The sequence below is a fragment of the Oceanobacillus sp. Castelsardo genome (genome assembly GCF_001659985.1).
In the GTDB taxonomy this organism is placed as follows: Bacteria; Bacillota; Bacilli; order Bacillales; family Amphibacillaceae; genus Oceanobacillus.
Genome location: NZ_LYCS01000009.1, coordinates 1 through 57671, shown reverse-complemented (window position 1 = coordinate 57671; position 57671 = coordinate 1). Strand labels below are relative to the sequence as shown.

60 protein-coding genes and 1 pseudogene are annotated in these 57671 nt (G+C 36.4%); 37 read left to right on the top strand and 24 right to left on the bottom strand.

All coding sequences use genetic code 11. From position 1 onward, the window contains the following. Positions 1 to 886: 886 nt before the first annotated feature. From A9178_RS14405 to A9178_RS14395, 3 genes are all read right to left on the bottom strand, one after another. Positions 887 to 1726 (bottom strand): ClpXP adapter SpxH family protein, encoded by an 840-nt coding sequence (locus A9178_RS14405; protein ID WP_068676492.1) that lies wholly within the window; start codon positions 1724 to 1726, stop codon positions 887 to 889. 36 nt (positions 1727 to 1762) lie between these two features. Beyond that, positions 1763 to 2146 carry a globin domain-containing protein gene (locus tag A9178_RS14400; RefSeq protein WP_068676490.1) on the bottom strand — a complete coding sequence of 128 codons (384 nt, stop codon included), beginning with the start codon at positions 2144 to 2146 and terminating at the stop codon, positions 1763 to 1765. 115 nt (positions 2147 to 2261) lie between these two features. Continuing rightward, a complete protein-coding gene (locus A9178_RS14395) occupies positions 2262 to 2831 on the bottom strand; it encodes a CYTH domain-containing protein (protein WP_068676488.1) in 570 nt (189 codons plus the stop codon). A 371-nt stretch (positions 2832 to 3202) separates the two neighbouring features. On the opposite strand from A9178_RS14395, the gene yjbM reads away from it, so the two are divergent. From yjbM to A9178_RS14380, 3 genes are read left to right on the top strand one after another with little or no spacing between them, the layout of a single operon-like run. Continuing rightward, positions 3203 to 3811 carry a GTP diphosphokinase gene (gene yjbM / locus A9178_RS14390; protein ID WP_068676486.1) on the top strand — a complete coding sequence of 203 codons (609 nt, stop codon included), beginning with the start codon at positions 3203 to 3205 and terminating at the stop codon, positions 3809 to 3811. A gap of 28 nt (positions 3812 to 3839) precedes the next feature. Beyond that, positions 3840 to 4640 (top strand): NAD kinase, encoded by an 801-nt coding sequence (locus tag A9178_RS14385; RefSeq protein WP_068676485.1) that lies wholly within the window; start codon positions 3840 to 3842, stop codon positions 4638 to 4640. An 18-nt stretch (positions 4641 to 4658) separates the two neighbouring features. Beyond that, entirely contained in the window at positions 4659 to 5528 is an 870-nt protein-coding gene (locus A9178_RS14380) for an RluA family pseudouridine synthase (protein ID WP_068676483.1), read from the top strand. 14 nt (positions 5529 to 5542) lie between these two features. Here the strand turns inward: A9178_RS14380 and prpE are convergent, their stop codons facing one another. Beyond that, positions 5543 to 6289 (bottom strand): bis(5'-nucleosyl)-tetraphosphatase PrpE, encoded by a 747-nt coding sequence (gene prpE, locus A9178_RS14375; protein WP_068676481.1) that lies wholly within the window; start codon positions 6287 to 6289, stop codon positions 5543 to 5545. Positions 6290 to 6582: 293 nt separating this feature from the next. On the opposite strand from prpE, the gene mgtE reads away from it, so the two are divergent. Both mgtE and A9178_RS14365 read left to right on the top strand, forming a co-directional pair. Next, positions 6583 to 7971 carry a magnesium transporter gene (gene mgtE / locus A9178_RS14370; RefSeq protein ID WP_068676479.1) on the top strand — a complete coding sequence of 463 codons (1389 nt, stop codon included), beginning with the start codon at positions 6583 to 6585 and terminating at the stop codon, positions 7969 to 7971. 433 nt (positions 7972 to 8404) lie between these two features. After that, the gene (locus A9178_RS14365) at positions 8405 to 8959 is read left to right on the top strand and encodes a CotO family spore coat protein (protein ID WP_068676477.1); all 555 of its coding nucleotides are present in this window, start codon (positions 8405 to 8407) and stop codon (positions 8957 to 8959) included. An 87-nt stretch (positions 8960 to 9046) separates the two neighbouring features. Here the strand turns inward: A9178_RS14365 and A9178_RS14360 are convergent, their stop codons facing one another. Continuing rightward, complete coding sequence (locus A9178_RS14360; RefSeq protein WP_068676475.1) at positions 9047 to 9529, bottom strand: CotY/CotZ family spore coat protein; 483 nt, start codon at positions 9527 to 9529, stop codon at positions 9047 to 9049. A gap of 246 nt (positions 9530 to 9775) precedes the next feature. On the opposite strand from A9178_RS14360, the gene A9178_RS14355 reads away from it, so the two are divergent. Together A9178_RS14355 and A9178_RS14350 are read left to right on the top strand one after the other, a co-directional pair. Further along, on the top strand, positions 9776 to 9985 hold the full coding sequence (locus tag A9178_RS14355; protein WP_068676473.1) for a hypothetical protein: 210 nt from the start codon (positions 9776 to 9778) through the stop codon (positions 9983 to 9985). A 90-nt stretch (positions 9986 to 10075) separates the two neighbouring features. Beyond that, entirely contained in the window at positions 10076 to 10312 is a 237-nt protein-coding gene (locus tag A9178_RS14350) for a hypothetical protein (protein ID WP_068676471.1), read from the top strand. Between the two features lie 16 nt (positions 10313 to 10328). On the opposite strand, the gene A9178_RS14345 is transcribed toward A9178_RS14350, so the two are convergent. The 7 genes from A9178_RS14345 to A9178_RS14320 all read right to left on the bottom strand — a co-directional run bounded on the left by A9178_RS14345 (position 10329) and on the right by A9178_RS14320 (position 16642). Continuing rightward, positions 10329 to 11036 (bottom strand): YetF domain-containing protein, encoded by a 708-nt coding sequence (locus A9178_RS14345; protein ID WP_068676469.1) that lies wholly within the window; start codon positions 11034 to 11036, stop codon positions 10329 to 10331. 107 nt (positions 11037 to 11143) lie between these two features. Beyond that, complete coding sequence (locus A9178_RS14340; protein WP_068676656.1) at positions 11144 to 11566, bottom strand: GNAT family N-acetyltransferase; 423 nt, start codon at positions 11564 to 11566, stop codon at positions 11144 to 11146. A 101-nt stretch (positions 11567 to 11667) separates the two neighbouring features. Then, positions 11668 to 12174 (bottom strand): YjcG family protein, encoded by a 507-nt coding sequence (locus A9178_RS14335; protein ID WP_068676467.1) that lies wholly within the window; start codon positions 12172 to 12174, stop codon positions 11668 to 11670. Between the two features lie 140 nt (positions 12175 to 12314). Then, positions 12315 to 13046 (bottom strand): alpha/beta hydrolase, encoded by a 732-nt coding sequence (locus A9178_RS14330; RefSeq protein WP_068676465.1) that lies wholly within the window; start codon positions 13044 to 13046, stop codon positions 12315 to 12317. Positions 13047 to 13098: 52 nt separating this feature from the next. Further along, on the bottom strand, positions 13099 to 14865 hold the full coding sequence (locus tag A9178_RS14325; protein WP_369801988.1) for an ABC transporter ATP-binding protein: 1767 nt from the start codon (positions 14863 to 14865) through the stop codon (positions 13099 to 13101). Beyond that, entirely contained in the window at positions 14817 to 14942 is a 126-nt protein-coding gene (locus A9178_RS19715; RefSeq protein ID WP_369801987.1) for a hypothetical protein, read from the bottom strand. Before A9178_RS19715 ends, A9178_RS14325 begins: the two co-directional genes overlap by 49 nt. Continuing rightward, a complete protein-coding gene (locus A9178_RS14320; protein ID WP_068676461.1) occupies positions 14912 to 16642 on the bottom strand; it encodes an ABC transporter ATP-binding protein in 1731 nt (576 codons plus the stop codon). The genes A9178_RS19715 and A9178_RS14320 overlap by 31 nt, the downstream gene beginning before the upstream one ends. Positions 16643 to 16942: 300 nt before the next feature. Here A9178_RS14320 and guaC point away from each other — a divergent pair, with 300 nt between their 5' ends. After that, on the top strand, positions 16943 to 17926 hold the full coding sequence (gene guaC, locus A9178_RS14315) for a GMP reductase (protein ID WP_068676459.1): 984 nt from the start codon (positions 16943 to 16945) through the stop codon (positions 17924 to 17926). A gap of 52 nt (positions 17927 to 17978) precedes the next feature. Here guaC and A9178_RS14310 read toward each other — a convergent pair whose 3' ends face one another. Beyond that, a complete protein-coding gene (locus A9178_RS14310) occupies positions 17979 to 18932 on the bottom strand; it encodes an amidohydrolase family protein (protein WP_068676457.1) in 954 nt (317 codons plus the stop codon). A gap of 200 nt (positions 18933 to 19132) precedes the next feature. Between A9178_RS14310 and A9178_RS14305 the strand changes: the two genes are divergently transcribed. The 6 genes from A9178_RS14305 (at position 19133) to A9178_RS14280 (ending at position 25862) form a co-directional block, all read left to right on the top strand. Beyond that, entirely contained in the window at positions 19133 to 20590 is a 1458-nt protein-coding gene (locus A9178_RS14305) for an aldehyde dehydrogenase (protein ID WP_068676654.1), read from the top strand. A gap of 43 nt (positions 20591 to 20633) precedes the next feature. Next, on the top strand, positions 20634 to 21479 hold the full coding sequence (locus A9178_RS14300; RefSeq protein ID WP_068676455.1) for a DODA-type extradiol aromatic ring-opening family dioxygenase: 846 nt from the start codon (positions 20634 to 20636) through the stop codon (positions 21477 to 21479). A 110-nt stretch (positions 21480 to 21589) separates the two neighbouring features. Beyond that, positions 21590 to 22789 (top strand): 4-hydroxybenzoate 3-monooxygenase, encoded by a 1200-nt coding sequence (locus A9178_RS14295; RefSeq protein WP_068676453.1) that lies wholly within the window; start codon positions 21590 to 21592, stop codon positions 22787 to 22789. A gap of 135 nt (positions 22790 to 22924) precedes the next feature. Next, positions 22925 to 23983, top strand: a complete 1059-nt coding sequence (gene dctP, locus A9178_RS14290) for a TRAP transporter substrate-binding protein DctP (protein ID WP_068676451.1) — start codon at positions 22925 to 22927, stop codon at positions 23981 to 23983. Positions 23984 to 23998: 15 nt separating this feature from the next. Beyond that, positions 23999 to 24568 (top strand): TRAP transporter small permease, encoded by a 570-nt coding sequence (locus tag A9178_RS14285; protein WP_068676449.1) that lies wholly within the window; start codon positions 23999 to 24001, stop codon positions 24566 to 24568. Next, on the top strand, positions 24558 to 25862 hold the full coding sequence (locus A9178_RS14280; RefSeq protein WP_068676447.1) for a TRAP transporter large permease: 1305 nt from the start codon (positions 24558 to 24560) through the stop codon (positions 25860 to 25862). Before A9178_RS14285 ends, A9178_RS14280 begins: the two co-directional genes overlap by 11 nt. A 307-nt stretch (positions 25863 to 26169) precedes the next feature. Here A9178_RS14280 and A9178_RS14275 read toward each other — a convergent pair whose 3' ends face one another. After that, a complete protein-coding gene (locus A9178_RS14275) occupies positions 26170 to 26973 on the bottom strand; it encodes an IclR family transcriptional regulator (RefSeq protein ID WP_068676445.1) in 804 nt (267 codons plus the stop codon). Positions 26974 to 27226: 253 nt separating this feature from the next. Here A9178_RS14275 and A9178_RS14270 point away from each other — a divergent pair, with 253 nt between their 5' ends. The 8 genes from A9178_RS14270 (at position 27227) to A9178_RS14235 (ending at position 35686) form a co-directional block, all read left to right on the top strand. After that, a complete protein-coding gene (locus tag A9178_RS14270; RefSeq protein WP_068676443.1) occupies positions 27227 to 28690 on the top strand; it encodes an aldehyde dehydrogenase in 1464 nt (487 codons plus the stop codon). Between the two features lie 10 nt (positions 28691 to 28700). Then, entirely contained in the window at positions 28701 to 29495 is a 795-nt protein-coding gene (locus tag A9178_RS14265) for a 2-keto-4-pentenoate hydratase (protein WP_068676441.1), read from the top strand. A 15-nt stretch (positions 29496 to 29510) separates the two neighbouring features. Beyond that, positions 29511 to 30395: an acetaldehyde dehydrogenase (acetylating) gene (locus A9178_RS14260; protein ID WP_068676439.1), complete on the top strand. Its 885-nt coding sequence runs from the start codon at positions 29511 to 29513 to the stop codon at positions 30393 to 30395. Positions 30396 to 30416: 21 nt separating this feature from the next. After that, positions 30417 to 31427, top strand: coding sequence for a 4-hydroxy-2-oxovalerate aldolase (gene dmpG, locus A9178_RS14255; protein ID WP_068676437.1), 1011 nt, complete (start codon positions 30417 to 30419; stop codon positions 31425 to 31427). Between the two features lie 46 nt (positions 31428 to 31473). After that, positions 31474 to 32262: a 2-keto-4-pentenoate hydratase gene (locus tag A9178_RS14250; RefSeq protein WP_068676652.1), complete on the top strand. Its 789-nt coding sequence runs from the start codon at positions 31474 to 31476 to the stop codon at positions 32260 to 32262. 27 nt (positions 32263 to 32289) lie between these two features. Continuing rightward, positions 32290 to 32481 (top strand): 4-oxalocrotonate tautomerase, encoded by a 192-nt coding sequence (locus A9178_RS14245; protein ID WP_068676435.1) that lies wholly within the window; start codon positions 32290 to 32292, stop codon positions 32479 to 32481. Positions 32482 to 32746: 265 nt separating this feature from the next. Further along, positions 32747 to 33733: a catechol 2,3-dioxygenase gene (locus A9178_RS14240; RefSeq protein WP_068676433.1), complete on the top strand. Its 987-nt coding sequence runs from the start codon at positions 32747 to 32749 to the stop codon at positions 33731 to 33733. 258 nt (positions 33734 to 33991) lie between these two features. Beyond that, complete coding sequence (locus tag A9178_RS14235) at positions 33992 to 35686, top strand: methyl-accepting chemotaxis protein (protein WP_068676431.1); 1695 nt, start codon at positions 33992 to 33994, stop codon at positions 35684 to 35686. A 109-nt stretch (positions 35687 to 35795) separates the two neighbouring features. On the opposite strand, the gene A9178_RS14230 is transcribed toward A9178_RS14235, so the two are convergent. Further along, a complete protein-coding gene (locus A9178_RS14230; RefSeq protein WP_231889857.1) occupies positions 35796 to 36092 on the bottom strand; it encodes a hypothetical protein in 297 nt (98 codons plus the stop codon). A 353-nt stretch (positions 36093 to 36445) separates the two neighbouring features. On the opposite strand from A9178_RS14230, the gene A9178_RS19575 reads away from it, so the two are divergent. The 3 genes from A9178_RS19575 (at position 36446) to A9178_RS14215 (ending at position 39080) form a co-directional block, all read left to right on the top strand. Continuing rightward, complete coding sequence (locus tag A9178_RS19575) at positions 36446 to 37876, top strand: flagellin N-terminal helical domain-containing protein (protein ID WP_068676429.1); 1431 nt, start codon at positions 36446 to 36448, stop codon at positions 37874 to 37876. Between the two features lie 325 nt (positions 37877 to 38201). Beyond that, the gene (locus tag A9178_RS14220; protein ID WP_068676427.1) at positions 38202 to 38336 is read left to right on the top strand and encodes a flagellin; all 135 of its coding nucleotides are present in this window, start codon (positions 38202 to 38204) and stop codon (positions 38334 to 38336) included. 447 nt (positions 38337 to 38783) lie between these two features. Continuing rightward, on the top strand, positions 38784 to 39080 hold the full coding sequence (locus A9178_RS14215) for a hypothetical protein (protein ID WP_068676425.1): 297 nt from the start codon (positions 38784 to 38786) through the stop codon (positions 39078 to 39080). Between the two features lie 214 nt (positions 39081 to 39294). On the opposite strand, the pseudogene A9178_RS14210 reads toward A9178_RS14215, so the two are convergent. After that, positions 39295 to 39909: pseudogene (locus A9178_RS14210) on the bottom strand (DNA endonuclease); the annotation flags it as partial. Between the two features lie 510 nt (positions 39910 to 40419). Between A9178_RS14210 and A9178_RS14205 the strand changes: the two are divergent. The 3 genes from A9178_RS14205 (at position 40420) to A9178_RS14195 (ending at position 43966) form a co-directional block, all read left to right on the top strand. Then, complete coding sequence (locus A9178_RS14205; protein ID WP_068676423.1) at positions 40420 to 41010, top strand: hypothetical protein; 591 nt, start codon at positions 40420 to 40422, stop codon at positions 41008 to 41010. Further along, positions 41010 to 43592 carry an SH3 domain-containing protein gene (locus A9178_RS14200; RefSeq protein ID WP_068676421.1) on the top strand — a complete coding sequence of 861 codons (2583 nt, stop codon included), beginning with the start codon at positions 41010 to 41012 and terminating at the stop codon, positions 43590 to 43592. The genes A9178_RS14205 and A9178_RS14200 overlap by 1 nt, the downstream gene beginning before the upstream one ends. 113 nt (positions 43593 to 43705) lie before the next feature. Next, positions 43706 to 43966, top strand: a complete 261-nt coding sequence (locus A9178_RS14195) for a hypothetical protein (protein WP_231889856.1) — start codon at positions 43706 to 43708, stop codon at positions 43964 to 43966. A 349-nt stretch (positions 43967 to 44315) separates the two neighbouring features. Here the strand turns inward: A9178_RS14195 and A9178_RS14190 are convergent, their stop codons facing one another. Beyond that, positions 44316 to 44651 (bottom strand): hypothetical protein, encoded by a 336-nt coding sequence (locus A9178_RS14190; RefSeq protein WP_156520775.1) that lies wholly within the window; start codon positions 44649 to 44651, stop codon positions 44316 to 44318. Beyond that, positions 44638 to 44922, bottom strand: a complete 285-nt coding sequence (locus A9178_RS14185; protein WP_068676417.1) for a hypothetical protein — start codon at positions 44920 to 44922, stop codon at positions 44638 to 44640. Before A9178_RS14185 ends, A9178_RS14190 begins: the two co-directional genes overlap by 14 nt. A gap of 798 nt (positions 44923 to 45720) precedes the next feature. Between A9178_RS14185 and A9178_RS14180 the strand changes: the two genes are divergently transcribed. The 3 genes from A9178_RS14180 (at position 45721) to A9178_RS14175 (ending at position 47299) form a co-directional block, all read left to right on the top strand. Then, positions 45721 to 46290 (top strand): Uma2 family endonuclease, encoded by a 570-nt coding sequence (locus A9178_RS14180; protein ID WP_068676414.1) that lies wholly within the window; start codon positions 45721 to 45723, stop codon positions 46288 to 46290. Between the two features lie 471 nt (positions 46291 to 46761). Further along, complete coding sequence (locus A9178_RS19710) at positions 46762 to 46908, top strand: PD-(D/E)XK nuclease family transposase (protein WP_082918217.1); 147 nt, start codon at positions 46762 to 46764, stop codon at positions 46906 to 46908. Positions 46909 to 47092: 184 nt separating this feature from the next. Beyond that, positions 47093 to 47299: a hypothetical protein gene (locus tag A9178_RS14175; RefSeq protein WP_068676412.1), complete on the top strand. Its 207-nt coding sequence runs from the start codon at positions 47093 to 47095 to the stop codon at positions 47297 to 47299. Between the two features lie 125 nt (positions 47300 to 47424). On the opposite strand, the gene A9178_RS14170 is transcribed toward A9178_RS14175, so the two are convergent. The 4 genes from A9178_RS14170 to A9178_RS14155 are packed head-to-tail and all read right to left on the bottom strand — an operon-like array spanning position 47425 to position 52035. Then, a complete protein-coding gene (locus tag A9178_RS14170) occupies positions 47425 to 48096 on the bottom strand; it encodes an ABC transporter ATP-binding protein (RefSeq protein ID WP_068676410.1) in 672 nt (223 codons plus the stop codon). Next, positions 48089 to 49219 carry an ABC transporter permease gene (locus A9178_RS14165; protein ID WP_068676408.1) on the bottom strand — a complete coding sequence of 377 codons (1131 nt, stop codon included), beginning with the start codon at positions 49217 to 49219 and terminating at the stop codon, positions 48089 to 48091. Before A9178_RS14165 ends, A9178_RS14170 begins: the two co-directional genes overlap by 8 nt. Continuing rightward, complete coding sequence (locus A9178_RS14160) at positions 49216 to 50442, bottom strand: ABC transporter permease (RefSeq protein WP_082918209.1); 1227 nt, start codon at positions 50440 to 50442, stop codon at positions 49216 to 49218. The genes A9178_RS14165 and A9178_RS14160 overlap by 4 nt, the downstream gene beginning before the upstream one ends. A 36-nt stretch (positions 50443 to 50478) precedes the next feature. Further along, entirely contained in the window at positions 50479 to 52035 is a 1557-nt protein-coding gene (locus A9178_RS14155; RefSeq protein WP_068676406.1) for a DUF6583 family protein, read from the bottom strand. Between the two features lie 481 nt (positions 52036 to 52516). Between A9178_RS14155 and A9178_RS14150 the strand changes: the two genes are divergently transcribed. The 3 genes from A9178_RS14150 to A9178_RS19010 all read left to right on the top strand — a co-directional run bounded on the left by A9178_RS14150 (position 52517) and on the right by A9178_RS19010 (position 53648). Continuing rightward, the gene (locus tag A9178_RS14150) at positions 52517 to 53158 is read left to right on the top strand and encodes a PD-(D/E)XK nuclease family transposase (RefSeq protein ID WP_068676403.1); all 642 of its coding nucleotides are present in this window, start codon (positions 52517 to 52519) and stop codon (positions 53156 to 53158) included. Positions 53159 to 53184: 26 nt separating this feature from the next. After that, positions 53185 to 53424 (top strand): RpnC/YadD family protein, encoded by a 240-nt coding sequence (locus A9178_RS19705; RefSeq protein ID WP_068676401.1) that lies wholly within the window; start codon positions 53185 to 53187, stop codon positions 53422 to 53424. A gap of 71 nt (positions 53425 to 53495) precedes the next feature. Further along, complete coding sequence (locus A9178_RS19010; RefSeq protein WP_156520774.1) at positions 53496 to 53648, top strand: hypothetical protein; 153 nt, start codon at positions 53496 to 53498, stop codon at positions 53646 to 53648. A 103-nt stretch (positions 53649 to 53751) separates the two neighbouring features. Here A9178_RS19010 and A9178_RS14140 read toward each other — a convergent pair whose 3' ends face one another. Together A9178_RS14140 and mutM are read right to left on the bottom strand one after the other, a co-directional pair. Then, positions 53752 to 54585 carry a deoxyribonuclease IV gene (locus A9178_RS14140; protein ID WP_068676399.1) on the bottom strand — a complete coding sequence of 278 codons (834 nt, stop codon included), beginning with the start codon at positions 54583 to 54585 and terminating at the stop codon, positions 53752 to 53754. A 15-nt stretch (positions 54586 to 54600) separates the two neighbouring features. After that, positions 54601 to 55401 carry a bifunctional DNA-formamidopyrimidine glycosylase/DNA-(apurinic or apyrimidinic site) lyase gene (mutM, locus tag A9178_RS14135; protein WP_068676397.1) on the bottom strand — a complete coding sequence of 267 codons (801 nt, stop codon included), beginning with the start codon at positions 55399 to 55401 and terminating at the stop codon, positions 54601 to 54603. Positions 55402 to 55547: 146 nt separating this feature from the next. Here mutM and A9178_RS14130 point away from each other — a divergent pair, with 146 nt between their 5' ends. The 3 genes from A9178_RS14130 (at position 55548) to A9178_RS14120 (ending at position 57459) form a co-directional block, all read left to right on the top strand. Beyond that, entirely contained in the window at positions 55548 to 55748 is a 201-nt protein-coding gene (locus tag A9178_RS14130) for a YjfB family protein (RefSeq protein WP_068676395.1), read from the top strand. Positions 55749 to 55903: 155 nt separating this feature from the next. Further along, positions 55904 to 56302: an acyl-CoA thioesterase gene (locus tag A9178_RS14125; RefSeq protein ID WP_068676393.1), complete on the top strand. Its 399-nt coding sequence runs from the start codon at positions 55904 to 55906 to the stop codon at positions 56300 to 56302. Positions 56303 to 56334: 32 nt separating this feature from the next. After that, positions 56335 to 57459, top strand: coding sequence for a zinc-dependent alcohol dehydrogenase family protein (locus A9178_RS14120; protein ID WP_068676391.1), 1125 nt, complete (start codon positions 56335 to 56337; stop codon positions 57457 to 57459). Positions 57460 to 57671 lie beyond the last annotated feature (212 nt).

Genomic DNA, 57671 nt, shown 5'->3' with positions numbered 1-57671 from the left:
TTTAGAACATAAATCTAATCATCTCATTCTTCTCCGACGATATGTATTTTGATTGAACAAAGAATAGATGGTGAGGTAAATGGAAATAAATAAAATTGGTAACGTAATATACATAGGAATTAATTGCATGATTCCTAGAATGTTTAAGCCAAATGAAAGAACTGCTAAGATGAAAAAAAAGAGAGGAAAGAGTAATTGCACGTAGACACCCTCCTTACATAGATTTCTTTGATATATAAGATAGTATAAAATTTTGACGCATTTAATTTCCATATAGGATTAGCCACGTCCAGCTCCAGCGCCCAGGAACTAGCGGACTTCCCTCACCTCCGTGCAATAAAGAAGACTTGCCGATTGATGAAATCAGAGGCTTAGTCGCCCTTATACCCTTGCGGTGAAAGTCAACATCGACTCACTCCGTTCGTCGTGTTTCCTTTTCGCATCCAGCATAAGATTCACTATGATTTTACATTCGTAAAATCAAGTTTATCTAATCTCCTGCGGCAGTGGAATGTCCAATTAAAAACCGCCGCTTTGCGCGGCAACATCGGACCACCTGGCGTGGCCAGGCGCAGTCCGTACGTCCCTAACCGGGCGCTTGCGCTTTTGTTCATATATCAAGTATATGTAACAAAAAAAATAATAGAATTGAACATTTTGTGAAAATGTGCACAGAGGGTTGTCAAACGATTAAATCCTTGTTATTATTAGTTTGTAAGTTAATTACACAAACAAATACCCCTTTTGTTTGATCATGAAACTTTCTCCCATCCCCCTTTGTATTTATACAAAGAATAAAGAAGGATATGCGCTGCCCCGCATATCCTTCTTTCGTTAAATAAGAAAGTTTATCTTTCATATCTTCCTTAGTTTTCTAAAAAATATATTATTCCCTATCCCTATACTTCCAATAACATCTTTTGTTTTCATTTACTTGGTTTACCCTTTGCCTAAATTGTAGTTTTTTCAACTCTTTTTCTGTTTTCGATAAACTCCAATCATAAACAATGGAAATCTCTTTACTTCTGACCATATTATGCCGTTTTAAAAATTCCTCTAATGGTGGTTTTTCTGATGGAATCGGAGTGATTTTTAATGTTTCCTGTAATATATATTCATAAACTTCGTATGGATAAAGACCTACAATTTTAATTCCTTGATCATCATTAGAGTGGTTAAAAAAGACAATAGTCGGTGTTATATCTATTTCCATTTCATGTTTAAGTTGTACATCACTTTGAAAAGCTTTCCTAGCGGGGGCAGAATGCATATCCTCTACAAACTCTTCTAAATCCAATTTTGCTTCTTGGGCGATATCCATTAGTATTTGTTCTTTGGAAATATCAATACTTCGCAAAAAAAGTTGTTCCTGTAGTTTTCTCAAAAACGTTTTTCCTGCTCTTTTTCCTTGAATTTCAGCTGCTTTTATAGCTAAAGAAACAATCCAAGGATTGGAAACAGTAAATTTATTAGATGAATAAGACGATTTTCTACAAGATAGTTGATCACGATTTAAGGAAGGACTTAAAATTTGCTGGATAGTGAAAAATCGTCCATATTCTAGCGAAAACTTTTTTATATACGGCTCAAAATACCAGCAGTCTGGGCAGAGCGGGTCAATAAACACATACATTTCAATCGGTTTAGAATACCTATCAAGATAGTCGCGGCTTTCCAATGTGTTAGAGTTATTAAACTTTTTTAGCCCAGTTTGATCCCAACTCACATCGAATTCTCCTTTCTAGTATATGTTCATCCTCTATCAATCTAATGTATTCATCATATGATTTGCTGTCAGGGTCAATTTTTCAAATATCACCGTACGATACGGTTCTTCAATTTCTGCTTCGTCAAGTGCCTCTTTCATACAATTTAACCATGCGTCTCTTCTTGTTGGTGTAATCGGGAATGGCAAGTGGCGTCTTCGCATCATTGGGTGACCACGTTCTTCCTCATAAAGTCTAGGACCACCAAAAAATTGGGTTAAAAATAATCTTTGTTTTCTTGCTGTTTCTGTTAAATCCTCTGGAAAAATGGGAATTAAATCAGGATGTTTCCCGACTCGTTTATAAAAAGCAGTAACTAACTTGTCTATTGTATCAAAGCCACCAATTGCTTCATAAATCGTTCCATGTTTTATTTCCATTTGCTTCTCCTTAATTATGGTTTGCCATAACGTAAAATAAAAATTTTCTACCTTATATTTTACAAGGGGGTAATAGAATGGGCAACAAATCTGATTTAGCGGAATAAGTTTCCTATCAAGGTAATGTCTTAAAAAATCGTACTATTTTATTTGGTGTTTCCTTTTTCTTAATGCCAAATTCATCTAAAATAGAGTGAAATCTTTCGAGTCCAATTTTATGATTTTTCGCTTCTAATTCAAATTCATAATCCTGAACGCCATTATAAGTACTGTAATCGAGTACAATAAGAACATCTTTGTACTCTACTTCACGGCGCTCTGTCGTGAGACTTCCATAATATACTAATTTCTCTTGTTCAATTCCTAATTTTTGCAATTGCTGAGTTGTTTCGGGTTTTGGTATGATTTCCCCATTTAACCAATGCTTAGCTTCGTCTTCCGTTAATGTATCGTGCGTTTCTTGTAAACCTAATTCATGTGGTTCCTTTAATGTAAGACGATATTTGCCTTGTTTTTCTCGAATCCTGAGAGCGCACCCCTTGTCCTTTAATGAAAGACCATTTGTCTCAAAATAAAAATTAGTTTGTTTTACACTATATTCAGGAAATGGCAATTTATCCAATAAAATGTTAAATTCTTCATTTGTTAACAAATTTTTAAATTCTATTTCAATTTCTTGTGCCATAAAAATTCTGGCCTCCAGTTAAAATTTTGTATTCAAAAGGAGGATGGGGTGAAGTCTGTTAAAATGTGCAACGTCCTATTGCATTAAAGTGTTATTTTTACCGGACTCTTGAACATCCTCTAATTTATATTATTAATGATTATCGCCAATAAAGGATAAATTTGCAAAGAAAAGGAATCAAGCTAGTATGTTACACTAATATAAGCTATAATTTTATTGGACTTTGTCTTTATTTGCAGGTAGGAAAGTACTACGCTTTCTTCCTGTATAAGTGTAATGAAGGCAATCCTAAAGCCTTTGGAAAATGTGTAGTTTTTAAATAACGATGGTGATAGGTTCATGTTACAGTTAAGTTTAGGAGTGTGTTTGTTATGAACTGGGAATATTTACTTGCCCCTTATAAACAGGTGGTTGATGAGCTTAAAGTAAAATTGAGAGGGACCAGGTCACAATTTGAATACGAATCATCTCATTCGCCAATCGAATTTGTGACCGGAAGAGTAAAACCAGTCCAAAGTATTTTAGAAAAAGCTAAAAATAGGGAAGTCCCTTTAGAGGATATTGAAAAGCAGATATACGATATAGCTGGGGTAAGGGTTGTATGTCAATTTGTGGATGATATTTATACTATCGTTGAAATGCTTCGTAATCGCGATGATTTTGCAATTGTTGAAGAGAAAGATTATATTACGAACAAAAAGCCTAGTGGGTATCGCTCCTATCATATGATTATTCAATATCCAGTGGAAATGGTTCGGGGAAGAAAACTAGTTCTAGCTGAAATTCAAATACGTACGTTAGCAATGAATTTTTGGGCTACAAATGAACATTCGTTAAATTATAAATATAAAGGTAGTATTCCAGAAGATATCCAAAAACGATTACAGAATGCAGCTGAAGCGGCATTTAAATTAGATGAAGAAATGTCAAAAATTAAACATGAGATACAAGAAGCGCAGCGAATCTTTAATCGAAAATAATATTGTTTTAAAGGTTGGGGGGAACGACTTGAAATTTAAAATTATTTCTAGAGGGGATAAGCGCTCGGAAAAAATAAAAGTAACGATGAAACAATATTTAACAGATTTTGAACTAGAATACGATCGAGAAGAACCTGAAATCGTTATTTCTGTTGGTGGAGATGGAACGTTTCTTGAGGCCTTTCATCGCTATGTCCATCGTTTAGATCGGACGGCTTTTATCGGTGTACATACTGGTCATCTTGGGTTTTACGCAGATTACACACCAGATGAAATAGAAAAATTAGTGATTGAAATTGCCAAAACTCCATTTCAGGTTGTGGAATATCCATTACTTGAAGTGATTATTCGTAAAAATTCCGGTGAAAGAGATCGATTCCTTGCCTTAAATGAATCGATGATTAAAACAGCGGAAGGTTCTGTTGTCTTTGATGTAAAAATCAAAGGGGAGCATTTTGAAACGTTCCGTGGAGATGGAATTTGTATTTCTACACCGTCTGGAAGTACCGCATATAATAAGGCATTAGGTGGAGCCATTATACACCCAGCCATTGAAGCGATTCAATTAACGGAAATGGCTTCTATCAATAATCGAGTTTTCCGTACGATCGGTTCTCCATTGATTTTACCAAAACATCATACATGTTTACTAGAACCGAAGAAGGACAAAAGCTTTTTAATTTCTATTGATCATTTTACCCGGACATATACGGATGTGAAATCGATTCAATGTCGAGTAGCAAAAGAAAGAGTCCGATTTGCTAGATTTAGACAATTTCCATTTTGGAATCGGGTGAGAGATTCCTTTGTTACCGAAGAAGGGAACTAAGAATGAGGCGACGTAGTTATGAAATGGATCATTCATTCCGAACATGTTGGTATGACAATTCGGGATTATTTAAAAGAAAATCATCGTTTTTCTAGAAGAATCTTAATCGCTGTGAAGCAGGAAGGAAAGATTCTTATTAACGGTAATCCGCAAACAGTCCGATATAAGTTGGAGCAAGGGGATTTACTAGAAATTTCCTTTCCTAAAGAGCAAATTGGAGAGTACATGGTTAAAGAACAAATGGATTTAACTATTGTATATGAAGATGATTCGATTATCGTTGTGGATAAGCCTGCTGGAATTGCTACTATTCCTTCTCACCATCATCCAACAGGTACAGTGGCTAATGGGATTCTAGGATATTACGATAAACATAATATCCCTTATACAGTCCATGTCGTAACTAGACTTGATCGAGATACTTCCGGGCTAGTATTAATTGCCAAACACAGGTACTGTCATTCTTTATTGTCGGCGGCGCAGAAAGCTGGCAAGGTCAAGAGAAAATATAAAGCATTGGTGGAAGGGAGTTTGGAGGAAGATAATGGAACGATTGATGCACCAATTGATCGGAAGGAAGATTCCATTATCGAGAGAATGGTGAAGGAAACAGGGAAACGAGCAGTTACTCATTTTCAAGTTGAAAAACGATTGCCATTACATACTTTGGTAAATATTCATTTGGATACAGGAAGGACACACCAAATTCGTGTCCATTTCTCCCATATAAATCATCCGTTAGCGGGGGATGATTTATATGGTGGGAAAACAGAGCATATGAAAAGACATGCATTACATTGCTATAAGATTGGATTTGAACATCCTTTTACGAAAAAACATATCGAACTTGAATCCACTTTACCAGGTGATATGAAGGAACTTCTTTAAGTGCGACACTCTCTTCAATCGTTATCGAAAAAACTAAATTTCTCTTTGACTAGTGGCTGCTCGGATGGGACTGCCACTATCTTTTCTTCTGGCAATTGAAATGCAGTTAGTTCATTACCGAAAACACAACCAGTATCAATGTTGATCGTCTTATTTTTAATACGAGGCTCCATTACAGGAGTGTGGCCATAGACAATCCACCGGTCCCCATGATAGTATTTTGCCCAATCCCTGCGAATCGGACGACCATCTGAATGAAATTCTCCAGTGATATCGCCGTATAATACAAAGGTTTGTACTTTTTTATCGTTTCTTCCAATGTAGTCTTCACGTATTCCTGCATGGGCAACCACTGCGGAAACCTCTGGGATTTCTAAATATAAAGGAGCTTGTTCATAAAGGGTTCTGAACTGCTTACTTATTATTTTTTGCTCCCTAGTAGATAACGCTTCATATTCTTGAACTGTTGTCTCCAGACCATGCTTTTGCTGGACTTTATTCCCTAGAAAAAAACGATATAATTTGTTACAGTGATTACCTGGGACATATTTTGCTTTTTTGTGTTCGACAACCATTTGATAGACTAGTCTAATAACAGCTAGTGAGTTCGGCCCTCTGTCTGTTAAATCACCAACAAATGTTGGAATTCGACCATCAGGGTGAACGAAAATATTATTTTCTTTTTGATAACCAAGTTTTTCAAATAGTGCATGTAATTCATTGGTGCAACCGTGAATGTCACCGATGACGTCTATTTTCATGATAACTCCTCCTTGTAGTAGGTTATTAGCTATGTATTAGTTTATCTACGCGGCGTTATTAAAACTCCACCTAAACCAAGTCTTCTTTATCATTGATTAGATTTATTAGTTTTATTCAAATAGATATTGGCAGATAGGAAAGATTAGAACTTTTCTCGCGCATAGTTGTAGCTAAGGCATTTGCCAAAGGCTTGACGAATGCTGAGTTTTTAAAAGATTGTAAGTAAAGTTTCTGAAATAGCGAAACGGGGAATAGGTTTTAAATTGTTTCGTGAGAGAAAGGAAGAATCCTTATGGAAGAGAGACAAAATAATTACGATGAAAAATATGAAGAAGAGTATAAAGCGTATTTGGAAAAAGTGTATGAAGCGCTATCCGGGGAACAGACAGATGAGTTTAGGGAAAATTTCCTTGAAATGCACCCATATGATCAATCCGTGTTCTTCGTTGATCAATCCAAAGAAAATCGAATGAGGATTTATGCATATTTATCACCTAATGAATTAGCCGAGATTATGATAAATATCGAATTAGAAAACACCCCTAGCTATTTTACAGAAATGAATCCGAGGCAAGGGGCGATGGTTTTATCCAAAATGCCAGCCGATGATGCGGTGGATATTTTAAATAACATGCATAAAGAAGAGGTTGTTAGCTTCCTAACGATGATGGATCAAGATGCTGCGGATGAAATTAAGCAGCTCCTTCATTATGAGGAGAAAACAGCCGGAAGTATTATGACGACTGAATTTGTTGCTCTATATAAAACAAAAACAGTAGTAGAAGCGATGCAACAATTGAAAGAAGAAGCACCTGGAGCGGAAACGATTTACTACTTATATGTACTGGATGAAGATAAGCGAATTGTTGGCGTACTCTCCTTACGAGATCTCATTGTAGCGGATAATCAAGTGAAAATAGAAGAAATTATGAGTGAAAAAGTGGTTAAAGTTTCTGTTGCTAAAGACCAAGAAGAAATTGCGCAAATGTTCCGTGACTATGATTTCTTAGCACTTCCAGTTGTAGATTTTCAAGATCATTTACTCGGAATTATTACCGTTGATGATATATTGGATGTTATGGAAGAAGAGGCTAGTGAAGATTTCTCCCAATTAGCCGGTATTTCAGAAGAAGTTAAACCAAATGATAGTGCATTGGATGCGGCAAAAAAACGTCTGCCTTGGTTAATTATTCTTTTGTTTTTAGGAATGTTTACAGCAAGTTTAATCGGCCAATTTGAAGAAACATTAAACCAAGTTGCAGTGTTAGCTATCTTTATTCCACTTATTGGTGGGATGGCTGGGAACACAGGAACCCAAGCGCTAGCTGTAGCGATTCGTGGACTTTCCAATGGGGAATATGGAAATCAAGGAAAAATGCGACTTATTATAAGAGAAACTACTACTGGGCTAATTACCGGTGTTGTTTGCGGAATCGTCATTGCTGTTGTTATTTATTTTTGGAAAGCTGATATTTACCTTGGTATCATTGTTGCTGTATCCATCATGGCATCCTTAATTGTTGCGACATTATCTGGAGCATTTGTACCGATTTTAATGGATCGTCTAAACATTGACCCCGCAGTAGCATCAGGTCCATTTATAACAACAATTAACGATATTATTTCTATTTTAATTTATTTTGGAATGGCTACTACTTTTATGAGTTATTTGACTTCGTGATAAAGAAAGCATGGACCATTAGCGTGGTTTGTGCTTTTTTTTGCGTGTCACGGTAGACTATGCCCGAAAATGGGAGAAAGTAAGCCGAGATAGCGCTTATCACGGTAGACTATGTATGAAAATGGAGGAAAGTAAGCCGAGATAGCACTTGTCACGGTAGACTATGCCCGAAAATGGGAGAAAGTAAGCCGAGATAGAGCTTGTCACGGTAGACTATGCCCGAAAATGGGAGAAAGTAAGCCGAGATAGCGCTTGTCACGGTAGACTATGCGGGAAAATAAAGGAAAGTAAGTCGTGATACTTTCCCGTTATAGACCTTTGCGCTGATTGGGGAAAAATTATTGATTGCCCCTCACTATTACATAGGCAAAAACACACTCAGTGAATGAAGTACATATATTAGATTATAAATTGTTATAAGGGAGAGGTTATTATGAGCAAGGAGAAGTATGCTAATGAGCCACTACTTTTTATACAGCAAAATAACACAACGTTCCCGATGGCACCAATGCAGGAGCGCTTTGTTACCCCAAAGAAAAAGACAAAGGTAAGAAAAGAAGCAATTAGTAAAGTGAAAGAACCAATAAATGATGAAGTCACAATGGAAGAAGTAACTGAGGAGAAACCTATTGAAACTCCTAAAAAGAAATATTCATCTAAAAAGGCAGAACAAGAAGAACCGAATTTCCAAACAGATACAGTTGATTCTTTAGAACATAAAGAAGAAGAAAGTAAAGTTGAAGAAGATCAGCAACCGGTTAGAGAAAGAAAACAATTTAGAGATATGAGTATTCGTGAGCGAGTGGAGTATTTTGCTAATACATCGGAATACGCACCAAAAATGAAATGTGAAGTTAAGACGAGACAGAGAACATTTCGTGGAATTATTGTTTCTTTTAAAGAGGAAGAAGTCGTGTTCCAAAGTGGAAGAAAAATGCAGCAAATACCTTTTGAAGAAATACGAGCGGTTCGATTACTTGGATTTTAGAATGAAAGAACACCATGAGATATTTTCATGGTGTTCCTATTCCAATAGTTAAGTGGAGGTAGTTGAGTCATATTCTATATGACAATATTAATCATTATTAAAAACGCTAATTGCCGGTAAGCATGTTACGTGGCAGAAGCAGTCAAGATCCACAGTGATGCAGATTCCGGTTGCTTCTAACTTTTTCGTCAATTGGTCGGTTGGATCTTTCATACTATCGTAACCGCAACCCTGGCCATCCGATAATAATAATTCTAATATAGCACAGTTATTTTCATCAACAGATTTCACGCGGAAGATGAAACTAGATACGATTTCACCCATTCCGAAATGACCATGCTTCATTTTCTTCTCAGCACCGAATCCTTTGAATGGTTTGCAATCACAATACAGAATAATCGGTACAGTATCTAAGCCATTTCCGGTATCTGTTTCTCCTAATAAATCACCTATTGATTGCTCGCAACCTGTATCACAGCAATTTTCAACAATATCATTTTGTGCGTCAACAATATCCCTTAAGATATCCGCAACGCAATTACCAGAATCAAATTTTTTTCCACAACCCATGATTTATGTCTCCTTTCAATATTTGTTGCTTTTCCCTAATAGAATATGTGGGACTACGTTGTTGGTGTGGGCATATATCAATATTTGCCTCTTTTTTGTGCAATACATGCCTACTGTATACCTATTCCGACAACGATAAGGTATAAAGAAAAGGTTGGGCGCCTATTTTGTAATTTAATCGATTCCAGAATCCCTCTTTTACATAAAATACGGATAAGAGAAGAAAGAAGAAGAGGTGAGGGAATTTTGGGTAAACGAGAGGTAAATCCTTGGATAGAAAATGTTGGGATCTTAGGAAAGCATTTAGAAAAAAATGAGAAGTGGTTCCAACGGCCTGAGGAGAAAATAAAAGTCTTTGAAAAAAACGCAAATAAGTGGAATGAAACCTTTCTTAAACAAATAGGTCAACTGGAGTCAACAATGAAGCGATTTGAAAAGATGTTTGAGGATGAATAAGAAAGGGTTTAGATAATATAAGTAGACAGTTAAGCAAAGTATTGGTATAATTAAAATAATCAGAAAAATGGAAAAGAGGGGGAGTTGATTATGGGGTATATTTTGCCAATTAATCATTATCAATATAATGATTATCAGATACGTGCGAATGCTATTAAACGAATAGGCGCAACAAGTATATCAAAGCCGTACAAAGCTGTTTTAGAAAAGCATCATCAAGAAATCCGCAATCGTTTTGAACGTTATCATGCAGAAACATCCTCAACAACTCCTAGAAAGAAAATACAACATGACTATAAAGGGAAACATTTTCATGCAATAGTGTAGAAAAATGGGATGTCTATTAGGCATCCCATTTCGTATGATTTCGATTGAAAACTGGAAAAACTAATAAATCTTCACCTTTCGTGTATTCGGCGTAAAATACATCTTCTATAGTTTCAAATCCTTGTGCTTTAATTTGTTCCATTACCCATTCTTCTGTTAAATTCTTCTCCTTCAAATTATCCTCAATTAATTGACCATCACTAATAATGGTAGTAGGAAGATTTACCTCTTGTGGGCTTAGTTTCATATCTTTTCGTGTAGGAGATTGATAATCTGATTTTTTCAAAACGGAAAGTTCACCATTTGCCTCTAAAATTGCAAATTCAACTTCTTGTATCGAAAAAACATTTTTCACCCGTAATAAATGCTGGAATTGATCAATATCTAAGTTGTTTTTCTTCATGGAATCTCTATATAATTTTCCTTTGTGAATGATGACGGAAGGAGATCCCTCAATTAGTGCTCTCGTTCGTTTGAATTTCTGTGTTAGTTTCTCGGTTGCCCACATTAGTAATCCGAACAGTGCCACAACAAAGGCAATTTCTGTTACACCTGCTTTATCATCAAATAAGGCATTACCGACAAGTTCACCAAGTAGAACGGCAGCTATAAAATCAAACGGTGTAATTTGTGACATCGATGTTTTTCCTAATACTTTGGTAACAATGAATAAAGCAATAAACCCAAAAATAAGATCAATTGCCATGAATAAATATTCACTCATTTTTAATTACTCCTTTATAAAGGTTCATTAATTAGTCTCCCCAGTATATAAAAAGCCATTCGAACCAAAATAAAAAGCACTACATCTTGTGGACGTAGCGCTTCAAATTATAAATCTTTAATCATTGTAACATGAGGAATACCTGCATCCATGAACTCTCCGGAAACCGTATGATAGCCAAGTTTTTGATAGAAACCTTCTGCTTGGGTTTGTGCATTTAATTTAGCTTTTTTAAAATCCTTATCTTTTACGACATTTTCCATCGCTTGAATGATTTCTTTTCCAAAGGATTTACCGCGAACTTCTTTTAACACACAAATCCGCTCTAATTTTCCATATTCATCTACAAAACGTAGGCGGCTTGCAGCGACTGGTTTTTCATTATCATACCCGATGAAATGAATGGAACTCCCTTCTAAGTCATCTATTTCTTCTTCTGGAGGTACTTTTTGTTCTTCTACAAATACGAGCATACGTATATGATAAGCTTGTTGTAATTCTTCTTCTGTTTCTACAATTTTGACGTCCATATAATTTCCTTTCTGATTAAAAAAACTCATATCTGCCTGTCCTTCTTTCAATACGACGAGCATGAAAGTTTTTCTTATACTTGGTATGTTAAAATTCTTTTCTAGCGTAAAACAAATGTTTCATAAACTGTCCAAGATTCATTTTCTAACTGGTATAAAAGTTGAAAACGATCAATTGTATCTTCAAACGTAAATTTAGTCATTTTCAAAGTTCCAAAGACATCCGAATATTCATCATCCATTAATTGCTGTCCGATGGTGATATGTGGAACGAAGGAATGTGTCATATTATTTGTAAGTAAACCTTCATGCATCTTTTTCTGTAACTCGATTAATGCTGGAATGGCTTCTACTTTAAAATAAATGGTGTTTGTTACAGGTGCAAACGTACTCACTTTATTAATGTTAATGGTAAATGGCTTCGTTTCGTTTGCAATTTGTTTTAGTTCTGTAATAATTCCCTGTAGTTCATCTTCACTCACATGGAATGCGTCCTTCAATGTGATGTGTGGTGGAATTAAGGCGTAATGTGGGTCATAACGTTTTCTAAATGAATTTGCCTCATCCTGAATGTTCTTTGATGGAAAGATTGCAATCCCGTATTTCATGCTAGATCCTCCTCATTTATTTACGTTTGAATTTACTTGTAATTAGGAAGGTAAACAGATGCTTCCTGAATAAGTACAACTGAGGCATTCGCCATGGCCTTTGGGGAATGCCGCTTTTCTAATATTATACCAAAACTTCCCTAGTCAGAAAACATAGAAATTAATGTTCGTGGCATGTCTTTTTGCCAGTATTTCCATGTGTGGTTACCATCTTCTAATTCGTAATATGTGTAATTTGCCCCTTTTGCATTTAAAAGTTTATTTAATTCCCGATTTGGTATGAGCAAATCTTCAACGGTCCCATCAGATAATGGGGCCTCGTCTTCTTTCGTCCCGATTGTATGATAAATATCGATAGCAGAGAAATTTATTTTCGATTCTTTTACAATGTTTAATACGGATTCATCGATATAAGGTGATTGCATAATAACTTTTCCAAATGTGTTAGGATATTTTAATGCTGTCACAAGCGCGAAGGTGCCCGCAAGTGAATCCCCCATGAGTGTACGAGTTTTCCCAAGCATAAGAGTCGGAATCATTTCATCTAAAAGGGGAATGACTTCCTTCACAATGAATTTTGTGTATGCTTCATATTCTTCTCCATTTGGATGATATTTTCTCCTGCGATCCGCTCTGTCCTTGTAATGAATTCCGACAAATACAGTATTCGCTATTTCTTCATCGTCATGAAGTTTATCACTTAATGTAGCGACACGTCCCATCTGGAAAAAATCATTTCCATCTTGCATGATACAAATGTTGTATTTATATAGTGGTGAAAAGCTTTCTGGTTGATATATTTTAATTTCTTTTATTTCATTTAAATAGTTGCTGTGTATTTCTTTATTAATCATTTTACCTTTTCTTCTCATATCCATGCCCCCAAAACCTTCTTTTATCAATTCAATCGTATCACGGAAAATCCTAATTTGCTGATTCGAATAATTGTCCCTTATATAATTGGTAATACTGTCCTTTTTGCTGTAAAAGTTGTTCGTGGTTGCCTTGCTCGATGATTTCGCCGTTTTTTAACATGATGATTTTATCTGCTTCTTGTATCGTATTTAATCGGTGAGCAATGACAAAACTTGTTCGACCCCTCATAAGGCGTTTTAATGCATCTTGGATTTTTATTTCGGTGATCGTATCAATATTGCTTGTAGCTTCATCTAGAATAAGGATTGTTGGCTCCGCAAGAATCGCTCGCGCTATTGTTAATAATTGCTTCTGCCCTTGACTGATACCAGAACCTTCTTGGTCTAGAACCGTGTTATATCCATTAGGTAGTTTTTTTATAAAATCATGAGCATTTGCATCTTTTGCTGCTTGAATAATTTCTTCATCTGAAGCATCTAATTTTCCGTAACGAATATTATCTTTAACTGTTCCTTGAAATAGAAAGGAATCTTGTAAAACAAAAGCCATATGCTTACGTAAGCTTGAGCGCTTTATTTCTTTTATATCCATCCCATCGATTGTGATTTTCCCACTGTCGTAATCGTAGAAGCGCGAGATAAGGTTGACGATAGTTGTTTTTCCGGCCCCAGTGTGACCAACAAAAGCAATGGTATCCCCAGGTTTTGCTGAAAAGTGAATTTGTCTTAGAATGGGTGTATCTTCATAAGCAAAAGCAACGTCATCAAACACAACATGACCTTTCATAGAAGAAACGGATTTTGCCTCTTTCTCATCGATTTCTTCTTCTGTTTCATCTAACACTTGGAATACTCGTTCTGCACCGGCAATTGCGGATAATAGCATATTAAATTGATTCGAAAGTTCATTTAAAGGTCGGGTGAATTGTCTGGCATATTCCGTGAAAATAACAATAACACCAACTGTAACAAGATTTGTTTTGATTGATAACAGTCCCCCAACAAATGCAATAAGAGCAAAACTTAAAAAGTTTAATGTATTCATCACTTTCGGAGTGAATCCGGCTATTACTTGCGCCCAAAATCCGGTGTTTTTTAGTTGTTCATTCCGTTGTTCGAACTCTTTCGTTACTTTTTCTTCTTGAGAATACGTTTTTACGACATGTTGGCCAGAAATAATTTCCTCTACATAACCATTCACTTCACCAATATCCCGCTGTTGCATTTTATATAACCGACTCGTTCTTCTTGTAATCCAGCGCATTGCAAGAAACATTACTGGAATGATCGTCATCGTGACAAACGTCAAGATTGGACTAAGAATTAACATGATAACAATAGTTCCAACCAAGGTTAGGATACTTGCAATAATTTGGATTACGGATGAATTTAATACCATATTGACGTTATCGATATCATTGGTAAGTCGGCTCATTAAATCACCGTGCTGACGCTTATCAAAATAGGAAATAGGAAGCCGGTGAAATTGTTTGAACAAGCTTTCCCTTAAATCTTTTACTGTATTTTGTGCAATACCAATCATCCAAAAGTTCTGCAAAAACATCGATAAGGAGTGGAAGAGATAAATTAAGATAAGGCCAATCAAAAGGGAGCCTAATCCTGCAAGTTCACGAGTAACAATAAAATCATCAATGGCCATACCTACCATATATGGACCGAGCAGGCTTAGGCCCGAAGTAAGGGAAACTGCTAAAATAACTAACATTAACTTTGCTTTTTCTCTAGCTAAGTAAGACCAAATTCTTTTTAAAGTAGTGGACATGTTCTTTGCACGTTTTTTCTTGTTATCATCCATATTCTCCAATGGAATCTTTTGGTGTTGAAAAGGTGCTTTGATTTCGTTAATAGACATCGACATACTCCTTTCCAAATTGGGATTCCACGATTTTTTGATAAAGCTCGGATGTTTGTAGGACTTCTTCATGTGTCCCAAGTGCAAGCATTTCGCCGTCATCTAATAGTAAAATTTTCTCTGCATTGGCAGCGGTAGATATTTTTTGTGTAATGATTAGAATCGTGCAGTCATAGTTTTGTAATGCGTTTAGTAAGTTTGCTTCTGTTGCTAAATCAAGTGCACTTGTACTATCATCTAGCATTAAAAGTTTAGGTTTTCTTACAAGTGCTCGTGCGATTGAAATTCGCTGCTTCTGTCCACCTGATAAATTAACCCCTTTTTGTCCGACCTTTGTATCGTATTGATCCGGTAATCCCATGATGGTTTGATGAATTTGTGCATCCTTTGCTGCTTGAATGACCTCATCTTTCGTTACGCTTTCTTTCCCCCATGCAATATTGTCGAAAATGGTTCCCGAAAATAGTAAGGGAGTTTGTGGCACATAACCAATACTTTCACGTAATTGCTTGAAGGAATAGGAAAGAATTGATTTATTATCCATGTAAATGTCCCCAGAAGTAACGTCATAAAGTCGTGGCATCAATTGAAAAAGCGATGTTTTACCCGAACCGGTAGACCCAATAATCGCCAACTTTTCCCCGGGTTGTAGAGTGAAGGAAATGTTCCGGAGTACCTTTTTATTATGATTTGGATACTGAAAGGATACATTTTTGAATTCCACTTTTCCATAGTGTATAGCGTTATTTTCTGTTGTATCAGCTGAATCGGTAATATCAACATTAACCATAAATATTTCACCAATTCGATCTCCAGATGCCTTCGTTCGGGATAAGGTCAAAATGAGAAAGGAAAACATGGAAATCATCATGGCTACCCTTAGTGCGTAATTAATAATCGTAACCACTTCACCGACATTTGTGGTTCCATTGGTTATTTGAACATTTCCAAACCAAATAATCGCGACTAAACTTAAATTCATCACGAAAAATAAAACGGGTGTAGATGCCTCTACGAAACGAAATGTACTTCGAGTAGAATTAGCTAAATCACTATTCGCTTGATCGAAGCGGTCTTGTTCATAATCTCTTCGTAAAAATGCTTTAATGACACGCATGCCAACGAGGTTTTCCTGCATCACACGATTAAGTCCATCCACATTTTTTTGGACTCTCATAAACATTCGCCCAGCAAAACGAAAGACAAAGACTAAGAAAAAGAGGAGCAGGGGAACAGAAATACAGAAAATGAGTGCAAGCCTTGCATTCACGACAAATGCCATCACAACCCCACCAACCACGACTAAAGGTGCTTTTGCCATAATTCGTAGTCCCATATAGACCGTGTTTTGGACTTGCCGAATATCATTGGTAAACCGAGTAACGAGTGCTGAAGTAGGGTATTGATTTAGGTTTTTAAAGGAAAAGGATTGAATCTTTTCAAATAACTTTTGTCGTAGATCGTAGCCATAAGAAAAACTAACATGGGTCGAATAATAGGAATTTAGGACACCGATAATGAATGAAAAAAGGGCTAATCCAATCATCAAACCGCCCCACGTCGTAATCTTTTCTAGGTTTTGATTGATTACCCCTTCGTTAATCATGATTCCTAGGAAAAGAGGGAGCAGAAGTTCAATTGCTAATTCCATAAGCATAAGACTTATTGCAATACTGGCGGAGACTTTGTACGGTTTTAAAAACGATAACACATATCTCAAAATATACCTCCAATTTGAATAAGGAATTTTCCTATTATTATAATGTTTCTGACTGAGGTTATCCAGTTTCCGGCTTCTTATTTCATGTCTGAAAGTAATAAATACAAGGTGGTACAATTGCCAAAGTGTCTCTGTTTGTTTGAAGTGAAAACCGAACGTTTATTTATTGAACTTCATTTACATACGTAATTTAGCAAATGTGTGTTGACAAATAATTAGAAATTAGGTAAATTGTTATTTGTGACACGGATGTTCCTTCTTGTGTTCATAAATAATATTCGTGTTTTAGGAGTGTATACTATGGAAAACGTATTTGATTATGAAGATATTCAATTAATTCCTGCTAAATGTATAGTGGGAAGTCGTTCTGAATGCGATACAACTGTAACGTTAGGAAATCGTACATTTAAGTTACCAGTGGTACCTGCAAATATGCAAACCATTATAGATGAAGAACTTGCAATCTATCTAGCAGAAAAAGGTTATTTTTACATTATGCACCGATTCCAACCGGAAAGAAGAATGGATTTCATTAAAGATATGAATAAGCGTGGATTATATTCTTCTATTAGTGTCGGTGTAAAAGAAGAAGAATATCGTTTTGTTGAACAAATGAAAGAAGAGGGACTTTCCCCTGAATATATTACAATTGATATTGCACATGGGCATTCCAATCAAGTTATTGCCATGGTGCAACACCTTAAAAAACATTTACCAGATAGCTTTGTTATTGCTGGGAATGTTGGAACACCAGAAGCGGTTCGAGAATTAGAAAATGCTGGTGCAGATGCAACTAAAGTTGGAATTGGCCCTGGTAAAGTATGTATTACAAAAATCAAAACTGGATTTGGTACTGGGGGATGGCAATTAGCGGCCCTTCGCTGGTGTGCAAAAGCAGCTACAAAACCAATTATCGCAGACGGCGGAATTCGCACACATGGTGACATCGCGAAGTCTATTCGCTTTGGTGCGTCAATGGTCATGATTGGATCTTTATTTGCAGGTCATGATGAATCTCCAGGTGAAACAGTTGAGAAAGATGGAAAAGTATTTAAAGAATACTTTGGATCGGCATCCGAATTTCAAAAAGGTGAAAAGAAAAACGTAGAGGGTAAGAAGATGTATGTAGAGTATAAAGGAAGCCTACAAGATACCTTAGATGAAATGGAACAGGATCTACAATCCTCCATCTCATATGCTGGTGGAAAAGAACTAAAAGCGATTCGAAATGTGGACTATGTAGTCGTGAAAAATTCCATATTCAATGGAGATAAGGTATATTAATAATGAAAAAATGAGTGGGATAGGTATCTCACTCATTTTTTCGTCTACTTGTTTAGGAATTCATACTTGTTAACCCTAGCAAACTATGACTTCCTCTTTCACTATTTACCTCGGGTGGCCATACGGAGAGATCAAAAGGAAAGTCTGAGCCGGGAACGACTCTATCTTCTCCGACTGTTTTAATTAACAAATCTAAACTATTTGGATTCCATAACACCGTATCATACCAGAAACGTTTTGCGTATTCTGATGGGGCTGCACTTAGATTGGATGATACTTCATACCATTGACTAAATCCTTTATCCATACGTCCTAATTGATATGGAAGGAAGCCTCCTCCATGGGCAAAGACAATCTTAACGTCCGGATATTTGTCAATGAGTCCACTTAAAATAATGTCTGTTGCGGTCACTGTTGTTTCCCAAGGTACCCCAATTAAATTCGGCATTTTTTTTGACTTAATTCTAGGATCTGTACTTAATAGTGGATGTATAAAGAGAATTGCCTTTAGCCGGTTGGCTTCTTCAAATAGAGGAGCGAAGAAATCATCAGATAGAAGTTTTTCTCCTAATCCAGGTCCAATGATAGCTCCTTTTAACCCCTGATTCATTGCCTCTTGTAAAATAGTTGCAGCCTTTTCTGGTGCGGTTAGTGGAACAGTTCCCAGGGCTGAAAAGCGATCGGATGAAGCTTGCACAATCTCCGCCAAAGAAGAATTATAGATTTGTGAAACCTCTGTAGTAATTTCAGGGCTAAAATCGTACATAAATAATTGTGGAATCGGTGATAAAACGGAATGTGTAACTCCAACACTTACAGATCCCTGTTTATATAAGGATAAATCATAAAAGGATGGTTTTAGCTCAAATCCCCATTTTCCATTGACAGTTAAAAACTCATGCTTGTCTGGCAACTTTTTTTCCCATTTTGCGTGGACTGTTTCTTTATGATCTTGTAGCCAAGTTAAAACTTGATTAGGAATGAAATGTGTATGAAAATCGTACAACTGTCCTACCTCCTCGTCAAAAAACGTATTTATCTTTACAATTTCTTTATTTAGTTATCATTTTATACTAAATTTTTGCAAAAAAAAGAACAAAGTTGCATATAGCGGAACACGGTAGTTGAAATTGGAATTTTTCATTGGTAACTTTAACCTAGACAGATTGAAATATTTTTTTTACACGAGGGGGAAAGCGCTTGCAGATGGAAACGAAAACAAAAACAATTCATAGTCAACATTTTATTAATGGCCAGTTTACTGATTCTCAGAATCTAAAAACTTTCCAAAATATTAATCCTGCAACAGAAGAATTAATTGGTACAGTCGCTGAGGCAGGAGAAGAAGAAGTAAATTATGCTGTTGCTGCTGCGAGAAGAGCTTTAGATGGTCCTTGGAAAGACTACACACTACAAGAGCGTTCGAAGATTCTTAGACGAATTGGCGATCTTATTTTAGAGAGGGTAGATGAATTAGCGTATTTAGAATCGTTAGATACAGGAAAGCCATTAACCTTGGCAAAAAAAATAGATATTCCGCGAGCAGCGTATAATTTTCATTTTTATGCGGATTACATGATGTCAATTGGAAATGAAGCTTATCAACAAGATCAAGAAGCGTTTCATTATTCCTATCGACATCCGGTTGGGGTAGTTGGACTGATTAAACCATGGAACTTACCGTTACTTCTTTTAACATGGAAGTTAGCTCCAGCGCTTGCAACAGGAAATACAACCGTTATTAAACCTTCTGAATGGACGCCATTAACTGCTACAGTTCTAATGGAGATTTGTAAGGAAGCAGGCTTGCCGAATGGAGTAGTTAATTTAGTTCACGGTTATGGTACAGATTCTGCTGGTGAAGCAATTTCTAACCACCCAGATGTTGACGCGATTTCATTTATCGGTGAGGTGAAAACAGGTAAGGCCATCATGAAATCTGGTGCGGAATCATTGAAAAAGCTATCATTTGAATTAGGTGGAAAAAATCCGAATATTATTTTTGCGGATGCTGATTTAGACGAAGTGATTGACACAACTATTAAATCAAGCTTTATTAACCAAGGTGAAGTTTGTTTGTGTGGATCCCGCATTTATGTAGAACGGCCAGTATATGAAGAATTTGTAAAAAAATTTGCTGAGCGAACAAAGGAATTAAAAGTAGGAAATCCATTACATGAAGATACGGATATAGGTGCTTTAATTAGTAAGGAACATTATGAAAGCGTTATAAGTTATTTGGCGATTGCTAAAAACGATGGTGGAGAAATAGTAACAGGTGGGGGACGTCCGGAAGATTTAGATTCAGGTTATTATATCGAGCCAACGATTATTACTGGACTAGAAAGAACCTCTCGCTGTATGAAGGAAGAAATTTTTGGCCCAATTGTAACGATTACACCATTTGATATGGAAGAAGAAGTAATTATGCAAGCGAATGATACCCATTATGGTTTAAGTGCCACCATTTGGACAAATGACATCAAACGAGCTCATAATGTAGCTCAATCCATTCGAGCTGGGATTATTTGGGTAAACACTTGGTTCTTAAGGGATTTACGAACTCCATTTGGAGGAGCGAATCAAAGTGGTATTGGAAGAGCTGGAGGTATGCATAGTCTTGATTTTTATACCGAGTTATCGAATATCACCATTAAACTATAAGAGGTTATTCAAAAATAAAAAATTAAATTAGGGGGTTATTTATATGACTATTGAATTGGCTGCATTAGTTCCACACGTACCTAGTATTACACATGAGGAGAAAGTTCCTGAGTTTCAAAGAGAAATGGTAAATGCAATGAAAAAACTAAGTAAGGAAATTGACAAAATTAAGCCAGATGCCATTGTTCTTGTTTCTTGTCATTGGCCATCTACTTTCTTTCACTATGTAGATTCGACACCTGTTCATAAAGGATCCCTAACAGCAACGGAAGCGCCTGATTTAATCAAGGATGTTCCGTATTACTTCCCAGGGGATCCGGAATTAGGAAATCAATTAGTAGAAGCTGGATTAGCAGCGAACCTGGATGTTAAAGGGGTAGATGATCCTTACTATGTTTGGGATTATGGTAGTGTTGTTCCACTACGCTATCTAACTCCAAAAAGCAATATTCCGATTGTAAATTTATCGGTAACTTTAGCGGCAAGTTTAGAAGAAACGAATAAATGGGGGCAAGTCATCGCCCAAGTCTTAAGAGAAAGCGATAAGAAATATGTCTTCCTTTCCAGTGGAGCGTTATCTCATAATCTAGTAAGAGGACGTCATAATGTTCCAACGGTTTCTGAGCATGCATTGGATAAACAGTTTGTTAATTTAGTGAAGAAGAAAGACTATGAATCTGCTTATAACATGCTTCCTGAGTATGCAAGAATGGCAAGAGTAGAATCCGGTGGCCGCCATATCGCGATGCTATTCAGTATGATTGACAAGAGTTGGACACCTAGCTACTTAGCAGATGGTCAATCGTCTGGAAGTTGGAATGCATTAATTACATTTGCTGAAAAGGACTATTCTAATTTAGCTGAATCACCTAAGATTGTACTTGCATAAAAAAGAAAAACACCTTAAAAAACTTGGCATTCACTTTAGGCTGGGTGAATGCCTTAGTTATACTTATGAAATATGTTTCTTAATTATCGAAGAAAGGGAGAAGTTTTAATATGCGTACAAAAGTAGGGATTATAGGGGCAGGCCCCGCGGGGTTAATGTTGTCACATCTTTTGCATTTGCAAGGGATAGATTCTGTCATTATCGAGAGGAAATCAAGGGAACAGATTGAAAGCACTATTCGAGCTGGTGTATTAGAACAAAGCACAATGGATTTATTAAATGAAACCGGTGTCGGAGAACGAATGATGAAATATGGTGACCCTCATAAAGGAATCGAATTTCAATTTAATAAGAAACGTCATCGCATCGATTTTGAAAAGCTTACAGGTGGAAAGCAAATAATGGTTTACCCACAACATGAAGTATTGAAAGATCTAATTGCAGCAAGATTAGAATCAGGTGGAGAAATTTTATTTAACTCTGAGAATGTGGGACTTTTCGATATCGATACAGACGAACCGAAAATAAGATTTGAGCATAATGGGGAAGAACAGGAATTGGTATGTGATTTTATCGCAGGTTGTGATGGTTATCATGGACCAAGCCGTAAAGCAATTCCAAAGGAGCTTTTAAAGGAATCTGAATTTGTTCACCCTTTTGGATGGTTAGGTATTTTAACGGAAACACCACCAGCTAATCCGGAATTAATTTATGCATACCATGAGCGTGGTTTCGCGCTTATTAGTACAAGAACACCTGAGGTACAGCGCTATTACTTACAAGTAGACCCTAATGATGACATTAATAACTGGTCTGATGAACGTATTTGGTCAGAAATACACGCTAGAGTGGATTTAGATGATTGGAAAATAGAGGAGGGGCCAATTTTTCAAAAAAATATTGTGTCGATGAGAAGCTATATCTGTGAAACGATGCAACATGGCCGCTTATTCCTTGCAGGTGATGCAGCGCATATCGTACCACCAACTGGAGCAAAAGGATTAAACCTTGCCATTGGGGACATCCGAGTATTAGCTGAAGGGTTAAAATATTTCTATGAGTCAGGTAGTGAACAAGCGCTTGATCAATATTCGGAAGTCTGTGTCCGTCGTGTATGGAGAGCACAACGATTTGCGAGTCAGATGACGAATTTGCTTCATCATCATGATCAGAAATCGGATTTCGAAAATGGGGTACAGCTTGCTGAGTTAGAATATATTTCCTCGTCGGAAGCAGCATCAAAAACGATAGCTGAAAATTATGCTGATTTAAAAATAGAATTTCCTAAAGTACCAAGTAGTGTAGAATAAATTGTTCCCATTAACCTGCCATCATAAAAGGTGGTAGGTTAACCTAAGAAGATGTTATTGTTTACCCTCTGTTTACTGAATATTACCAATATTCCGTTTATAGTTACGGCAAATTTTGTAGAAAGGAGCAAGAAGATGATCAAAACAAGGTTGAAATGGATATCCGCTTTTATATTTATCATGCTTGGCCTAATCGTTTTAGCTGGATGTTCTACTAGTTCGGCAAAAGAAAGTGAAAATGTCACACTAAATTTTGGTAGTATGGATGGTCCGCCACACGTACAAAATGCAACTACTTTTCCATATTTTGCAGAAGAAGTAGAAAAGTTAACAAATGGTAGGGTGGATTTCCGTATGTATATGGGTGGAGCGTTGGGAGGACCTAATGAAACACTAGATAATATTGTAACCGGTTTAATGGATGTTGGAAGAGGAATTCATGGGTATAATGCTGGAAGGTATCCAGTACAGTCTGTGTTAAATCTACCTTTTATGGCAGAAGGTACTGGTGAAGAATTAAGTATTGTTGCGCAGAAATTATATGAAACATTCCCAGAAATTCAAGATGAATATTGGGATGTTAAGCCTCTATGGATTCATGCAGCTGATCCATATGCAATTGTTACAAAGGGCAAAGCAGTTCGTAGTTTTGAAGATGTAAAAGGACTAAGGTTAAGAACGCCATCTGAAGAAGGTAGTCAAATGCTAGAGGCTTGGGGAGCTACTCCTGTATCCTTGGGGGCACCTGATATTTATGACGCGATTCAAAAAGGAGTTATCGATGGAGGGGTTCTACCAATTGCAGCAATCAAAGATTTTAATTTAACGGATCTTGTTGATTACGTAACGGTAGGTTATTTTAATACGAATTTATTCTATGTTTCGATGAATGAAAATAGCTGGGAAAAGAAATTTACAGCTGATGAAAAGGAATTGTTAGAAGAAGAACTACTAGGACTATCAATGGCAGCTATGGCTGGTAGAACCTTTGATGAACAAAAAGAAAAAGCAGAAGAAGAAGCCAAAGCGGCGGGTGTAGAATTTATCGAACTTCCAGAAGAAGAATTGAATAAATTTAAAGATGCTTCTGATCATGTTGCCGAAAACTGGATTAAAAGAATGGAAGACCGAGGAATTCCTGGACAAAAAATTTATGATGAAGCAGTTCGATTAATAGAAGAAAACAATCAATAGAAAGGAGTGGGAAGAATGGGACAACAATTAAACAAAGAAAAACAACTAAATGTTGCGATCAATCAAGAGCCCGGGTTGGCTAAATTTACAAGGGTCTTAGGAAAAGTTACGATTAGTTTAAATAACGTGTTACATAAAATTTCTAGTGTCTTGTTGATGGCGCTAATGTTTTTAACGACTGCGGATGTGGCTGGAAGATTCTTTTTCAAATCCCCAATCATCGGAACATATGAATTGACGGGTTTATTACTTGCTTTAATGATTTTCTATAGTTTAGGTGCAGGACAATTAAAGAAAAATCATATTGAAATTGATTTCTTCACTAAAAAGATGTCAAATAAAAGCCAACATATTCTTTATAGCCTGTCTTCATTTGTATTATTTATTCTGTTATGTTTAACGACATGGCAACTATATGAGTATTCAGTAAGGGTTTGGATTGGTGGAGAAACAAGTGGTGACCTTGGTTTACCATTATATATCTTCTCCGGTCTAACAATAATTGGTGCTTTCTCTTTTGCGCTTACATTATTATTAGATGGCTTTAACTCACTATTAAAGGCGGTGAATCCGGATGAGTCCTGAGATAATAGGAATACTAGGTATTATTTTATTGCTTGTCCTTATATTCTTACGAGTTTCTGTTGGTCTATCCTTATTTTTGATTGGATTTTTGGGAGTGTCTTGGATTACGGATGGAACAGTAGGATTAGCGCAATTATCGATGGCGGCATTTGGGACGTCTAATGACTATGGGCTAAGTGTTATTCCGTTATTTATCCTAATGGGGATGTTTTTGTCCTATTCCGGATTAGGAAATGACTTGTTTTCTGCTGTTCATAAATGGTTTGGTAAAGTGCGTGGTGGTCTAGCAATTGCTACAATAGGTGCCTCTTCTATTTTTGGAGCGATTTCTGGTTCCTCTAACGCAACAACAGCAACCATTGCTAGAGTAAGTATTCCAGAAATGAAAAAGTATAACTATAAAACAACGTTCTCCACTGCGGCTGTAGCGGCAGGTGGAACTCTAGGGGCATTAATTCCACCAAGTGTTTTATTAATTATCTACGGGGCATTGACAAATGTACCGATTGGCCCGCTATTGATTGGTGGATTTGTACCAGGAATCATTTTAACGCTTTTGTTTATTTTCTTGATTCAGCTTCAAGTGAAGTTAAATCCGTCTAATGCTCCAGCAAAAGTGGAGACAATCTCTTTTGGGGATAAGGTTGCTTCTTTAAAATCCATTTGGCCGTTTCTATTAATCTTTCTTATTAGTATAGGTGGCATTTACCTGGGTGTATTTACACCAAGTGAAGCAGGTGGGATTGGTGCATTTTTAGCATTTATCGTAACGATTATTATGAAACGATTGGATTTCAAAGGTATGTTAGAATCCCTTGATGAATCTTTACGATTATCGGTGATGATTTTCTTAATCTTTATTGGTGCTAATTTATTTGGGAGTTTCCTAGCATTAAGTCGGATTCCTGAACATCTAACAAATGCGGTCGTATCTATGGATGTATCGCCATATATTATACTAGGGTTAATTCTATTAGTTTATTTATTCTTAGGGATGTTCCTAGAAGGTATTGCGATTATGACCTTAACATTACCAATCGTATTCCCGATTATTACATCGTTAGGTTTTGATGGATTATGGTTTGGTATCATCATGGTATTAATGATCAATATTGGTGTATTGACCCCGCCATTAGGACTAAGTGTGTATATTATTAGTGGTGTGGTGAAGGAAGTTCCGATTGAACAAATTTTTAAAGGGGTTTTACCAGCAATTGCGGTAATGGTCATCTTTTTGATTATCTTAATTATCTTCCCTGGTATTGTAACCTTTTTACCTTCTCTCACTGGATAATTGAAAAAACGAGGCTGGGACAAAAGTATTTTAACCACATGAAATCTGAACATGATTGAGCGAATAATCGCTTCGGAAATATACTTCGCTTTCCGCGGGCGGCTGTTGAGCCTACTCCGGGCTATCGCCCTACGTAGTCTCACCTAGGCCTTTCCTCCCGCAGGACAAGGAACGCTACGTCAGCGATACATCGCACGCAGAAAATGCGGATGCATTTTCAAGGAGTCTACGTATATTTCCTCCGCTTAAATAGTGCATTGTTCGCCTTTTAGGTTAAATTCTTTAGTTATGTCCCAGCCTCGTTCTATTAACTCCCTGAAAACTGTCTAAAGTATCGTTCATCATAGCCTAATCGCTCGGATGCGTCTTTTGCTGCGTTTACTACTTTATTTGCGATATCTGGAATTTTGCCGTTTTTCATACGTTGAATTGGTCCTACAACGGCGATGGAGCTGACTACTTTCCCAGTGTAATCTCGTATTGGTGCGGCAACAGATCTTGTTCCGATTGTCAATTCCTCTGTACTTACTGCATATCCTTGTTTTTGGATCATTTCCATTTCTTTTCTGAGTTGAATTGGATCTGTAATACTATTGTCGGTATAAGAGACTAATCCTTTATCAATGACTCTTTCTAAAATATCAGTATCACTAAATGCTAGTAATACTTTACCAGACCCTGTGCAATATGCTGGGTTGCGTCGACCGATATGTGTAAGGATACGGACGGGGTGATGACACTCCTCTTTATGAATATAAATCGTCTCTAGATCATCCAATATAGATAAATGCGCTGTCTCGCCAGTATCACTCACTAATCTATTGAGAACAGGTGCAGCTTCTTTATGAATCTCCAAGTTGTTCGTTACAATTCCTCCAAGGGTTAAAACAGATAACCCTAAGCGATAATCTCTCGTTCGCTCATCCTTAATTACAAAACCTTCCGTAGCAAGAGTAGATAGTAGCCTGCTAACCGTACTTTTTGCTAGTCCTAGTTCTTCAGCAAGTTCACTCACTTTTTGAGTTGGTTCAAATGTAGAAAAGCTTTTTAAAATTCGTAATGCATTTCTAACGGAAGAAAGAATTTGCGGGTCGCTATTTTTTTTCTTCATCATATCTCCTCCAATATACATGTTCTGTCTATAAGAACAATCATTTTTTGCGAAATTCATGATGAAATTCAAATTTTATCAGTCTTTGGTAACGGTTACTTTTTATTATACTATAAATAATTAAAATCTTTTAACTATTGTTGCGTATAGAGGAACTGTGACCTTTTTAATTCCATTTTTCAAACCTATAATGAATTTGTAACGAAAGATAACTAATAAATGAAATAAAGAAATAATTAGGGAGGAATTTTTCATGCAAACGACGAAACAAAAGGTAGAGGTTAAACCAATTAATTGTTCCCATTATATTGGAGGAAAATACGTAGAATCAAAAAGTGGGAAAACATTTGAAAATATTAATCCTGCAACAGAAGAAGTGTTAGGGGTAGTTGCAGAAGGGGGAAAAGAAGACGTTAATGAAGCGGTAGAAGTAGCGAGAAAGGCATTAAAAGGTGAGTGGGCGAATATGCCAGTTCGCAAACGTTCCGCTATTATCCGTAAAATTGGGGATTTGATTTTAGAGAGAAAAGATGAGTTAGCGGCACTTGAATCACTAGATACTGGAAAGCCATTATGGTTATCGACTAGCGTAGATATTGATAGAGCGGCATATAATTTCCATTTCTTTGCTGACTTTATGACAACAGTTGGTAATGAATCCTATCAACAAGATGATATTGCGATTCACTATTCCGTCCGTCGTCCTGTTGGAGTAGTTGGATTAATTAACCCATGGAACTTACCATTACTTTTAATGACTTGGAAATTGGCTCCGGCACTTGCAGCAGGAAATACAGTAGTCATGAAACCGTCTGAAGTAACTCCAATGACAGCAACTGTTTTAGCACAAATTTGTACAGATGCTGGAGTACCAGATGGTGTGGTAAACATGGTACATGGATTTGGTGAGACAGGCGCTGCACTTAGTTCCCATGATGATGTAGATGCGATTGCTTTTACTGGTGAAACTATTACAGGAAGCGCGATTATGAAATCTGCAGCACCAACTTTAAAAAAATTATCGTTTGAACTAGGTGGAAAAAATCCAAACATTATCTTCGCGGATGCGAATTTAGATGATGTCATTGAAACTACCTTGAAATCAAGCTTTATCAACCAAGGGGAAGTATGTTTATGCGGGTCAAGAATTTACGTAGAACGTGCCATTTATGATGAATTTTTAGAGCGCTTTGTTGCAAAAACGAAAGAATTAAAAGTCGGCGATCCATTTGCGGATGATTCAAATGTAGGTGCTCTTGTTAGTGAAGAACATTATAATAAAGTGCTTAGCTACTTAGATATTGCCAAAGAAGAAGGCGGTACTTTCTTAACAGGTGGTAAGAAAGCAGATATCGAGAAAGGTTTCTATGTAGAACCAACAATTATTACAGGATTAGGAAGAGATTCTCGTTGTGTACGTGAAGAAATCTTTGGTCCAGTTGTAACGGTCCTTCCATTTGATACGGAGGAAGAAGTAATGGAACAAGTAAATGATACACATTATGGATTAAGTGCCAGCCTTTGGACTGGTGATGTGAAACGCGCGGCTCGTCTATCTGCACAAATTGAAGCAGGAATGGTATGGGTAAACACTTGGTTCCTTCGTGATTTACGTACTCCATTTGGTGGTATGAAGCGCAGTGGAATTGGCCGTGAAGGTGGGTTAAATAGTTTTGATTTCTATTCTGAAATAACGAATGTTACCTTAAAACTATAGGAGGATCTATATGAAAATAGAAACGACACCTAAAACAGAAAGTCATGCAAAACATTTAGCAAGTGCCTGGGATAATGGAGAAGGGGTTCAGCCTATTACAGAGCTGGATCCTTCCATTACCGTTGATGAAGCATATCAAGTGCAATTACACACGATTAACGGATATTTGCAAAATGGACAACGTATTACGGGTAAAAAAATCGGTTTAACTTCTAAAGCAGTGCAAGAAATGCTCGGAGTTGGGGAGCCGGATTATGGGCATTTATTTGATGATATGTATGTAGAAAATAAAGGTACTGTCCCATTTAACCGTGTTCTACAACCAAAAATAGAAGGCGAGCTTGCTTTTATTTTAAAAGAGGATTTAGTTGGTCCAAATGTCACTTCTTTAGATGTGTTAAAAGCGACAGATTTGATTGTGCCCGCAATTGAAATCGTGGACAGTCGTATTAAGGATTGGAAAATCACATTAGCCGATACAGTTGCGGATAATGCTTCTTCAGGACTTTACGTGCTTGGAGAAACATTCAAAAAGCCAGCAGACCTTGATGTGAAGCAAATAGGAATGGCTTTGTATAAAAATGGAGAACTTCAAAATACAGGAGTTGGTGCTGCGGCATTAGGGGACCCTGTTAAATGTGTCGCATGGTTGGCTAACAAACTATCAAACTATGGGATTTCACTAAAAGCTGGTGAAGTCATTTTATCCGGAGCATTGTCTGCGATGGTAGAAGCAAAACCAGGAGATCATTTTTATGTAAAATTTGCTGAGTTAGGTTCAGTGGAAGTTTCATTTTCAGAGTAAAGAGGAGGGATGAACATGAGTAAAGTAAAAGTCGGTATTATCGGTTCTGGGAATATTGGATCTGATTTAATGGTAAAATTAAGAAAATCTGAATTACTAGAAGTAACGACGATGATGGGAATTGATGCAACGTCAAGAGGGATGCAACATGCGAAGGAAATCGGTTTGGAAGTATTTGATAATGGAATAGATGGTTTACTAGACAATCCCGATTTAGTAGATATCATTTTTGATGCGACAAGTGCAAAAGCGCATTTGTATAATGCTGACGTGGCCAAAAAACTAGGAAAACAAATGATCGATTTAACACCAGCTGCAATCGGTCCATTTATCGTTCCAACGGTTAACCTAGGTTCTCATTTGGATGCGGATAATGTAAACCTCATTACGTGTGGAGGGCAAGCAACGATTCCGATTATCAATGCGATTAATCAAGTGGCGCCAGTAGAATATGGAGAAATTGTTGCGACTATCTCTAGTAAAAGTGCGGGCCCAGGAACAAGAGCGAATATTGATGAATTCACGGAAACAACTGCAAAAGGAATTGAACAAGTAGGTGGAGCGAAAAAAGGAAAAGCAATTATTATCCTAAATCCTGCTGAACCAGCCATTATGATGCGTGATACCGTCCATGCAATTGTGGAACCTAGTTCTTTCGATGAGAAGGCAATTACCGAATCCGTTGTGAAAATGGGTGAAAAAGTTCAGTCCTATGTACCAGGTTATAAATTACGTACAGAGCCCATTTTCGATGGAAATAAAGTAACCGTATTCTTAGAAATAGAAGGTGCAGGACACTACTTACCGAAATACGCGGGGAACTTGGATATCATGACATCTGCTGCGGTGAAAGTAGCGGAGGAATTTGCGAAAAATCGATTGAACGTACCAACAAAATAGGTAGCGGGGAGGAGGATGAATATGTCCAATTTAAAAATTACAGAAGTAGCATTACGTGATGGAAGTCATGCCATTAGTCACCAGTTCACGGTAGAACAAGTAACATCTATTACGAAAGCATTAAATGACGCCCGTGTTCCGTATGTGGAAGTTACTCATGGAGACGGACTAGGAGGATCTTCTTTACAATACGGATTATCCAAAACAGACGAATTAAAATTAATTGAAGCGGCGGTTGGCGTTGCGGATTTTTCTAAGATTTCCGTGTTGTTGTTACCAGGTATCGGTACGATTGAGGATTTAAAAGTTGCTGAAAATCTTGGTGCAAAAATGGTAAGGGTTGCGACGCATGTAACGGAAGCGGATGTTTCCAAACAACATATTGAAACAGCGAAAGAACTAGGAATGGAAACAGTTGGATTTTTAATGATGAGTCACATGGCACCAGTGGAAAAATTAGTAGAACAAGCGAAATTAATGGAAAGCTATGGTGCGGATGTCGTTTATGTAACCGACTCTGCGGGAGCGCTTCTTCCGAATGAAGTAAGGGAAAGAATTAAAGCGCTTAAACAAGAACTGTCTGTTGAGATTGGATTCCATGCCCATAACAATCTTTCCCTTGCGATGGGAAATACACTTGCTGCGATTGAAGAGGGTGCTACAAGAATTGATGGTAGTGTTCGTTGTTTAGGAGCGGGTGCTGGGAATACACAAACAGAAGTACTAGTTGCTGTATTAGAAAAAATGGGAATTGATACTGGAATCGACCTTTACAAGATGATGGATCTTGCAGAAAATATCGTTGCGCCTATCCTACCAAAACCACAGGAAATTACAAAAGATGGGTTAACATTAGGTTATGCTGGTGTTTATTCTAGTTTCCTATTACACGCAAGCCGTGCTGCGGAGAAATTCAACCTTGATTCTCGTGATATTTTAGTAGAATTAGGAAAACGGGAAGTAGTCGGTGGACAGGAAGATATGATTATTGATGTTGCGGCTGAGTTAGCGAAGGCAAAGTCGTTGGTTTAAAAAGGTTGTTCAAAAAGCAATCAGGAGGCTGAAAATGGTTACTAAAATGGATACTAATTTAATTAAGGAACTTGCGAATTATACACATAGCGCAGAAAAAGAAAGACGTGAAATTACAAAAATTACTGCTGAATTGTACCCAGAGCTTTCTATTGAAGAGGCATATTTAGTACAGGAAGAATTAGTAAGACAAAAGTTAGAAGAAGGCAAGACAATTGTTGGACCAAAAATGGGGATTACTAGTGAAGCGAAAATGAAACAAATGAATGTAGATGACCCGATTTATGGTTATGTATTTGATTATATGGTCGTTAATGAGGGAGACTCCATTTCGATTTCAGACTATATTCATCCAAAAGTAGAACCTGAGATTGGATTTGTTCTATCAAGAGATTTAGAAGGACCGAATGTAACCGCATTAGACGTACTTGCGGCAACAGAATATGTTTTCCCGGCGATTGAGATTATTGATAGTCGTTACGAAAACTTTAACTTCACATTGCCGGACGTGATTGCGGATAATACATCTGCAGCAGGAGCGGTATTTGGTACTACTCTGAAAAGACCTGATAATTTGGAATTAGATGTCGTTGGTGCAACTTTATCCATTAACGGAGAAATCAAAGCTTTAGGAGCTGGTGCAGCGGTACTAGGTCATCCAGCTAATTCCGTTGCTAGACTAGCAAACATGTTAGCGGAAAAAGGGGAAAAAGTAAAAGCTGGCGAACCGATTTTAACTGGTGGTCTAACAGCAGCTGTTATGCTCTCACCTGGCGATTTTGTCCAATTAAAAATTGGTGGAATTGGAGACGTTTCCTTTTTCGTTAAGGAATAAATTACAATCAAGATAGGAGGGCTCGTAATGCCACTCGTTCAAATTTCAATTATGGAAGGCAGATCCCAAGAAAAAATAGATGCGATGATGGAAAATGTTACAAATGCAGTTAGTGAATCATTGGATTCTCCGAAAGAAAATGTACGTGTAGTTGTTAATGAAGTACCGAAAACACATTGGGCCATTGGTGGAACAAGTGTTAAGAATTTAGGCAGGTAGGAGATAGTGATAGGTAGATTCTAATGTAGAGTCTCCTATCACTATAAATTAATTTATCTACGCGGCGTTACAAAAACTCCACCTGAACCGAGTCTTCTTTATCACTAAAATTTTTGGAATGTTCCTTATAGAGGAACAATTTGGTTTCTATTACATAGTTATTCATTATAATAGAGTTAAGAGGTTTAATTATCTAGGTAACTTTCAAAAATAAAATGGAAACGTTACCATAGATGAGAATTTAAATAAATAGGGGGAATTTGTCATGGAAAGGGAATTGAAAAAGTTTGATGTTGCACAATTAGCTCACGTGGAGATGTATACTCCAGATCCAGATGGTACATTGTGGTTTTTCAAGAATGTATTAGGTCTACAAGAAACGGCTAGAGAAGGTCAATCGGTTTACCTTCGTGCGTATGAAGATTTATATCACCATACATTAAAAGTGACAGAAAGAAATGAGCCGGGATTAGGTCACGTTAGCTGGAGAGCTAGTTCTAAAGAAGCTTTGGAAAGAAGAGTAAAAGAACTAGAAAAGTCTGGTGCAGGTAAAGGGTGGATTGATGGCGACCTTGGTCATGGTGCAGCTTACCAATTTGTTACTCCAGATAACCATAACATGGAAATTCTTTGGGATGTAGATTATTTCCAAGCCGATGAAAGTCAATCAACGATTTTAGTGAACCGACCACAAAAGCGTCCACTTTCAGGTGTTCCGGTACGTCGTCTAGATCATGTGAACTTAATGTCTAGTAATGTAACAAGAAATAAAAACTTTATGATGGATGACCTTGGCTTTAGATTAAGAGAACGTGTAGTAAGAAATGACGGATCAGAAATTGGTTCTTGGTTAAGTGTTAGTCCGTTAGTTCATGAGTTAGCATTTATGGAGGATGCGTCTACACGAGAACAAGGACTTGGCAAAATGCACCACCTTGCATTCTGGTATGGATTCCCTCAACATCTAAATGATCTTTCTGAAGTACTAACCGAACACGATATTAAGATTGAAGCAGGTCCTCTAAAACATGGGGTATCCCAAGCGTTATGTATGTATGTATTTGAACCAGGTGGAAACCGTGTAGAATTATTCGGGGACTCTGGATACCTCATCTTTGATCCGGACTGGAAACCAGTAACATGGACAGAGGCTCAATTAGAAAAAGCAATTATCTTCTACGGTGCGCCACTACCAGATTCATACTTTAAGTATGGAACTCCGAATGTGAAAGCGCCTGTGGTAAATAAATAAAGAATGTGAAATGCCTTCTTCCTTTTAGGGAGGAGGCATTTTTTTGCGTTGGATCTGGTAGGTGGGCTTTATATCTATTATCACAAATAAGAATGTAAGTAAAAAATGAGCGAATATTCGATACATAGTTATCATGAAGTAATAATAATTTATAGAAAAAGATTGAATTAGTAGGTCAAAAGTAATACCATTGTATTTGCTTAAAACCAAAAACAGGTAATTAGAATTAGTATCTAATTATTTACGAGGAGGTTAAATATGAAATTTAGAAATATAAATATTGGCTGGAAGTATGGTTTAATCCTAGCTATCGTTATTATTTGTTTTGTTATATCATCAGTCTTTACATCCCTTTCCATTATGGATGTGGGAGAAAAGGTTGATGTTATGAAACTAAGAGGAGAGCGTGCGGTTAAAATAACCGAAATGGGTTCGTTGGAGCGCGGAAAGGGGATTCGTGTTGTTCAATATGTTCAAGACCAGAATCCGAATTTAATCGAAGAATTTAACACACGTAAGGAAAAGTTCGATACATTAGAAAGTGAACTTCAAGATCGAATGTATACACCAGAACAGAAAAGTTTATTTGAGGAAATTACTTCAAACGATGAAGAACTAAATTCACTATTTGATGATATTGTTTCAGCGATGAATGATGGAAAAGAAGCTGAAGCAATAAGTTATGTAGCAAATGCGAATGAAATACGTTCCCAGACAGTGGATTTATTAGATAGCCTTCTTACCATTGTCGATGATGAACGTGTTAAAACGGCTTCTGAAGCTCTAAATAGTAAAGACGTCGCTCTTAAAATTCAAGTTTTTGCAGTAATTATTTCTACTATTATCGGTATCGTTCTTGTTCTATATGTTAGTCGAATTATTTCACGTAACTTAATGAAAGTTGTGGAAGTAAGTGAAATGGTGGCAAATAACGATTTAACAGTAGAGCGTATCGATTATGATGGAAATGATGAAATTGGAAAACTAGCAAATTCAACTAATAAAATGACAGAAAATCTACGAAATATGGTTCAACAGGTATCCCATGTAACGGAAACTGTTTCGAGTCGAAGCGAGGAATTGACGCAATCTGCTAATGAAGTGAAAATGGGTACCGAGCAAATTTCCGTTACGATGGAAGAACTTGCATCCGGATCGGAAACACAATCCAACCATTCCACCGAATTGTCTTCCCAAATGGATACATATATGAATAAAATTGAGGAAACAAATGCAAACGGCGAAAAGGTACAAGTAGAATCGGATGAAGTTTTAGAAATGACTCAAGAAGGATCTAAATTGATGGAATCTTCTAGAAGTCAAATGGAAAATATTGATCAGATTGTTCAAAACTCTGTACAAAAGGTACAAGGCCTAAACAAACAATCGGAGGAAATTTCTAAATTAGTATTTGTCATCAAAGATATTGCTGACCAAACGAACCTATTAGCGCTAAATGCAGCAATTGAAGCGGCCAGGGCTGGTGAGCAAGGACGAGGATTTGCTGTAGTTGCTGATGAAGTTAGAAAACTAGCAGAGCAAGTAGGCGATTCGGTAACGGATATTTCAACAATAGTAGATAATATTCAAAAGGAAATTAGCACAGTGACACAATCATTACAAGGTGGATATGAAGAAGTAGAACGAGGAACTAGCCAAATTCAATTAACTGGAGAAAAATTCAATGGAATTAGAAACTCCGTAACCGATATGGCTACTAGCATCCAAATGATTACAGCTAATATGTCCAACCTTACAGAAATTGGCCAAGGAATGAATAGCTCCATTCAAGAAGTCGCTGCCATCTCCGAAGAATCCGCAGCAGGCATTGAACAAACATCCGCATCCACCCAACAAACAAGCAGCTCCATGGAAGAAGTTGCGGAAAGTGCGAATGAGTTAGCTAGATTGGCGGAAGAATTGAATGGGATGATTAGGAGATTTAAATTATAGTTATAGGAATTTGAAAAAAGTCGATCGGGTCTGATCGACTTTTTTGCTCTAATTTTAGAAGCAACATAATGAAATTAACCACTCAATTGACGAGTGTGGTTTAACTATTCTAATGGGTAACAGTCTGTAGTTTCTTTTGTAAAACATGCACTTCGTCTTTCAAATCGTTTAATTGATTATTTAATTGTTCGATTTCTATTGAAGTGAGGTTATGTTTAATAGAATACTCTGCTAGCCTTCTCATTTCACGAAGCCTCATCTCGATTTTTTCTAATATGAGATCCTGTTGTTTACACCATTCAATTTGTTCTTCTAGAAAATTTTTGTCATCTTGATCCATTATGGGTGAATTATTTTTACCAGATTCCGTTGAATACATAGATGCTACGTTATGGATATTCTTCATGTTTATCTTCCTTTTATAAAGTTATTAATAATTATAGTCAACTATACTATTTGTTTTATTTAGCAGCAATGGAATGATGGGGTTTAAAAAGAATTTATAAGGATAAATAAAATTTTATTAAAAACTATTAAACTTTCTTAAAAGCCATCCGATATAAATTGTGTAGACGTCAGGAAGATGTTTACACTGGCCTAACGTTAGGAAATAACCGGTATTTCCAAATGAAAAGTCTTCAAGAATCTTTTTTGAAGCAAATTTTACTTAGGTAGTAATTCCACTTGATGGAGTTATTATAAATTAAAGCGAGACACAAGGACGTGACTTGCTAAAACAACCACATGGAGGTAGGAAAAATGAGAATTAATCACAATATTGCGGCGCTTAACACGTATCGTCAGTTGGGTAATGCAAATAATGCACAACAAAATGCAATGGAGAAGCTATCATCTGGTCTTCGTATTAACAGTGCAGCGGACGATGCAGCAGGTCTTGCAATTTCTGAAAAAATGCGTGGTCAGATTCGTGGATTGGAGCAAGCGCAAAGCAATGCACAAGATGGTATTTCATTGATTCAAACTGCAGAAGGAGCATTGAATGAGACTCACAGTATTCTTCAGCGTATGCGTGAATTATCAGTTCAAGCAACAAACGACACGTTAAATGATTCGGATCGTGGCGAAATTCAAAAAGAAGTAGATCAGTTAGTAGAAGAAATTGATCGAATTTCAAGTACTACTGAATTCAATACAAAAAAATTGTTAGATGGTTCTATGGGTGCTGAAAGAACAGCTACTGCCGGTGTAACAGAGGGTCAAGTGAATTTTAAAGTGAGTAGTGATACTGCTCAGGTTACAGGTGTATCAGGAGTTCTAGCTAACGATAAAGTTGGAACCCATGAAATAACATTCTCTGTAGGTGCCGCTGGGGAAATTAAGGGTACAGCAACAGATTTAGATGGAACAGAGACACTTTCTGAATTAGGGATTACTGATATCGCAGGATTAAAAGTTGGAGAAGAAGGTAGCGAAGTAACTTTAACAGGATTAGATTTAAATAGTACAGTGGCTGATCTTGTAAATGCAGTGAATACACAAGCTACTGGGGCTTCTGCTGAGATTGTTGAAGGTCAATTGGTAATTAATTCAAATAGCCAAACTTCTGGTAACCAAGTTTCATTTGAGCAAGATACAGCTAGTGCTGGAAGTGCTGCAGCTGTATTGTTCGGTGCAGGTTCAAGTTCTGTTGAAGCAAATAGTACAAATGCAGATGCAACAGCATTAACAGTTACCGATAAATATACTGATGCAGGCGGAAATGAGACCACCACTGTTGATAGAGCTGGTACATATGGTGACGGTTCTTCAAATGTTTCATGGAATGGTGCAACATTTACAAAAGGAACAGGTAATATATCTACTGCAACTGTTACGGTTGAGGGGTTAGAAGCTGTTGATTCAAAAGCAGCTAGAAAGGATTTATCTGCTACATTACAAATTGGAGCAAATGAAAATCAAACAATGAATGTTGATATTGAGGATATGTCTGCACAAGCTTTAGGCCTTGTTGTGGGTGGAGAAAAGATTAGTGTTTCAAATTCAGACGATGCCTCACGTTCCATTACAAAGATTAATAACGCAATTGAAACTGTATCTGCTGAGCGTTCTAAGCTTGGTGCATTCCAAAATCGCTTAGAACATACAATTAATAACTTAGGAACATCTTCTGAAAACTTAACAGCTTCAGAATCCCGTATCCGTGACGTTGATTATGCTTTAGCTGCTTAACGCAGTAACAAGCACAGTCGTCCTAGCTGGTAACGGCTAGTGATTATTATCGGGTGAATTGCTGGAAAACCCTTAGAACTTTTATTACCACAACGTAGTTGGAAACGGCAAGCGTGATGGTTTGAAAAAAGAAAAGATTGGGCAATCAGCAGCCGAGCTCCTGTCTTGAAAGAGTGGAGAAGGTTCAACGACTAGGATAGACCATCTAAAGGCTAAGCATAAGATGATGAAATCCATAGGTGAAACAATGATCATCAGCATTGTGAATCCGAAGTGCCCGACCCCTACTAGACTTTTAGAGGGTGAAGATATAGTCTAGTCATTTATGAAAGTAAATGTTCGCACGATGGCGAAAGAAATGATGAACCAAACTAAGAACTCAATCTTAGCACAAGCATCACAAGCAATGTTGGCTCAATCTCAACAATTACCACAAAGTGTTTTACAACTTTTACGGTGATTATTGAAAGGGCGTCTTATCTGGTAACAAATAAGAGGATTACTGGGTGAATTGCTGGAACTTCCTAAAGCTTCATCAACCACAATGTAACTGGAAACGGTAGGCGTGAAGGTTTGAAAATGATGAAGATGAAACAATGGATAATCAGCAGCCAAGCTCCTGTGAGGAAACTCTGGAGAAGGTTCAACGACTAGAGAATACGGTCTAAGGCAAAAGCTATGACTATGAATCTCGTAGGGCAGCAAAAGCTGTTCGAAGTGCCCAGCTCCATGAAATATTATGGATGAAGATATAGTCTGTTCTATGATTGAAAGACATAGTGGCAAAGCAAGCCAACCAATTACCACAAGGAGTTTTACAACTTCTTCGTTAATTTTAGATTATTTGGAAGGGACTCTAGTTTTTCTAGGGTCTCTTTTTACTAAATTGAAAGTGTAGGTGGCAGATTTGGTTAGAAGAAATGAAGAAGTGTATAGTTATTCGTTTAATGGTTATCGATTTTTATTAAAAAAGAAGTATATTTCCCAAGACCCGAGAAATTTTATTGATATTAATTATAAATGGGTATTAAGTTCGCAGGATAAGAACATGGATTGTATTACGATTAAAACAGTAGATAAAGAAATTAGTCAAAGTCAGTTAGTTACCTTTCGAGATAATGTTCATAATCTGTTACCCATTTTTGAGAGTATGGTATTTATCGAAGATGTACTTAGAGAGATAACCATATTAGAAAAGGGTTAATGTTAATGAATTGCAAACCAAATCGATCCTATCATTCTACCATTTGAATTTGGCAGTCTTAGGAGTAGAACAAACAAAAATGAGGTTACTCTTTTCTGTTGGGGCAAATGGGGAAAGTGATTCGGCTGTCAGTCCCCCGCTGCTTTAATGTGTTAAAGTAAAGGGCTTAAAGACCACAAATAAATTTGAGGTCATTAATATTTTATATCCTATTTTATAATTTTCCATTTCTTCGCAACTCCGAAAGTTTGTAAACCACGGACCAATATGAACGACCAATACTTTCTGCAATTGATTGATCTGTTTGATTTTGATTTTTTAGTTTAATTAGAAGTTTTATTTCTTCTTCAGAATATGTTCTTAAACGGTTTGAGCTAGTTACAAGCAGATTGTAGTTAGGATATTGTCGTTCGTATTTGTCTTTCTCCTTTTCTAGTCTGAAATCCCAGTTAGTTTTATAGTACATCGAAGGACAGGTTGCGGTAACTTCTTTTATTTGTTCCAAAAAATTAAAGGTTTCTTGAACAGAGGTTGTTCTTAAAATATAACCATATCCATCGTTTCTTTTGCTTTTCTTAAGATTGATGTTGAAATACTTTTGTATATGTTCCTTTAATATATCCAAATTATTAGGTTTGTAGTTTTGTAGGTAAAGATATATATGTGGAGTAAGAAATATATTTTTCTTTTGGTGATTAATACGTTTGGATAATACTAATGATCCGTCATCCATATATAGAGCAGCAAGAAAATGTTGGAGTGTATATCGTTTAACCAGTTCATGAGGTATCTGTTTATTATCGTTTAGGTCATAGAACAAAGAATACCAATTAGTAAATAGTTTTTAGGATTTGGATCTTAAAGTATTACTTTTAGGTGTAATGTATAACAAATCAGGTAGGAAGGTTTGTTTCCATAATCTATAATTCTTTTGCTCCGTACCATAATGTTCACGGTAGCTATTATTGATTCTTCGACTGTTGGGGTAAATTTTAGTAATTTCACCATCTCCTATAATACTAGCAACTAAAATGTTAAACTGAACTTCATCTAGGTTAATCATGGCTATCTCCTATCTCCCTTAATATATTACCCTTATTATACCACGGTTTAAGAACATGTGTTCCTGTTTGATTTAATTTTCTAGACCAAGATGGATAAAGAATTTTAAATAAAAGAACTTTATTTTAGTGCTAAACATAATACCGAATAATGGATGCAATTAAAGGAGCATCTATTATTCGGTTTTTTATATCAATAATTTAGTAGATTCTATTTTTCTAGTCCTTTATGCATGGTAAAATATAACTATTACATAATCAGAAGGGAGCCTACATTGATGGATGAAAAAGTCTTGCTAGAATCTGCTTTATTTTCAAGCTTTGAGGCTGTTGGTATAGCTCAAGATATGCAGGTACATCCTAATTTACGGCAAGGTTTGGATGTTCGCACGGGAAATGGAGAAGTTGCATATAGCATTAATCCCGGAGTGAGTACTGAGGGAGCTTCTTTAGTAGATGGTGCAACTGGTGAAAAAATTGCTACCATTCGAGAGAGTGTTGATGGAAGAACGGTATATGATATGGGCGGTGGAGAGACATTTGCTTCTACTACCAATGTTCTTGGTGATAGTGCGATAAAAGAGACAGGTGGGGATATTATTGGATTTGTAAATTCAAATTCGCTAGGTGGGATGCAGTTGCAAGACAATGCGCACCGGTCAATTATGCAAATGAATCAAAGTGGAAATGAAATTTATACTCAAAATCCAGCACCTACTACACCGGACTTATCGACTTCGATAGCTGGAAATTCTTTTGAAAGTACTGGTTCTGTCTATGATGCTGTAGATGGATTGGATTCCTTAGATAGTGCATCTGACGCATTGGACGTTATCGATTCACTTGGTGTACTAGGAGATCTTTTCTAATGGCAGAAGCAACCCAAGTCCAGTATTCAGAACTTGATGGTATCATAGATAGGCTGCAAGACAAGCTTGCTAGAAATGTTTGGGAAGAGCTTCAGGCATTTGTGGAGAAAAAAGTAGAGGAAAAGTTCCATGGGATTTATGTATCACTTGATAAGCGATATGCTTTACTTAAAGCAGAAGTATATGAACGAATATCTGACGAGAGTGAACAAGTTGATCCTATGGAAATACAACGACGCTTATTTGAAATTGCCAATCCGAGAGAGATGCATACCGACCTACAAGAAGCATTACAGTTCAATGAAATTGGACCGGAGTATGAAGACTTCCTTTTTCGAATACAAGAGGATACATATGGGCATTTGTTTCAACCATTGATATTGCAACAAGAAGCTTATCAACAGTTGGAGAGGAAAATATTTGAGGAAAGTAATCAGGCATATTTGGCGTTAAATAATTATGCGAAACAAATGAAAGCATATGTCGATATTGTGAAAAAAGAGCGCGAGTCCAAAGGCTTCCATTTTTTCACGAAATTAGTTGCGAAAGGCATCGGTCTTGTTGCATTCGGTCCCTTTGGTTCTATAGGTGCCGGAGTTTTCATGAATGCTTTATATGCTGAAGGTTCGAATGCAAGGCAAGCGATGACAAATTTGGAGGAAGCTCTATTTTTCTTTCTTGATGAACTAGATGAAGCACTTGAAAAAATGAAAGCTGCATATACCTATGTTCTTTTCGCCTTGTATGGTGGGTGTTTTCAAAAAGTAAATGAGGTTTTGGAGAAGTATAACATAGAATTAAATGATCTCAATCTATTAACCTATGAGTTTACGGTGAAATATACGGGAAAAGAAGAAACTAATTTTACCCTATGGGCGGAGAGGCAAAATTATATCATTGAAAGAAGCATTAGGGATGAGAAGTGGGACGAGGCTCGTGTGTTAACCGATCGTTTTTATCATTATGTTAAAAATCAGCCAGGTGCCTTTCCGATTGTCCTACAAAATGGGAGGAGTGTGTACAGGCAAAGTTATCTTTTGAAATACATTGTGATATCGAAAATAGCAGAAACCCGGGGCAAGTGGATTGGCTTTGTTCAAGAGATGTTTAAACAGCTTCCTTATATGGTTCGGAAAAAAGAAGTAGAAGACTATGATGTGAAATCACCGGTGGAGTGGGGAATGCTTCTTATTCAGCAAGCGATAAAGAAGAAAGATCCTTCTATCCTGAAACCTTATTTGGATTATACATGCAAGCTAGTGAAACGGCGTCAAAATGCCTGGAAGGTTCCGGTTGGAGAAGAGCTTGTTGAAGGTGAATTGGATTGGAATACTCTTCTTGGATATATCACAGTAGATTTTCTTAGTGATAAGTGGAAGGAAGAACATCCACTTCAAACGTATACTAAAGATGCTTCTTATGAGAAAGATTGGTTGCAGGGGTTAAGAAAATGGTACATAGAATTGACCGGACGTAAGGATAGTTTGACACGATATATTTCGTTGTTAATCTTTGGTATTCATGTTGGTAATGTTGTTAGGCCTATTGTTAATATTTGTAAAAAGTCGGGTAAAAAATTACATTCCTATAGAAAACCGATTATGAAAGTATCCCTATCTGGGGCAGTTGCTTTGACCGTTATCTTCGGGGGATATCAGTTGAAGGATGAAGCGATAGGGTTTATTAGTAGTTTCGGTTCAGAACAAGAAATGGGTGGGAAAGTTGCTGCATCTGATGTGGAAGCGGATGTTGAAACATTGACCATCCAGGTGGACGATGGGGCAAATGTTAGAGATTACTATTCTCTAGATGGAAATGTCTTATTCACCCTTGCAAAGGGGACGGAGGTACACTGGAAAGGCGAAGAAGTCTTTGGTGATGATGCAAGCGGAAAATGGTACTATATCCAAGCTGAAAACGGGGAAGGTTGGATTAATGAAATTGTCCTAGAGCCTTCGAGTGTTGTTGAAGATGATCTAACGGACATTGAAGAACCAGTGCCGTCCGATGTTCAAAGCGTTGTGGAAACCGATGTGTACGAAAGTAATGGTTCGATGGAAGAATTCGTCTCAAGTGTATCAGAGGATTCTACAGACATATATGAAAATGATATGGAGCCAGTGCTGGAACCGGAGATAGAGAGTACGAATGAAGACGATGTTTATGATGGTCCGACTTATCGTCGCCATCAGGCTGTTGAATTTAGTTCATACATAGCGACATTGGATGAAAGGATAGATATGGAAGTTGATGAACCTTATTCCCTTTACATTTTGGAAGAAACGCCAGAGGTCGATTATGTGCGTTCAGTGGAAACTCTTTATGAAAAGCCCCAGGAAATTTGGGCTTCAAATATTGAGGGTGAAACATATCAGCTTGTGGCAGTATCGTATGAAAATTTGAATGAAATCGATATTTTTGTCGTAAATCCGGAGGGAATGATAGATTCACGGGAAACGATTGCTATTTCTGACTTTTATGAGGTTCCAGAAGGCTTTAAATATGCTGATGCTTATACAGATGAGGAAATGGTATTGACGGTAGAGGCAGGAGTAATGGTTGAACGGAATGCTACTTATTAAAGTACCACTGCAAAGAAAAAGTGGTTCCATGTATTGGTTATTAAAAAACTATGGGTCGGTGGGATAGGAATCATTATCAGTTTTAGTGTTTTCAGCTAACACGAATGAAATGAATGACACTTTTGCGAGGTGTTAAAATGTTAAATACAAACAAAACAACCGAACCTCGTAATGAAATTGACTTAATGGTTCAACCAATAAGTGAGTTTGGTAAAAGCAAAGAAGAAGCAATGAGATTAATTAAAGATTTGAAGGTCGAAAATTCTTTAATGAAGGATAAATTGGGTTTTCATGATTCTCCTTATAATTGGGCAATTTACATATTAACTGATCAAAATGATGTTGAAGCCTTGGAAAAACATTTTTATCCTTAAGGAAAGGAATTACAATAAGAATATAGTTGTAATCTCCTTTCCTTTTGTTTTTGTAAATCCTGTTAATTGCTGCATCATAATATAATTCGATTTGTTTCAATTTAATTTGATAAAAATTTAATAATCTCAGTCTTTTTATAAGTATTCTTATAGAAAATTAAATAATCATTAGGACTCTCTATTCTTTTATTATTGTAGGTAAAGTTGGAGCGATGAGCTAGTGGAAAAAGTTATTGTGAGAGATAGGATAGGGTGGTATAAATCCCTGGAATTTGTGGCTTACACAAGAACTAATTATTATTATCACAAGGAGAAAAAAATTGTAAGTTGGTTTATTTTAATAAAATTTTTAATCCCAACCCTCTTTTGGATTAATACCATAAAAAATTTCAGCGCTTTCTTCGTTATTAGCAAAATAGCAAGCTTCGATTGCAACAATTTTTTCCTTTTCAAGTACTTCATATAACAATATGATATTTTTAACATTTATCCATTTATATCCATCATATTCAAAACCCTTAAACATTACACTATGTCCATTGGTTTGAGGTCGATAACTAAGTAAGATGTTCGCTTTATCATAGACATCATTAGTAGTCGTTTTGGCGTACTTCACATACTGCGTAAGGTCTATAACACTATCTGGATTCCAAATAACGTCATATTTTTTATTACTTGACATCATCACTGGTCTCGTTTGCTAATTTTAAAAAGTCTGTTTTGTTTCGGATATAGGATGGAAATCCAGATTCTCTCTTTTCTCGTGCTCTTTTTATCTTATCTATTAGTTCTCCATTTTCAGACAACCTTTTTGTTATTTTTGCAACTTCATTGTTTTCTTCTATTTTAACTATAACTCCAAATTGCTCTTCAATAATTTGAGTTAAATCGTTCAAGCAAACATTAGATTTGTCTTCGAAATACTTGTTAAGCATTTCCTTACTGATAAATTCCATGAAATCACCTCTATTTGATTATAGCATACATCCAGTAGTAATTTATCCAATATTTAGACCAATGTGTCAGATTCCCACTACGTTAATGTGCTAAACTGCATAATAAAAAAGTGGGGCCAATGTGCCAGTCCCCCACCACTTTAAAGCGTTAAAGTGATTTCGGTTATTGATGCAGTGTTTGAGTATTGCGGATAGAATGGGTCAGCCACCATTGCGTTGTTTTAAGCTCTCGTTTGGACAATAGAGCCTGTGAATGTGGAGGAGAGAGTTATTGATACAGTTTTCTTCTATTTCAATGGCTGCTGATCTTATCTAAATCAATTATCTTCTAATTGCTGATCAATTATCTCACGTTCCCATGGGACTAGTTCATCAAAAATTAAATATCCTTCCCCGTTCCATGCAGAATGAGTTTATTCAGGTGGCAGTTACTTATTGCTTTAAAAAGTTCAAGTAAAGTTTTTTGAATCCTGCAATTTCATATATTTATAAATAATAAAAACTAATTTTTGTGCGAAACATTGTTCTTTTTATAACTAATAATATTGGGCTTTATTCTTTAAAAGGAATACAAAATTCATTACCACCACTTAAATAACCATTATTATTTTGGGTTGAGCTGCCTTTTAGGAAAAGGTTTTATTTCTTAACTTGTTATTTCTTATTGTAATGCATTACAATAAAAGCATGTGATAGGGGTAGTAAACAATAAATTTTTGCTTTTCAATAAACTAATTCTTTAAGTATTATTATATTTTCATCTTTAGGATTTATTATTTATTTAGGAGGGTAACCCCAATGAGCATTCCGCAATACGATAGGAAATTATCATATTCTGATTACTTATTATGGGATGATGATGAACGTATTGAAATCATCGATGGTATCCCTTATAACATGTCTCCCGGACCTTCTACAAAACATCAGCAGGTTTCGATGAATCTGTCTTTTCAGCTAATGAATTTCTTTAAAGAGAAAAACTGCCTAGTGTTTGCTGCTCCATTCGATGTACGATTATTTTCTAAAGGAAAAAAGAATGATGAAGTATTTGATGTTGTACAGCCGGATATTTCTGTTATTTGTGATACGAATAAGCTTGATGACCAAGGATGTATAGGATCACCAGATTTCATTATTGAAATACTCTCACCTTCAAGTGTGAAAATGGACAAAATAATGAAAAGGAACTTGTATGAGAAGGCAAACGTAAAGGAATATTGGATAGTAGATATACTAAACAAACTTATAGAGGTTTATTATTTAGATAGTAAGAATCAATATGGAAAGCCACTTTTCTTTACGATAGAAGACGAATTAAAATCTTATTACTATGGGGGACTAGAATTAAACCTTAAAGAAATATTTTGAAATATGGGTACTGTCCCCGGATTTTAAAGAAGTGCTTGTCACCATTCGAATAGAGTCATTGATTAGCTTTCAGTTGCTTGTAAATTATTATTTTGCGGATGTTAGAGGTTTAGTAGTAGGTACAGTGTCAGTAACACTTATTATATCTTCTACAATAGGGCATTATAAAGCGAAAATACACATAACCCCATTTTGAAAAACAAAAACGGGGTTATGTGTATTTAAACATTAGTGGTTTAGGTGTCCCCCACTGCTTTAATGTATTAAAGAATTTGATGCAAGTGAGAAGTTTAAATGATAGGGAAAAGAAGCTTAATATCCTTCATGGTCCAACGAGTTGACCAATACGTAAACCAAAATTAGCCTACCAATCCATATACCATTCACAGACCTATAGAAGCCGATAATGAAGATAAGGATGAAGAAGAGGGGAAAGCCTATAGGTGAAAGTGATAGTTTAAGAATGTTGAGATTCAATTATCCAATCAGAAAAATATTCACAAACGCTCCTTATATTATGCTTCTAAGTTATATGAGGAACAACTGGATGAAGGAGAAAAATATAAAGAACTAACAAAAGTAGTAGCCGTAAATTTAATTGATTTTTCCTATCATTGAAATGCCAAAATTTGTACATCTAGAACAAAAAGGAATGATCGAGTGGAATGACCGTATGGCAAAATGGCTCTGTTTTTTAACAAATATGGATGATACGAGGTAGGAAGAAATGGCGAAGTAGGAACAATTTATTGAGAAGGCAGTTGAAAAATTACGTTTAGCAAGTTTAGATCCAGAAACAAGGATGCAGTACGAAGCTCGTGAGAAGGCATTAAAGGATATTGCATCGATTCAAGGGGATGCGCTGGAGGAAGGAATAGAGAAGGGAATAGAACAAGAGAAAAAAGTAATGGCGCTAAAAATGCTTAAAAAGAATATGGAATTAGACTTAATTACAGAATTGACTGTACTCTCTAAAACAGAATTAATGGAGTTAAAAAAACAATGTTAGCCGAAGCACACAGGATACATCCCTGTGGATTTGAAAATGCGGTGAAATTTTAAAAAAGTGAAAGAACTATTATTAACAAAAAACCCGAAAAACTTCATAAAGGTTTTTCGGGTCTTTTAACTTCATCAAAAAACCAAAATCTTTTTACCAGCTTCTTTCAATATATTTTTGTAGAAAGAATCTTGGCCAATACATACGATACGGTGACATAAATTAGTTATTTCATCCATGTCATGAGAAGTGTAGATAATCATTTTGTTTTGTTCTTCGGCTAATGATTGAAGGAAATTACCTATTTCTATCCGTGATTTTAGATCAATTCCTACAGTCGGCTCATCTAATAGCAATACTTCGGGATCATGAATCAAGCTAATAGCTAAATTTAACTTTCTTTTCATTCCTCCTGATAGGGTACTCACGGGTTCTTTCCATTTGGACAGCTCCATGTCGAGGCAAAGTTGTTTTAATTTTTCTTTACTTCTTTTCTTCCACGAAAGTTTCTCAAAAAACACCATATTTTCTTCCACTGTAAACTCTTCCCAAAGTGCAAGGTCTTGAGGAACATAGCCAATCTTTTTCCTAATTTGTTTACGGTCGGACGAATATACTAATTCATTTAGGGTAACTTTTCCCTTTGTTGGCTTTTGGAGAGTAGCAAGAATAGAAAGTAGGGTAGATTTACCGGCTCCATTTTCTCCAACAAGCCCAATAATTTCTCCTTGATTTACCGTGAATGAGATATCAGTAAAAATGTTTTGTTTTTTATAGGATTTACTTAGGGATTGGATATTAAGCATTTCTAAATCTACCTCCTTTTAACCACCAAATAATAAGAGCTAATAGTATTGGAACGTACCATACACTAACACCTTTTTGTTCAATAAAGCTGGATAGTGGATGAAGTTGTTCAATCCATGGATATCGGCTTGTTATTCCATCTATTGGTATAATAACGCCGCTAAGTACAGTAAGAAATAAACAGACGGTTAAAGAAAAACTGTAATAAGAAACTGTTTTCGTGAACAAATGTGCAAGTAAAAACGCACTGATTGTAATTAATATTCGATACATCAATAGAGAGCAGATTAAGGTGAAGTTGATCGCTTCATTTAATAGGAGGTGGAATACATATACTGCTATTAAATCGAAAACATACAATATGAAAATATAAACTAATAGTTGAATGAGTAAATAATTTCTCATAGAAAGAAACATAAATGCATACCTTGGGTTCAAGGATGTTCTTCTTTCTTTGATGACCCAATCGAATAAAAAGAATGTACATAGAAGACTTATTAACGCCCATAATCCCCATGTATCCCAAATGGCTATTGGAGAATTTTCCTTAAGTTCAATTTCTTTTTGGAAAGAGAAATTCGTATGAAGTAAATTCTCCTGGACTTCTATTTCTTCTGTTTTGTTAACTATTTCATCCCAGGTCCATTGTAAATTTGTTTTTTCACCTAATCGATTAACTGTATGTGCTGTTTTTGATTTACCAGCTGCATCTTGAACATAAGATATAATCCTTTCTTTAACTGGTGTATACCCAAATGATAAATCAGAAGTGTAGCTCGTTATGAGCCAATTTCGATTACCTTTTCGAATCTCTTCCTCGTACCCTTCCTCTATTACAAAAGCACTATCTAAATCATGGCTTTTTACCATTTGACGTGCCTCTGATTCAGTTACGTCCAGTACCCGTATGAGCGGGGAAGAGGAGATTGCTTCATAAAGATTTATGGCAAGGTCCGTTTCTTCTTCGATAACAATACCAACTGGAATTTTCGTATCTTCTTGAAACAATTCAGTAGTAGAAATGAAAATGATGGTAGATACCATTGGTAAAAGTAGCCAAAGTAACAGTGTCCATCCTTGTTTTTTCCAATGCATGAAGCGTGTCTGAATGATGCGAATCATGCTTTAACACGCTCCTTCCCTATTGAAATACCGAAAAGAATAAAAAATGCAACGGCTGTCATTAATAATATCGGAATGAAATCCGTATACACTCTGTTGTTTACGATGATTTCGATAAGCCAGTAGAATGTTTCATGTGCAAAATAATAAGGAAGTACATCTTGAATCCACATCGGTAAATAAATTGCAGGTACAACAGCTCCGCTAAGTAATATATGCAGTAGTATCATCATGGACTGTCCGAATAACCGGAGTTTATAGGAGGATAGAAGTACTTCAAGTAATCCAAATACTGCCAAAAATGTACCACTGTAAAGTATGTTTATAACTATTATTTTTAGAAATTCATCATGACTTAAATCGACATGTAACAAGTAGGATAAAGCGATGATTAATATAACCGAAAAAATTTGTACGGTACCATTTGCTACAAAAATTCTAGCCAGAATTTGTTGTAATTCTGTTACGTTATAAAGTCGCATCCGCTTTTCCATATTTTTCTGGCTATCTGTATAAAGGAAGTTATATACAATCATTAGCCAAATGGAACTTATAATGAAGAATAAACTCGTACCAAAATAGTGAATAGGGGAAGCATCCATAGCGTTGTGAATTTCTTTTTCTTTCACAATCTGACTTGATCCCAAGGTGTAAAAGACAAATTCTTTAAACTGCTCAAACATTAATTCGTGTCTCTTTTCTGAATTCAATCCAACTTCCTTTGCATACTCATTGATGGTTAAGATATTAGCTTGGGAAGAGCGAATATGTCTTACTACACTTTCGATAATTTCACGTATAAACAAACTTTCCAACTGCTTGTTCGGGTTTCCGATAATTGGCAACTCAACAGAAATTCCTTGATATAAGTTATTGGTGAAATTATCAGGAAATACGATATATGTACTAATTTCATTGTTTGTCATGGACGTTATAGCATCTGGTTCAGACATTGTTTTTATATGAATATACTCACTAAGCTGGGAAGATGCTTCGATTAGTTTGGTGACCATTTCTGTTTCTGTTGTTTTATCTTGATCCACTAAACCAATTTTTATAGGATGATTTTCATCTGGTAAAAAGAAAGATGTAATCATCACAATGATTAATCCAACGACGATAATTGGAATAATGAAAAGGAGAGGAAGTGAAGTCCACTTCCTCTTTAACTGAATTCCATTATTTTTGGTAAATAATAAAAAATGTTTCCATGAATTCATCATATAGGCACTTCCATTTCAAATAAAGGATTCAACGGTTTAAAATCCGTCGGCACCACCCATGGTTTCATATAACCAATTTTGGAAATCAGGTATAACTTCTGTTTCCATATATTGAGAGAGTTCTTCCATACTCATAGTCCCTAAATCTTTAACATTATTTTCTGCAGGCGTTTCAATTGCGTCAATAAGTTGGCCGTCTAAAGCAAGGTTTAGTGTAATCAGATTTCCAGTTTCAGAAGTTTCTAAGGTTATTTTATGTTCGCCATTCATTTTATCTTTATCATAGGAAGCGGAACCGTCCCAAGTTAAACTTCCATTTACCATACTATCATGATATGAAAATACTCTTTCAAAGTCTCTTGTACCATCTTCTAACGTTTCTGTTCCTTCATAAGAAAATACGTAATTATCAACTGTTAGTTTAATAGAATCGTTTGCTTGATTATCTTTCCAACTTAAGTCCCCGGAAATATTCATTTTACCATCACTAACTTTATCAGCGAAACCAAGGTCATAGTCGAATGTTTGTGTACTATCATCAAAGGATTGTATGCCGTTGATCGTAAATGCAACAAGGTCGTTCTCATTTGAGCCTATCTCTACTTTTACATCTCGTTTCGTTATTAGCTTATTATGAACCCAAATCGTTGACTTAAGGCCATCTTTGATGTGTATATCATATACATCTTCTTTTGCTTCAGCCATTGCTTCCTCAAAGTCTGTTAGGATTTGATTTAACTCTTGATCAACTGCGACTTCACCCATTTGTACAGACGTTAGTTGTTTTTTAATTAATTCTTTTAATCTATCATCCGTTTCCATCTTTTCAAATACAGTACTTAATAAGTCTTGAACTTGTTTTTCAGATAAATGTAAAACGATTTTTTCTGTTTTTAATGATTCACCATTTACTTCAATCGTTTCGTCTGATGTAGTAAATGCATCATCTGGTAACTCATTATAGATTAATTCCCCGTATTCAGATTTCAAATACTCAAGGTCCTCGTCACTATGAAGCCCGTTGAATAAAGTGTCTAATTCTAATGACTCTTCACCTGTAAATGTCATTGGATCTACTTCCTTTAGTAGTGGACCGAAATCCTCATCCTTAATTTGTAAATAGTTATCAAGGAATGGGACACCTAGCATCATTTTTTCATCAGTCATATAGACTTCTATTCCATCAATTTCTAATCCGGCAAAGTTTCCAGCAAGCTCTGTTACCATTTGTTTATTTTTCATATCTGTTTTAACAGTAGCAGATAGGCTTGAATTATTAATAATCTGCGCAGGATCTACTTCTTCATATCCTGATGTTCCAGTTGGTCCTAGATATTGTGCTGAAAGATCCATGGATTGTTCAACTGGTTTTTCATAGGTTTGTTCCGTCCAATCTAATTCTGGTTGATACCGTTCCTCTAAAGTACTCTTTAAATGGTCTAACGTCTTCTTTTCTGCTAGAAAATATGATTGCTTAGGTGACGTGTTTGTTAGTGTTACTGCAGCAACAACACCTCCGATGACTACAATTGCAGCTATAATAGCAATGATAACCCCTTTGTTGAGCCCCTTTTTCTTGTTAGATTCTTCCAAGTAATTACCCCTTTTCAAAGTATTCTTCACTATAAATGTATTTATAAAAACATAAAAAATACAAATAATCCCATATTTTTATATCATTTAAACTCATCTTAGTCAAATTGAATTCTCTCCCACTCTTATGGAATGGACAAATCTGAAGCGTGGAAGTAACAGCAATAATACTTATGTGACATTAACCGGAACTCTCAATGTCACAGACATATTATCAAGGGTGAAAAAGGTGATAAAAATGATGTTGAAGCCTTGGAAAAACATTTTTTACAACGGGGATTTAGTTGTTATCTCCTTTCCTTAATTTCTTTAAAATGTAAAGTATGGTCGGAATATCCCATTATCCTGCTACCTTGTCATGAAAAAAATTTACCAAAATCTATGTTTCCAAAAGCTTCCACATGGTAAAATAGAACGATAAATTGGTGGAATTTTTGAAAAATATGTCTAAGAATAAAATCATTCAGAAAGGAGCAGTGTATTGCTAACATCTACTCTAGTACTTGAAAGAAAATCAACTTATATTGATCACGACCGCTTATTTAAGCTGCTCATTCAAACCTTTTTTCAAGAATTCATCGAAGCGTTTTTCCCCGAAGAGTATTCCTACATCAATTTTTCCACAGTAAAATTTTTAGAACAAGAAGTATTTACGGATATAATAAGCGGAGAGAGGCGAAGAATTGATATCCTGGCCGAGGTTAACTTCAAAGGTGAAGATAAAATACTCCTTATTCATGTCGAACCACAGTCCTACTACCAACAAGAATTCCATGAACGTATGTTTATTTACTATTCCCGTCTCTACGAAAAACATCGCAAGCCCATTTTACCAATCGCCGTTTTTAGCTATAATAATCGTAAAGAAGTTCCTGAACAATTCACTGTGGAGTTCCCAAGCCTATCTGTATTAGAATTTCGTTATCTCCAACTTCATCTTAAAAAGGATTGGTGCAATTTCATTCATAAGGACAATCCAGTTGCAGCAGCACTTCTAAGTAAAATGGGGTATACAGAGGAAGAACGCGTACAAGTGAAAATGGAATTTTTACGGATGGTTAGTCGAATGGAATTGAACCCTGCAAAGATGGCGTTAATCTATGGTTTTTTGAAACGTACTTGAAGTTAAACAAAAAGGAGGAAAAGGAAATGAACGAAGAGGTTGCAAAATTACCAAAAGAAGAAGCGGATCGAATACTTGAGTTACCTAATTCTTATTTGGAAAAGGGAATTGAAATAGGTAGGGAAGAGGGGATTCAAAAAGAAAGAGAAAACCTAGTTCAAAATATGCTGAAAAAAGGTCTATCTGTCGAACGAATTGTAGAATTATCAGGACTAAGTGAAGATATTGTAATTAAGATAAAGGAAAATATTAATAGTGGAATTTAGTTATATGGATGGAGCTAGTGTAATTTTTTCCAAAAGGATACCTGAAGTGAAATGAAAAGGAGGAAAAACAAATGAACGAAGAAGTTGCGAGATTACCAATAGAAAAGGGGGATCGAATACTTGAATTACCAAATTTTTATTGGGAAAAGGGGATTGAAATAGGAAGAGAAAACGAACGAGAAAAAGTAGTGCAAAACATGCTAAAAAAAAGGTCTATCCATTGAACAAATTGCGGAATTATCGGGATTAAGTGTAGAAAATGTAATTAAGATAAAAGGAAAGTTGAATGGTGGAATTTAGGTGAGATGGAGATAGTGCATGTGTTGCCTATCCCCATTTTTCCTTTAATAGCCGTATCTCCTTTTCATGGGGTACTTCTTCCTTCGGGGTTTCCAAAATGAAAGGAATGCCATTAAGCTTAGGCGTTTTCATTAATTGGTCAAATTGGTCTACGTTAATGTACCCGTTTTGAAAAATAGGGGCGTGCCTATCTTTTCCTTCCCTTGTCGGGTACTTTGAGTTGTTGAGGTGAATGACCTCAAGTTCATCGAAATAGCCCAAGTCCGTTCCTCTCCGTAAAACTTTTAACCAGTTATCTCCATCCCATAATCCACAGGAAAAAGCATGACAGGTATCCAAGCAAAAGCCAATTTTTTCTGGTTGATCACATAGTTTCCGAATTTGTACGAGTTCTTCTAATGTCGTACCAATTGTCCCTGGAACTCCTGCTTTGTTTTCTAACAATATTTTCGCTTGTCCGTTCCATTCGAATAGAACGTCGTTAAGTACTTCTATCATTAATTGATAGCTCTCGATTAAGGTTTTATTTGGAAGGTGTTTGCCAAAATGAACGACAACACCAATGGATCCACATGATTCTGCTATTTCCAAATCATTTAACAGGGAACGGATAACCTGTTCCCGCTGTTTCATATTATGTGGCGTTAAATTGGTTGGGTAAGGGGAATGGCTAACAGAGGTTATCCCCGTTTCTTTACAAAACGCTTTACATAAAGCTGTATCATCCTTGTTAAATTCTTTGATTGATAAACTTCGCGGATTTTTTGGGAAATATTGAAATGCGGCCATCCCCATTTGGAATGCTTTTTTTGCCGCTCCTAAATACCCATCTCCTATGGAAAGATGACAACCAAATCTCATATACACGCTCCTTAATTAATGCTGGCAGTTATTACAAAAGTATGTTTTTCGTGACGAAATTTCTTTTTGGACAATGGGTGCATGACATCGTGGACATGCTGCTCCTTCCCGGTCATGAACGAACATTTGGTATTTTCCAGTTTTGCTATCTTCCTTATATAGAGGATCCATGTACCCACCTTGCTGGATTCCTAGCTGGAGGATATATCGCATTGATTCATATAGGCGATTAACCTGAGCTACATCTAAATCCGGTATGTTTTTATCTGGCAATAACTGTGCATGCCATAGAATTTCATCGGAGTAGCGATTTCCGATACCAGCTATGAACTCTTGATTTAGTAGGGTTGTTTTTAATTTGCCTCTCTTATTTTTCATCATGTTCTGAAACAAATCTAATGAAAAATTAGGGTCAAGTGGTTCAGATCCAATGTCTTGAAATTCTTGTTTGACCATCTCGGGTGATAGAAGATGCAAGTAACCTAGTCTAAGTCCAATAAAATAAAGATGCTGATTTCCAAAAGATAATTGCACTTGTACAGTTCGATCTGGCTTATCTTCTTCTTTTCCATGGAACATTTTACCACCTAGCATTAGATGTAAAAGTAAACACGACCCATTTTGAAGGTGAAATATTAAATACTTTGCCCGTCTTTGAATATCTTCTATTTTTTGGTTTTCTACTTGGGCTTTAAATTGATTGACAGGAACATTAATGGATTTTTCACGATTAACGGTTACCTGGGTGATTATTTGGCCGCTAATTAAAGGTTGTAGTAAAGATTTGTATGTCTCCATCTCGGGTAATTCTGGCATAGTCGGATTCCTCCACCATTTTTGTACTATTATTCTTTCGCTATATGGAAAAATTATGAGCAAACATTAAAGAAGAGAAAAATTTTCCAATACGTTATCACTAATCATGTATAATAAAGATATATTCTTTTAAAGTAGGTGATTTAATGGATATCGCATTAATGTCAATGGCTCTAAGTCAAGGACAAGTTCAGCAACAAGCTTCTTTGTCCGTCATGAAAATGGCAATGGGTAATGCGGAACAAAAAGGGGAGGCTATTCAAAAGTTATTGAGTTCAGGTGATGTAGCCGCTATCCAACGCGCTGCCCAACCACATCTTGGTGGAAATATTGATGTAAAATTATAAGAAATAGTACCCGAATGATGAACATCAGAGTGAACATTATTCGGGTTTTTAATTAAAGAAGTAAAATCTGAAAATTCATACTACCATATGTTATAATTATAATTGAAAATCTAAAGGTTCGCTTGATTCAATCAGACAGGAAAGGGGTATATATCTTGATAGAAACAGTCATATCTCCACGAGTCAGTGAAACAGATGGTGTAGGGCACATCAACAACACAACTATCCCAATATGGTTTGAAGCTGGTAGAAATGAAATCTTCAAAATGTTTAATAGTGATTTAGGTTTTGAAGATTGGCGCTGCATTATTTTAAATATGAATGTGGATTATTTGAAACAAATTTACTATGGAAAAGATGTTACGGTAAGAACTCACGTTGACAAAATTGGGAATTCTAGTTTTACATTATACGAAGAAATGTTTCAAGATGGAGAACTCTGTGCAAAAGGGAATGCTGTATATGTTAACTTTAACCGCAAAAAGCAAGCATCAGAACCAATACCAGATGAAATTCGAAATCAACTAGAAGAGCACTTAATTCGAGATAAATGATAACGCTTTAATTTTTAGAGGAGGTTATTAAAATGAAAGTAAGTACTGCTGTATTACGAGAAATGGGGAAGGAATTACCTTACGCAGAAAGTAAACCTATTAAAATAGAAACTCTTACGTTGGATCCACCAGGGTATGGAGAAGTCCTTATTAAAATAAAAGCTGCAAGTCTTTGTCATTCCGATTTGTCCGTTGTTAATGGAAGTCGACCTAGACCATTGCCAATGGCTTTAGGACATGAGGCATCTGGAGTTGTGGAGCAAATCGGGGAAGGGGTTCATGATTTAGAGGTTGGCGATCATATTGTTTGTGTATTTGTTCCTAGCTGCGGTCACTGTCTCCCATGTCAAGAGGGCCGCCCAGCATTATGTGAAGAAGGAGCAAAATCCAATACGGAAGGAACACTTCTAAGTGGCGATATTCGTTTACATAATAAGGAAGGAAAAATCAATCATCATTTAGGAGTATCTGCTTTTTCTGAATATGCAGTCGTATCTAGGAATTCCCTGATTAAGGTGGACAAGGATATTCCTTTTGAAAAAGTAGCTTTATTTGGGTGCGCTGTCATTACGGGAGTGGGAGCAGTGATTAATACTGCGAACATTAAGCTAGGCAGTACAGTTGCGGTTGTCGGCTTAGGCGGGGTCGGCCTAAGTGCACTTATTGGTGCCGTTGCGGCGGGGGCGGAACGAATCATTGCCATTGATATAAATGACTCTAAATTGGAATTTGCTAATGAATTAGGAGCAACGCATACATTTAATTCTACCGATAAGGAGGTCATTGAAAAAGTACGTGAAGCCACAGGCGGGGGTGTGGAGTATAGTTTTGAGACGGCTGGAGCTGTTCCTGCAATGGAAGTGGCCTACGGAATTACGAAGCGTGGGGGAACTACCGTAACGACAGGATTACCAGATCCAAAACACCATTTTTCGTTTCCATATGTGAGTTTAGCAGCGGAAGAAAGAACTTTAAAAGGTTCTTATGTTGGTAGTTGTGTACCGAAAAGGGATATCCCGAAATTCATTAACTTATTTAAACAAGGACGTTTACCGGTAGATAAGTTAATGAGCGACGTTATCGAGTTGGAGCAAATAAATGAGGGTTTTGATATGTTGGCAAAAGGGGAATCTAGTAGGATTATTATTAAATTATAGATTTTTAGGAAAGTGTTTTTACTCATTTTTTTTTGCTATTGATAGTCAAATGTTCTGCTGATAATTAAGGGGAAGCTGATATCTGAGGAGAAGTGCTGATATCCGAGGAGGAAAGCTGATATCTGAGGAGGAAAGCTGATATCTGAGGAGGAAAGCTGATATCTGAGGAGGAAAGCTGATATCTGAGGAGGAAAGCTGATATCTGAGGAGGA

Bases quoted from the DNA above. Each gene is read 5' to 3' on its own strand.
- prpE (WP_068676481.1), bottom strand. From the start codon at position 6,289: ATGAAAATAGACGTCATCGGTGACATTCACGGTTGCACCAATGAATTA.
- A9178_RS14250 (WP_068676652.1), top strand. From the start codon at position 31,474: ATGGATACTAATTTAATTAAGGAACTTGCGAATTATACACATAGCGCA.
- guaC (WP_068676459.1), top strand. From the start codon at position 16,943: ATGGAAAACGTATTTGATTATGAAGATATTCAATTAATTCCTGCTAAA.
- A9178_RS14185 (WP_068676417.1), bottom strand. From the start codon at position 44,922: ATGGAATTTATCAGTAAGGAAATGCTTAACAAGTATTTCGAAGACAAA.
- A9178_RS14265 (WP_068676441.1), top strand. From the start codon at position 28,701: ATGAAAATAGAAACGACACCTAAAACAGAAAGTCATGCAAAACATTTA.
- A9178_RS14230 (WP_231889857.1), bottom strand. From the start codon at position 36,092: ATGAAGAATATCCATAACGTAGCATCTATGTATTCAACGGAATCTGGT.
- A9178_RS14245 (WP_068676435.1), top strand. From the start codon at position 32,290: ATGCCACTCGTTCAAATTTCAATTATGGAAGGCAGATCCCAAGAAAAA.
- A9178_RS14325 (WP_369801988.1), bottom strand. From the start codon at position 14,865: ATGGATGATAACAAGAAAAAACGTGCAAAGAACATGTCCACTACTTTA.
- dctP (WP_068676451.1), top strand. From the start codon at position 22,925: ATGATCAAAACAAGGTTGAAATGGATATCCGCTTTTATATTTATCATG.
- A9178_RS19575 (WP_068676429.1), top strand. From the start codon at position 36,446: ATGAGAATTAATCACAATATTGCGGCGCTTAACACGTATCGTCAGTTG.
- A9178_RS14130 (WP_068676395.1), top strand. From the start codon at position 55,548: ATGGATATCGCATTAATGTCAATGGCTCTAAGTCAAGGACAAGTTCAG.
- A9178_RS14335 (WP_068676467.1), bottom strand. From the start codon at position 12,174: ATGAAATACGGGATTGCAATCTTTCCATCAAAGAACATTCAGGATGAG.
- mutM (WP_068676397.1), bottom strand. From the start codon at position 55,401: ATGCCAGAATTACCCGAGATGGAGACATACAAATCTTTACTACAACCT.
- A9178_RS14260 (WP_068676439.1), top strand. From the start codon at position 29,511: ATGAGTAAAGTAAAAGTCGGTATTATCGGTTCTGGGAATATTGGATCT.
- A9178_RS14165 (WP_068676408.1), bottom strand. From the start codon at position 49,219: ATGATTCGCATCATTCAGACACGCTTCATGCATTGGAAAAAACAAGGA.
- A9178_RS14220 (WP_068676427.1), top strand. From the start codon at position 38,202: ATGAAAGTAAATGTTCGCACGATGGCGAAAGAAATGATGAACCAAACT.
- A9178_RS14275 (WP_068676445.1), bottom strand. From the start codon at position 26,973: ATGAAGAAAAAAAATAGCGACCCGCAAATTCTTTCTTCCGTTAGAAAT.
- A9178_RS14170 (WP_068676410.1), bottom strand. From the start codon at position 48,096: ATGCTTAATATCCAATCCCTAAGTAAATCCTATAAAAAACAAAACATT.
- A9178_RS14300 (WP_068676455.1), top strand. From the start codon at position 20,634: ATGACTATTGAATTGGCTGCATTAGTTCCACACGTACCTAGTATTACA.
- A9178_RS19010 (WP_156520774.1), top strand. From the start codon at position 53,496: ATGAACGAAGAAGTTGCGAGATTACCAATAGAAAAGGGGGATCGAATA.
- A9178_RS14395 (WP_068676488.1), bottom strand. From the start codon at position 2,831: ATGGCACAAGAAATTGAAATAGAATTTAAAAATTTGTTAACAAATGAA.
- A9178_RS14235 (WP_068676431.1), top strand. From the start codon at position 33,992: ATGAAATTTAGAAATATAAATATTGGCTGGAAGTATGGTTTAATCCTA.
- A9178_RS14120 (WP_068676391.1), top strand. From the start codon at position 56,335: ATGAAAGTAAGTACTGCTGTATTACGAGAAATGGGGAAGGAATTACCT.
- mgtE (WP_068676479.1), top strand. From the start codon at position 6,583: ATGGAAGAGAGACAAAATAATTACGATGAAAAATATGAAGAAGAGTAT.
- A9178_RS14380 (WP_068676483.1), top strand. From the start codon at position 4,659: ATGAAATGGATCATTCATTCCGAACATGTTGGTATGACAATTCGGGAT.
- A9178_RS14340 (WP_068676656.1), bottom strand. From the start codon at position 11,566: ATGGACGTCAAAATTGTAGAAACAGAAGAAGAATTACAACAAGCTTAT.
- A9178_RS14305 (WP_068676654.1), top strand. From the start codon at position 19,133: ATGGAAACGAAAACAAAAACAATTCATAGTCAACATTTTATTAATGGC.
- A9178_RS14350 (WP_068676471.1), top strand. From the start codon at position 10,076: ATGGGGTATATTTTGCCAATTAATCATTATCAATATAATGATTATCAG.
- A9178_RS14190 (WP_156520775.1), bottom strand. From the start codon at position 44,651: ATGATGTCAAGTAATAAAAAATATGACGTTATTTGGAATCCAGATAGT.
- A9178_RS14295 (WP_068676453.1), top strand. From the start codon at position 21,590: ATGCGTACAAAAGTAGGGATTATAGGGGCAGGCCCCGCGGGGTTAATG.
- A9178_RS14160 (WP_082918209.1), bottom strand. From the start codon at position 50,442: ATGATGAATTCATGGAAACATTTTTTATTATTTACCAAAAATAATGGA.
- A9178_RS14280 (WP_068676447.1), top strand. From the start codon at position 24,558: ATGAGTCCTGAGATAATAGGAATACTAGGTATTATTTTATTGCTTGTC.
- A9178_RS14345 (WP_068676469.1), bottom strand. From the start codon at position 11,036: ATGAGTGAATATTTATTCATGGCAATTGATCTTATTTTTGGGTTTATT.
- A9178_RS14240 (WP_068676433.1), top strand. From the start codon at position 32,747: ATGGAAAGGGAATTGAAAAAGTTTGATGTTGCACAATTAGCTCACGTG.
- A9178_RS14205 (WP_068676423.1), top strand. From the start codon at position 40,420: ATGGATGAAAAAGTCTTGCTAGAATCTGCTTTATTTTCAAGCTTTGAG.
- A9178_RS14195 (WP_231889856.1), top strand. From the start codon at position 43,706: ATGACACTTTTGCGAGGTGTTAAAATGTTAAATACAAACAAAACAACC.
- A9178_RS14140 (WP_068676399.1), bottom strand. From the start codon at position 54,585: ATGAGATTTGGTTGTCATCTTTCCATAGGAGATGGGTATTTAGGAGCG.
- yjbM (WP_068676486.1), top strand. From the start codon at position 3,203: ATGAACTGGGAATATTTACTTGCCCCTTATAAACAGGTGGTTGATGAG.
- A9178_RS14175 (WP_068676412.1), top strand. From the start codon at position 47,093: ATGCAGTACGAAGCTCGTGAGAAGGCATTAAAGGATATTGCATCGATT.
- A9178_RS14365 (WP_068676477.1), top strand. From the start codon at position 8,405: ATGAGCAAGGAGAAGTATGCTAATGAGCCACTACTTTTTATACAGCAA.
- A9178_RS14360 (WP_068676475.1), bottom strand. From the start codon at position 9,529: ATGGGTTGTGGAAAAAAATTTGATTCTGGTAATTGCGTTGCGGATATC.
- A9178_RS14285 (WP_068676449.1), top strand. From the start codon at position 23,999: ATGGGACAACAATTAAACAAAGAAAAACAACTAAATGTTGCGATCAAT.
- A9178_RS14200 (WP_068676421.1), top strand. From the start codon at position 41,010: ATGGCAGAAGCAACCCAAGTCCAGTATTCAGAACTTGATGGTATCATA.
- A9178_RS14330 (WP_068676465.1), bottom strand. From the start codon at position 13,046: ATGAGAAGAAAAGGTAAAATGATTAATAAAGAAATACACAGCAACTAT.
- dmpG (WP_068676437.1), top strand. From the start codon at position 30,417: ATGTCCAATTTAAAAATTACAGAAGTAGCATTACGTGATGGAAGTCAT.
- A9178_RS14400 (WP_068676490.1), bottom strand. From the start codon at position 2,146: ATGGAAATAAAACATGGAACGATTTATGAAGCAATTGGTGGCTTTGAT.
- A9178_RS19705 (WP_068676401.1), top strand. From the start codon at position 53,185: ATGAACGAAGAGGTTGCAAAATTACCAAAAGAAGAAGCGGATCGAATA.
- A9178_RS14180 (WP_068676414.1), top strand. From the start codon at position 45,721: ATGAGCATTCCGCAATACGATAGGAAATTATCATATTCTGATTACTTA.
- A9178_RS14270 (WP_068676443.1), top strand. From the start codon at position 27,227: ATGCAAACGACGAAACAAAAGGTAGAGGTTAAACCAATTAATTGTTCC.